Origin of the sequence: Zongyangia hominis (genome assembly GCF_014385095.1) — a bacterium.
In the GTDB taxonomy this organism is placed as follows: Bacteria; Bacillota; Clostridia; order Oscillospirales; family Ruminococcaceae; genus Zongyangia; species Zongyangia hominis.
The window spans coordinates 54,892-111,084 of sequence record NZ_JACRTC010000003.1 but is presented as its reverse complement, the minus strand read 5'-3'; the positions used below and the strand labels follow the sequence as shown (position 1 = coordinate 111,084).

57 protein-coding genes and 1 tRNA gene (2 of these 58 cut by a window edge) are annotated in these 56,193 nt (G+C 59.8%); 22 read left to right on the top strand and 36 right to left on the bottom strand.

Going from position 1 to position 56,193, the window contains the following annotated elements:
• Positions 1-119 carry the final stretch of a GNAT family N-acetyltransferase gene (locus H8709_RS05850; protein WP_262397438.1) on the top strand. The gene continues 403 nt to the left of window position 1, outside the view, so 119 of the gene's 522 nt are visible here — the last part of the coding sequence; its start codon lies beyond the left edge, outside the window; the stop codon is at positions 117-119.
• Between the two features lie 149 nt (positions 120-268).
• On the opposite strand, the gene H8709_RS05845 is transcribed toward H8709_RS05850, so the two are convergent.
• Positions 269-1,528, bottom strand: coding sequence for an MFS transporter (locus tag H8709_RS05845; RefSeq protein WP_262397437.1), 1,260 nt, complete (start codon positions 1,526-1,528; stop codon positions 269-271).
• A 202-nt stretch (positions 1,529-1,730) separates the two neighbouring features.
• Between H8709_RS05845 and H8709_RS05840 the strand changes: the two genes are divergently transcribed.
• The gene (locus H8709_RS05840) at positions 1,731-1,862 is read left to right on the top strand and encodes a hypothetical protein (protein WP_262397436.1); all 132 of its coding nucleotides are present in this window, start codon (positions 1,731-1,733) and stop codon (positions 1,860-1,862) included.
• Between the two features lie 221 nt (positions 1,863-2,083).
• Here the strand turns inward: H8709_RS05840 and H8709_RS05835 are convergent, their stop codons facing one another.
• Together H8709_RS05835 and H8709_RS05830 are read right to left on the bottom strand one after the other, a co-directional pair.
• Complete coding sequence (locus H8709_RS05835; protein WP_262397435.1) at positions 2,084-2,365, bottom strand: GIY-YIG nuclease family protein; 282 nt, start codon at positions 2,363-2,365, stop codon at positions 2,084-2,086.
• Entirely contained in the window at positions 2,352-3,134 is a 783-nt protein-coding gene (locus tag H8709_RS05830; RefSeq protein ID WP_262397434.1) for an SDR family oxidoreductase, read from the bottom strand. The genes H8709_RS05835 and H8709_RS05830 overlap by 14 nt, the downstream gene beginning before the upstream one ends.
• 352 nt (positions 3,135-3,486) lie before the next feature.
• Between H8709_RS05830 and H8709_RS05825 the strand changes: the two genes are divergently transcribed.
• On the top strand, positions 3,487-4,125 hold the full coding sequence (locus H8709_RS05825) for a GyrI-like domain-containing protein (RefSeq protein ID WP_262397433.1): 639 nt from the start codon (positions 3,487-3,489) through the stop codon (positions 4,123-4,125).
• 301 nt (positions 4,126-4,426) lie between these two features.
• Here H8709_RS05825 and H8709_RS05820 read toward each other — a convergent pair whose 3' ends face one another.
• Together H8709_RS05820 and H8709_RS05815 are read right to left on the bottom strand one after the other, a co-directional pair.
• The gene (locus H8709_RS05820) at positions 4,427-8,350 is read right to left on the bottom strand and encodes a GH32 C-terminal domain-containing protein (protein ID WP_262397432.1); all 3,924 of its coding nucleotides are present in this window, start codon (positions 8,348-8,350) and stop codon (positions 4,427-4,429) included.
• Between the two features lie 904 nt (positions 8,351-9,254).
• Positions 9,255-10,025: a MerR family transcriptional regulator gene (locus tag H8709_RS05815; RefSeq protein WP_262397431.1), complete on the bottom strand. Its 771-nt coding sequence runs from the start codon at positions 10,023-10,025 to the stop codon at positions 9,255-9,257.
• A gap of 138 nt (positions 10,026-10,163) precedes the next feature.
• Here H8709_RS05815 and H8709_RS05810 point away from each other — a divergent pair, with 138 nt between their 5' ends.
• From H8709_RS05810 to H8709_RS05795, 4 genes are all read left to right on the top strand, one after another.
• Positions 10,164-10,934 (top strand): phage Gp37/Gp68 family protein, encoded by a 771-nt coding sequence (locus tag H8709_RS05810; protein ID WP_262397430.1) that lies wholly within the window; start codon positions 10,164-10,166, stop codon positions 10,932-10,934.
• Positions 10,931-11,368, top strand: coding sequence for a flavodoxin domain-containing protein (locus H8709_RS05805; protein ID WP_262397429.1), 438 nt, complete (start codon positions 10,931-10,933; stop codon positions 11,366-11,368). Before H8709_RS05810 ends, H8709_RS05805 begins: the two co-directional genes overlap by 4 nt.
• 107 nt (positions 11,369-11,475) lie before the next feature.
• Positions 11,476-12,543 (top strand): tetratricopeptide repeat-containing glycosyltransferase family 2 protein, encoded by a 1,068-nt coding sequence (locus H8709_RS05800; protein WP_262397428.1) that lies wholly within the window; start codon positions 11,476-11,478, stop codon positions 12,541-12,543.
• Between the two features lie 86 nt (positions 12,544-12,629).
• Positions 12,630-13,571 (top strand): helix-turn-helix transcriptional regulator, encoded by a 942-nt coding sequence (locus H8709_RS05795; protein ID WP_262397427.1) that lies wholly within the window; start codon positions 12,630-12,632, stop codon positions 13,569-13,571.
• A gap of 250 nt (positions 13,572-13,821) precedes the next feature.
• Here the strand turns inward: H8709_RS05795 and H8709_RS05790 are convergent, their stop codons facing one another.
• The gene (locus H8709_RS05790) at positions 13,822-14,616 is read right to left on the bottom strand and encodes a ZIP family metal transporter (RefSeq protein ID WP_262397599.1); all 795 of its coding nucleotides are present in this window, start codon (positions 14,614-14,616) and stop codon (positions 13,822-13,824) included.
• A gap of 347 nt (positions 14,617-14,963) precedes the next feature.
• Between H8709_RS05790 and H8709_RS05785 the strand changes: the two genes are divergently transcribed.
• A complete protein-coding gene (locus H8709_RS05785) occupies positions 14,964-15,851 on the top strand; it encodes an SPL family radical SAM protein (RefSeq protein WP_262397426.1) in 888 nt (295 codons plus the stop codon).
• 486 nt (positions 15,852-16,337) lie between these two features.
• On the opposite strand, the gene H8709_RS05780 is transcribed toward H8709_RS05785, so the two are convergent.
• The 7 genes from H8709_RS05780 to H8709_RS05750 form a co-directional block, all read right to left on the bottom strand.
• Positions 16,338-16,724, bottom strand: a complete 387-nt coding sequence (locus H8709_RS05780; protein WP_262397425.1) for a NifB/NifX family molybdenum-iron cluster-binding protein — start codon at positions 16,722-16,724, stop codon at positions 16,338-16,340.
• The gene (locus H8709_RS05775; RefSeq protein ID WP_262397424.1) at positions 16,721-17,560 is read right to left on the bottom strand and encodes an Mrp/NBP35 family ATP-binding protein; all 840 of its coding nucleotides are present in this window, start codon (positions 17,558-17,560) and stop codon (positions 16,721-16,723) included. Before H8709_RS05775 ends, H8709_RS05780 begins: the two co-directional genes overlap by 4 nt.
• Positions 17,561-17,563: 3 nt before the next feature.
• The gene (locus tag H8709_RS05770) at positions 17,564-17,920 is read right to left on the bottom strand and encodes a DUF134 domain-containing protein (RefSeq protein WP_262397423.1); all 357 of its coding nucleotides are present in this window, start codon (positions 17,918-17,920) and stop codon (positions 17,564-17,566) included.
• 112 nt (positions 17,921-18,032) lie between these two features.
• Entirely contained in the window at positions 18,033-18,947 is a 915-nt protein-coding gene (locus tag H8709_RS05765; protein ID WP_262397422.1) for a 4Fe-4S binding protein, read from the bottom strand.
• A complete protein-coding gene (locus H8709_RS05760; protein ID WP_262397421.1) occupies positions 18,940-19,080 on the bottom strand; it encodes a CD1871A family CXXC motif-containing protein in 141 nt (46 codons plus the stop codon). The genes H8709_RS05765 and H8709_RS05760 overlap by 8 nt, the downstream gene beginning before the upstream one ends.
• 2 nt (positions 19,081-19,082) lie before the next feature.
• The gene (locus H8709_RS05755) at positions 19,083-19,700 is read right to left on the bottom strand and encodes a TlpA family protein disulfide reductase (RefSeq protein WP_262397420.1); all 618 of its coding nucleotides are present in this window, start codon (positions 19,698-19,700) and stop codon (positions 19,083-19,085) included.
• A 481-nt stretch (positions 19,701-20,181) separates the two neighbouring features.
• Entirely contained in the window at positions 20,182-20,544 is a 363-nt protein-coding gene (locus tag H8709_RS05750; RefSeq protein WP_262397419.1) for an MmcQ/YjbR family DNA-binding protein, read from the bottom strand.
• A 273-nt stretch (positions 20,545-20,817) separates the two neighbouring features.
• On the opposite strand from H8709_RS05750, the gene ppk1 reads away from it, so the two are divergent.
• Complete coding sequence (ppk1, locus tag H8709_RS05745; RefSeq protein ID WP_262397418.1) at positions 20,818-22,968, top strand: polyphosphate kinase 1; 2,151 nt, start codon at positions 20,818-20,820, stop codon at positions 22,966-22,968.
• A gap of 35 nt (positions 22,969-23,003) precedes the next feature.
• On the opposite strand, the gene H8709_RS05740 is transcribed toward ppk1, so the two are convergent.
• From H8709_RS05740 to H8709_RS05730, 3 genes are all read right to left on the bottom strand, one after another.
• A complete protein-coding gene (locus H8709_RS05740; protein WP_262397417.1) occupies positions 23,004-23,174 on the bottom strand; it encodes a hypothetical protein in 171 nt (56 codons plus the stop codon).
• A 301-nt stretch (positions 23,175-23,475) separates the two neighbouring features.
• Positions 23,476-23,844 (bottom strand): DUF1284 domain-containing protein, encoded by a 369-nt coding sequence (locus tag H8709_RS05735; protein WP_262397416.1) that lies wholly within the window; start codon positions 23,842-23,844, stop codon positions 23,476-23,478.
• Complete coding sequence (locus tag H8709_RS05730) at positions 23,838-24,368, bottom strand: biotin transporter BioY (protein WP_262397415.1); 531 nt, start codon at positions 24,366-24,368, stop codon at positions 23,838-23,840. Before H8709_RS05730 ends, H8709_RS05735 begins: the two co-directional genes overlap by 7 nt.
• Before the next feature lie 197 nt (positions 24,369-24,565).
• Between H8709_RS05730 and H8709_RS05725 the strand changes: the two genes are divergently transcribed.
• Complete coding sequence (locus H8709_RS05725; RefSeq protein WP_262397414.1) at positions 24,566-25,636, top strand: helix-turn-helix domain-containing protein; 1,071 nt, start codon at positions 24,566-24,568, stop codon at positions 25,634-25,636.
• A gap of 74 nt (positions 25,637-25,710) precedes the next feature.
• Here the strand turns inward: H8709_RS05725 and H8709_RS05720 are convergent, their stop codons facing one another.
• Complete coding sequence (locus H8709_RS05720) at positions 25,711-26,433, bottom strand: NAD-dependent protein deacylase (RefSeq protein WP_262397413.1); 723 nt, start codon at positions 26,431-26,433, stop codon at positions 25,711-25,713.
• Between the two features lie 137 nt (positions 26,434-26,570).
• On the opposite strand from H8709_RS05720, the gene H8709_RS05715 reads away from it, so the two are divergent.
• Positions 26,571-27,101: a DNA-deoxyinosine glycosylase gene (locus H8709_RS05715; RefSeq protein ID WP_262397412.1), complete on the top strand. Its 531-nt coding sequence runs from the start codon at positions 26,571-26,573 to the stop codon at positions 27,099-27,101.
• A gap of 161 nt (positions 27,102-27,262) precedes the next feature.
• Here H8709_RS05715 and H8709_RS05710 read toward each other — a convergent pair whose 3' ends face one another.
• From H8709_RS05710 to H8709_RS05695, 4 genes are read right to left on the bottom strand one after another with little or no spacing between them, the layout of a single operon-like run.
• Positions 27,263-27,733, bottom strand: a complete 471-nt coding sequence (locus H8709_RS05710) for a GNAT family N-acetyltransferase (RefSeq protein WP_262397411.1) — start codon at positions 27,731-27,733, stop codon at positions 27,263-27,265.
• Positions 27,734-27,755: 22 nt separating this feature from the next.
• Positions 27,756-28,004, bottom strand: coding sequence for a helix-hairpin-helix domain-containing protein (locus H8709_RS05705; RefSeq protein WP_262397410.1), 249 nt, complete (start codon positions 28,002-28,004; stop codon positions 27,756-27,758).
• 18 nt (positions 28,005-28,022) lie between these two features.
• Positions 28,023-28,733, bottom strand: coding sequence for a response regulator (locus tag H8709_RS05700; RefSeq protein WP_262397409.1), 711 nt, complete (start codon positions 28,731-28,733; stop codon positions 28,023-28,025).
• A complete protein-coding gene (locus H8709_RS05695) occupies positions 28,726-30,339 on the bottom strand; it encodes a DUF4118 domain-containing protein (protein ID WP_262397408.1) in 1,614 nt (537 codons plus the stop codon). The genes H8709_RS05700 and H8709_RS05695 overlap by 8 nt, the downstream gene beginning before the upstream one ends.
• A 407-nt stretch (positions 30,340-30,746) precedes the next feature.
• Here H8709_RS05695 and H8709_RS05690 point away from each other — a divergent pair, with 407 nt between their 5' ends.
• A complete protein-coding gene (locus H8709_RS05690) occupies positions 30,747-31,253 on the top strand; it encodes a GNAT family N-acetyltransferase (RefSeq protein WP_262397407.1) in 507 nt (168 codons plus the stop codon).
• Positions 31,254-31,499: 246 nt separating this feature from the next.
• Here the strand turns inward: H8709_RS05690 and H8709_RS05685 are convergent, their stop codons facing one another.
• The 4 genes from H8709_RS05685 to H8709_RS05670 are packed head-to-tail and all read right to left on the bottom strand — an operon-like array spanning position 31,500 to position 33,220.
• Entirely contained in the window at positions 31,500-31,853 is a 354-nt protein-coding gene (locus H8709_RS05685; RefSeq protein WP_262397406.1) for an arsenate reductase family protein, read from the bottom strand.
• Positions 31,854-31,877: 24 nt separating this feature from the next.
• Positions 31,878-32,378: a GNAT family N-acetyltransferase gene (locus H8709_RS05680; RefSeq protein ID WP_262397405.1), complete on the bottom strand. Its 501-nt coding sequence runs from the start codon at positions 32,376-32,378 to the stop codon at positions 31,878-31,880.
• Between the two features lie 22 nt (positions 32,379-32,400).
• A complete protein-coding gene (gene thpR, locus H8709_RS05675; protein ID WP_262397404.1) occupies positions 32,401-32,928 on the bottom strand; it encodes an RNA 2',3'-cyclic phosphodiesterase in 528 nt (175 codons plus the stop codon).
• Between the two features lie 10 nt (positions 32,929-32,938).
• On the bottom strand, positions 32,939-33,220 hold the full coding sequence (locus tag H8709_RS05670) for a DUF503 domain-containing protein (RefSeq protein WP_262397403.1): 282 nt from the start codon (positions 33,218-33,220) through the stop codon (positions 32,939-32,941).
• A 367-nt stretch (positions 33,221-33,587) separates the two neighbouring features.
• On the opposite strand from H8709_RS05670, the gene H8709_RS05665 reads away from it, so the two are divergent.
• Entirely contained in the window at positions 33,588-35,513 is a 1,926-nt protein-coding gene (locus H8709_RS05665) for an elongation factor G (protein ID WP_262397402.1), read from the top strand.
• Between the two features lie 34 nt (positions 35,514-35,547).
• Complete coding sequence (locus tag H8709_RS05660) at positions 35,548-36,096, top strand: DUF3795 domain-containing protein (protein ID WP_262397401.1); 549 nt, start codon at positions 35,548-35,550, stop codon at positions 36,094-36,096.
• A 255-nt stretch (positions 36,097-36,351) separates the two neighbouring features.
• Here H8709_RS05660 and H8709_RS05655 read toward each other — a convergent pair whose 3' ends face one another.
• The 10 genes from H8709_RS05655 to murD form a co-directional block, all read right to left on the bottom strand.
• Positions 36,352-37,224, bottom strand: a complete 873-nt coding sequence (locus tag H8709_RS05655; RefSeq protein ID WP_262397400.1) for a damage-control phosphatase ARMT1 family protein — start codon at positions 37,222-37,224, stop codon at positions 36,352-36,354.
• Between the two features lie 114 nt (positions 37,225-37,338).
• Positions 37,339-38,484: a toxic anion resistance protein gene (locus H8709_RS05650; RefSeq protein ID WP_262397399.1), complete on the bottom strand. Its 1,146-nt coding sequence runs from the start codon at positions 38,482-38,484 to the stop codon at positions 37,339-37,341.
• 66 nt (positions 38,485-38,550) lie between these two features.
• Positions 38,551-39,870 (bottom strand): 5-bromo-4-chloroindolyl phosphate hydrolysis family protein, encoded by a 1,320-nt coding sequence (locus H8709_RS05645; protein WP_262397398.1) that lies wholly within the window; start codon positions 39,868-39,870, stop codon positions 38,551-38,553.
• Between the two features lie 478 nt (positions 39,871-40,348).
• Entirely contained in the window at positions 40,349-41,533 is a 1,185-nt protein-coding gene (locus H8709_RS05640) for an iron-containing alcohol dehydrogenase (protein ID WP_262397397.1), read from the bottom strand.
• Between the two features lie 431 nt (positions 41,534-41,964).
• Positions 41,965-42,046: transfer RNA gene (locus H8709_RS05635), tRNA-Leu, on the bottom strand.
• 74 nt (positions 42,047-42,120) lie between these two features.
• Positions 42,121-43,392: a methionine gamma-lyase family protein gene (locus H8709_RS05630; protein WP_262397396.1), complete on the bottom strand. Its 1,272-nt coding sequence runs from the start codon at positions 43,390-43,392 to the stop codon at positions 42,121-42,123.
• The gene (locus H8709_RS05625) at positions 43,373-44,437 is read right to left on the bottom strand and encodes a GNAT family N-acetyltransferase (protein WP_262397395.1); all 1,065 of its coding nucleotides are present in this window, start codon (positions 44,435-44,437) and stop codon (positions 43,373-43,375) included. Before H8709_RS05625 ends, H8709_RS05630 begins: the two co-directional genes overlap by 20 nt.
• Entirely contained in the window at positions 44,437-45,474 is a 1,038-nt protein-coding gene (locus tag H8709_RS05620; RefSeq protein ID WP_262397394.1) for a M42 family metallopeptidase, read from the bottom strand. The genes H8709_RS05625 and H8709_RS05620 overlap by 1 nt, the downstream gene beginning before the upstream one ends.
• 1 nt (position 45,475) lies before the next feature.
• The gene (locus H8709_RS05615; RefSeq protein WP_262397393.1) at positions 45,476-46,519 is read right to left on the bottom strand and encodes a M42 family metallopeptidase; all 1,044 of its coding nucleotides are present in this window, start codon (positions 46,517-46,519) and stop codon (positions 45,476-45,478) included.
• 17 nt (positions 46,520-46,536) lie between these two features.
• The gene (murD, locus tag H8709_RS05610) at positions 46,537-47,925 is read right to left on the bottom strand and encodes a UDP-N-acetylmuramoyl-L-alanine--D-glutamate ligase (RefSeq protein ID WP_262397392.1); all 1,389 of its coding nucleotides are present in this window, start codon (positions 47,923-47,925) and stop codon (positions 46,537-46,539) included.
• 578 nt (positions 47,926-48,503) lie between these two features.
• Here murD and H8709_RS05605 point away from each other — a divergent pair.
• The 6 genes from H8709_RS05605 to H8709_RS05580 all read left to right on the top strand — a co-directional run bounded on the left by H8709_RS05605 (position 48,504) and on the right by H8709_RS05580 (position 53,366).
• Positions 48,504-49,784, top strand: a complete 1,281-nt coding sequence (locus tag H8709_RS05605; RefSeq protein WP_262397391.1) for a sensor histidine kinase — start codon at positions 48,504-48,506, stop codon at positions 49,782-49,784.
• A complete protein-coding gene (locus H8709_RS05600) occupies positions 49,781-50,548 on the top strand; it encodes a response regulator (protein WP_262397390.1) in 768 nt (255 codons plus the stop codon). Before H8709_RS05605 ends, H8709_RS05600 begins: the two co-directional genes overlap by 4 nt.
• A 163-nt stretch (positions 50,549-50,711) precedes the next feature.
• Positions 50,712-51,080, top strand: a complete 369-nt coding sequence (locus H8709_RS05595; RefSeq protein ID WP_262397389.1) for a hypothetical protein — start codon at positions 50,712-50,714, stop codon at positions 51,078-51,080.
• A 17-nt stretch (positions 51,081-51,097) separates the two neighbouring features.
• The gene (locus H8709_RS05590; RefSeq protein ID WP_262397388.1) at positions 51,098-52,123 is read left to right on the top strand and encodes a GGDEF domain-containing protein; all 1,026 of its coding nucleotides are present in this window, start codon (positions 51,098-51,100) and stop codon (positions 52,121-52,123) included.
• A gap of 48 nt (positions 52,124-52,171) precedes the next feature.
• The gene (locus tag H8709_RS05585) at positions 52,172-52,876 is read left to right on the top strand and encodes a polyphosphate polymerase domain-containing protein (RefSeq protein WP_262397387.1); all 705 of its coding nucleotides are present in this window, start codon (positions 52,172-52,174) and stop codon (positions 52,874-52,876) included.
• Positions 52,877-53,237: 361 nt separating this feature from the next.
• Positions 53,238-53,366, top strand: a complete 129-nt coding sequence (locus H8709_RS05580; protein ID WP_262397386.1) for an S-layer homology domain-containing protein — start codon at positions 53,238-53,240, stop codon at positions 53,364-53,366.
• Between the two features lie 204 nt (positions 53,367-53,570).
• On the opposite strand, the gene H8709_RS05575 is transcribed toward H8709_RS05580, so the two are convergent.
• Entirely contained in the window at positions 53,571-54,116 is a 546-nt protein-coding gene (locus H8709_RS05575; RefSeq protein WP_262397385.1) for a Chromate resistance protein ChrB, read from the bottom strand.
• Between the two features lie 203 nt (positions 54,117-54,319).
• Here H8709_RS05575 and asnA point away from each other — a divergent pair, with 203 nt between their 5' ends.
• A complete protein-coding gene (gene asnA / locus H8709_RS05570; RefSeq protein ID WP_316248747.1) occupies positions 54,320-55,333 on the top strand; it encodes an aspartate--ammonia ligase in 1,014 nt (337 codons plus the stop codon).
• Between the two features lie 168 nt (positions 55,334-55,501).
• Positions 55,502-56,193: the beginning of a glutamine synthetase III family protein gene (locus tag H8709_RS05565; RefSeq protein WP_262397384.1), read on the top strand. It continues 1,390 nt past the right edge of the window; only the first 692 of its 2,082 coding nucleotides appear in the window; its start codon is at positions 55,502-55,504; its stop codon lies off the right edge, out of view.

Sequence of the window (56,193 nt, the reverse complement as noted above, 5' to 3'; positions counted from 1 at the left end):
CGCTGGAAAAGGCGGGCTTTACCCTGGAGGGGGTTCTGCGCCAAAGCGTCTACAAGCGGGGCCGTCTCCTCGACTCCTGCATCTACTCCCTATTAAAAGAAGAAAGTCCCGTCGATTGACGGGACTTTTTTTCTTTCGTATTTGATTGCTAGCGCAGCCGCGCTTTACGCTCCATTCCTCATGCGGTATAATAGCCTGCGCCTCGCTTCGGCTTTTTTTGCTCCGCCATGACATTTCAGGCACAGCGCGAAAATAGCAAAAGCTACTTCTATTCCGCCGATTCCGGCATCTCTTTTTCCTCTGGGGCAGCGCTGGGCAGAGGCTCCCGGTCGTACTTGCGGGTAACCAGGTAGCAGATGACGCCGGTCAGGACGACGAAAGCGCCGCAAGCGCCGAACCAGGCGTCGATGCCCATGGCTTCCGCCGCGGGGCCCGCCAAGAACATGCCGATGGGGGTGGCCAGGCACATGGCGCTGGTGATGAGGGAAATGACCTTCCCCATCACTTCCGGCGCGATGGTTTCCTGGACATAGGCCATGTAGGGGATATTAAAGAGGGTGCCGCTCATACCCATGATGGCGGTGAGCACCACAAATCCCGCAAACCAGGTGGCGGGCAGCAGGCCGCTTAAAAACGAGGCGGCTCCCAACATTCCCAACGACAGTGAGATCATGAGGAAGCGGCGCTTCATGCCGCCAAAGACGCCCACTACCAGGGAGGCTAACAGCATGCCGCCGGCGAAGATAAACTCCACCAGGCTGGAATGCCAGGCTGTGCCGTGGAAGTGCTGGCTGACCATGAGCGGGTAAAGGGAGCCCATGGGCACATAGGCCAGGGTGGAGATGAGGACGGGGATGGTCACCGCCATCAGGGGGCGATTGGCCCGCAGCGCCCGGAAGCCCTGTTTCATGTCCCCCAGCACCTGGACCTTGCCCTCGGCCTTGGGCAGGCGGGGGAGACTAATAAAACAGAGGGTACCGACGGCCATGAGCGCGCCGATAACGTCCACCATCATGACGCCGGCGAGAGAAAAGACGCTCATCATGGCCGCGCCGATGACCGGGCCCGCCATCAGGCCGCCCGACTGGATGAACTGGCCCCAGCCGCCGGCCCGGGTCAGCTCCTCGGGGGGCACGATCATGGGGATGGCGGCCATCATGGCCGGGCCGTGGAAGACGCTGCCGATGGAACGCAGGAAGAGGATAAGAAAGACAAGCCATATGGGCGGCTCTAGAAAGAGGCAGACGGCCGCCAGCACGCCCGAACACAGGGCCACAAAGCTATCGGCGCCCATCATGATGGCCTTGCGGCTGAGTCGGTCCACCCAGACCCCGGCGAAGGGGCCCAGGAGGGCCTGGGGCAGAAACCCAGCCACGGCGGCAATGGAGAGCACGAGCGCTGAGTCGGTACGGATGGTCAGATACCAGATGATGGCGAACTGAGCGGCACTTGAGCCAATGATGGAGAAGGCCTGGCCGGTATAGATGGTAAAAAATACGCGTTTCCAATGTTCTTTGGTTACTTGCATCAAAGAGGATCCCTCCAATCTTGGGGTGTCGTAGATGTGTGTGAGTGTCAGTGTTACAACAAAGGCAGGGGGCTTTCCAAGGACTAGCCCCGGCGCCGGACGTGCGTCCCGCGTACCGGCATAGGAATACTGGATGCCTGCCGCTTCTATTCGGAAGCCGGCGGAAAAGACGCGTCGTCACGGCCGGGCGCTTTTCCCCTTGATGAAACGGCATGAGCCAAATTTAAAAAAGGCGCGGACAGTTTGTCCGCGCTTTTTTACAGATAGCAAAGAAGAAGAGACTTCACCGGCAGGGTATCCGGTAGAGCAGCCACATCTCTTATTCTTTTCCTAACGGCAGGCAAGCACAGCAAAACAAAGCCCCATACCAGGGCCCGGGCTATGAACCTTCGGAAAATTATAAGAACATATGGCGCATTCACTTCTCCCCTTTTCTCGTTGTTGTGCCAGTATACCGGATTCCACTCAGTTTGTCAACGAAATTTTTGAAAAGAATCTCGTTTTGATTGGACGGCACATTTTTCAAAAGGACGCGCGGCGCTATAATCCGTCATCTCAGAGCCCGCCGTCCTTCCCGCCCCGCGCGATGAGCGCTTCCTTCTCCGCCCGGGTCAGCCGCTTGATGGCGCACTCCCGCCGCAGCGCATCCCCCTTGGTGAGGTGCGTCTCCCAGTACATGAGCTCCACCGGACGGCGGCCCTTGGTATATTTGGCGCCCTTTCCGGCGTTGTGGGCCGCCAGACGGCTGTGGAGATCGTTGGTCCAGCCGGTGTACAGGGTGCCGTCGGCGCATCGGAGAATATATACCCCATTTTGTCCCGCCCTACTTTCCGCCATAGGACCACCCCTCGTCCCCGTCGTAGATCATCAGCCGGGTCATGCCCCCGTCCACTGTGACCGTCTCCCCGTCGATGAAGCTGTTTTCCTCGTCGCACAGAAAGAGGACCACCCGGGCGATGTCCATGGGCTCCCCCACCCGGCCCGCCGGGTGCTGGGAAGTGTCCGCCGGGGTGTAGGAGGGACGGTAGTCCGGATCGTGATAGGCCCCGGTATCAATCCAGCCGGGCGCCACGGCGTTGACACGCACCCTCCCCCGCAGGCTGGCGGCCATAGCGTGGGTCAGGGCGGAGATGCCCCCCTTGGCGGCCGAGTAGCTCTCGGTGTCCGACTGGGACATGACGGCCCGGCTGGAGGTGATGTTGCACACGGCGGCTTTCGGCCCAAAATAGGGCAGAAAGAGCCGGGTCAGGTAGTAGGGCGCGCTGACGCCCACCCGCAAAACGTAGGTAAAGTCGTCGTAGCCGCACCTGGACCCGAGCCCCTGGCGGGAGAGGCAGGCGTTATTGACTAAGACGTCCACCCGGCCCCATGTGGCGGCGACTGTCCGGGAGAACACCTCCAGCGCCTGGGGCTCGGCGACGTCGCCGCAGAAAAAGAGCCCCTCCGCCCCCATAGCCCGCATCTGCCGAAGGGTCTCCTCCCCCGCCGCGCGGTCCATGTCAACCAGCGCCACCTTCCCGCCCTGCCGGGCAAATTCCAGACAGAGACACCGTCCGATGCCCAGTCCTCCGCCGGTGACGACGCACACCTTGTCCTGATATTGCATAGAAAGCACTCCTTCCCGCAGGGCTTTTCCAGCGGCCCGCCCTATCCTCCCAGGGCGGACCGCTGGAAGCCTGCCTTCTAACGGCGAGGGGAACATTCCCTGTTCCCTCTGCGGCCTTTTTTCTATCATAGCACAATCGGGCGGCGGAATATAGTCCCCCGCCTCCGCCGCAAATAGGATGACGCGGCAAACAATTCCCTCTTCACGGGGGGAATTTTGCCGGCTCCCGATAAGCTGACACGCAGTTGTCAGTTTAAACGTGTATACTAGACTTGAGATCACAAGGAACAGCACCCCACAAGGCGTCGGACGGATGCATGTCCGGAACCCGAAACATCGGAAGGAGAAAACCATGGGAGAAAAAATCGACTACAAAAAGAGAGACAAGGAACTCTACCAGCCGCCCTGCCATCCGGTCCTCATCAACGTGCCCCCCATGAATTTCATCATGGTCGACGGCGAAGGAGCACCGGAGGGTGAAAACTACCAGCAGGCCATCCAGGCGCTCTATTCCCTGAGCTTTACCATCAAAATGAGCAAGCTGGGCAGCCGTCCGCCCGCCGGCTACTTTGACTATGCGGTGCCCCCGCTGGAAGGGCTTTGGTGCGGCGGCGAGAGCCATAACTTTTTAGCACTTCCCCGGGAGAAGTGGCGCTGGACCTCCCTCATCCGCCAGCCGGAATTCGTCACCCCCGAAATTTTTGAGGAGGCCGTGGCCTCCTGCCGCTCCAAAAAGCCGGGCATCCCGGTGGAACGGGCACGGTTTGCAACCTTCAACGAGGGGCTGTGCGTCCAGATGATGCATGTTGGCCCTTACAGCGAGGAGGAAGCCACCATCGAGCGCATCCACGCTTTCATTGCGAAGGAGGGACTCGTCGACATGACGGGCTCCGACCGCCGGCACCACGAAATCTATCTTTCCAACCCCGAGCGCAGCAGCCATCCGGAGCGCCTTAAAACCGTATTGCGCATCCCGGTGGCCAGGCCCTAGCGTATCCATTCCATTTCCTCCTCAGAGGGGCCGCCCACGGGCGGCCCCTCTGGCTCTTTCTACGCGATAAAAAGCTGACGTCGATGGCCGGGTGGCAGCCCACAGGGTCCGAAAACCCATTCATAACGAAAGCGAAACTATGCGCAAGTGCGCTTCGTGCTTTGGCCACGCCGCAACATAAACCCAATGCGCGGGGTTTCCGTCCCCCTGCGCTTAACCCCTGACGCACGAACAAACGGGAAGAGGGACCAGGCGGTGCTTCCGCCTGGTCCCTCCCCAATGAAGTTAGGAAATGAAGGAGTTACCTATGTTTTTTACGGGTGACTGCTACGGCCACAACCGTCGCTCCCGCTAGTAAGGCCAGGGCCGCAGGCAGGGCGCTATGGTCACCCGACTGCGGGTTCTGCTTGCCGCCGGTGGCGCTGCCGGAGCCTTCCGGCCACTTCCAATCGCTGCCCGAACCGCCGGGGGTGGTGGGTTTGCCGGGTTTATTGGGTTTGGTCGTCGGCTCGGTGCCGGCGCCCAGACGGGTGACGACGATGGTGTAAGTAACCTCTTCGCCGTTATTGGAAGTCAGTTGTACCAAGATGGTGTTGGCGCCCTCTTTGAGGGAAATTTCGTCGGAGGCCGCGCCGTTTGCCACTTCTTTACCGCCCACATAGACCTTTCCGTCCCCGGTGAAGGTGGGGGTGACGCGGATGGTATCGACGGCGTTTGCCACTTCGGCGGTGTAGTTTTTCTCATCTTTCGAGAAGGACGGCGTCAGGGTGCCCTCAGACAGGGAAATATCGGTCATGACCGCCGCGTCGGTGTGGTCGGGAACCTCGGGGATGCCCGGGCGCTCCATCTCTCTCCAGGTAGATTTCATGGAATAGATGTTCATGGAGTCGACGGTCACATTGCCGCCCACGGTAAAGAACTCCATACCCGCGTTTTCGGGATCCACATAATAGAAGCAGTTGGTGGAGGACTCCCCATCGTTGCCGAAAACGTCGATGATGGAGGTGTCCACCAGCACCCGCAGCTTGACCTTGCCATTGTCCATGGGTACGAGCGCCATGTCATAGATGCCGCTGGTGATGTCGGTACGGGCACAGTGGGTGCGGTCCACCGAGATGCGCTGGGTCTGGGTGTTGTAGGTGACGACGATCTTTTGATCGTCCTTGGTGCGCAGGTTAAATCCAAAGGAGGAGGCCCCCTCGGGAGTAAAGGTAGCTTCGATATCGCACAGGGAGGCGCTGACATCCTTTAAAATATTTTCCGTATCCGGGGTGACGGTGATATTTTCTTTGGAGTAAATGAGGTCCTTACGGACGGAGTCTACCTCCTCCACGGGATAGGAATTGAGGAGATACCGGCCGTTTTTGTACTTGAGGGTGGTTTCCAGAGGAAGGGACTGGGCGCCTTGCCAAACCTTGCCGTCCGCCGGGCTCTGGAAGCGGTCCACCATCCAGCTGACCAGGATGCGGCGGCCGCCCTTGGCGTCGTTAAAGTAGCTTTGGGTGGCGTACATGTCGCCGCCGGTATAAAGCGGCGCGATGTTGTCGGTTTCCGCCTTGAATTTGTAAAGGCCGTCCGCTCCTTTGACCAGATCACCAACCACATAGAAGGTGCCGCCGCCGGTGTAGACCCATTTGAGATTGCTCGGGTCACCGTTGACCGGGAGACAGAAGAAGTCGGGGCACTCGGAGTGGATTTCGCCGCCGCTGTGATAGACAAGCTCGTCGTTGAGGGTCCAGTCGATGAGGTTATCTGAGGTGAAGATTCTGCCTCGGCCGCCGGCCACGATCATGAGCCAGAAACCGCCGTTTTTGTGGGAAGCGTCTTCAATCCACTGGACCTTCGGGTCGCGGAAACCTTCGCCGTATTTGTTGCCCTCGTTTTTGATGACGGGGTTCCCGGAATATTTGATCCAGGTGGTACCGTAATCGGTGGAATAGGCTAGGGACTGCTTTTGATTGCCGTAGGTCTCGTCGCCGCCCTGGTTGGTGTAGATGGCGACCAGACGGGAGGCGGGCGGTGTGCTTTCATCAAAGAGCCCGCTGGTGTTCTTCTCATCAATAATCCCGCAGCCGGACCAGATGTTGCCCAGGCTGTCCACGGGAATGGCCACCGGCAGCTCGGTCCAAGCCACCAGGTCGGTGGAGATGGCGTGGCCCCAGGTGGTGCCCTCGCCGGCCGCGTACTGATAGTACATGTGATAGAGCCCGGTGGTGGCGTCGTACATGAGTCCGTTGGGGTCGTTCATCCAGTTGGCTTCCTCAGAGAAGTGGAACTGGTTGCGGTATTTTTCCCGGTAAGCAAGCTCGGGGTCCTGCTGCCGTTTGATCTTGAAATTGACAGAGGAAACAAAACCGCTCTGTTTGTCCTTGACTGAGATAGTGAAAGCGTTCTCTCCCACTTCCAGCGGCACCTCGCAGGGCTGTCCGTTTTGCGCCTTCAAGCCGGCGATGGTGATGTCGCCCTCCCCGGAGACCGTGGGGGTCAGGGTGATTTTATCGGTGGAGAAGGGGACCAAGCCCTTATAGCTGTATACGTCGGGGGAATAGGGAGGGGTGAAGGTCACGCCCTCGGCTTTGAGCCCGGTGAGCAGGGAGACGGAGGACGGGTCCTTCTCCTCATAGTAGACGTTTTGATAGGTGGCGATGCAGTTAAAGAGGTTGAGTCCAAACACGCCCTCCAGCAGCTCGTCGTCCGAGCCGGTGACCGCCAGGATGTCGTCCACATAGAGGTTCACCGAGGGGCCGTAGGTTTCCACCCGGATTTTGTAGGTCTCTTTGTTTTCCGGCAGGTTGTAGGTACCGCCGATTTGTCTTTCGCCGGTGACCTTGCCCGCTTTATCCTGGGTAAAGCGCAGGATCCGAGCGGTGCCGCCCCGGGAGAGGGTGGCGATATAGTAAGCGGTGCCGTCCGGCTTCGCCCGGAAGATGGGGCCGCCCGCGCCGCCGCCGGAGAAGGTCAGGTCCATGGAATAGCTAAAGTTTTTGGCGCTTGTGGTGGAAAAGGCCGCGAAATTGTTGGCGCCGGAGCCCTGGTAGCCTTCTTCCATCGCCTTCCACTCGCCGGTCTGACCGGCCCAGCCCTCGATGTTGGTCTTAAAATTGGGGACGATGGGCGGGGTGTTGTCGGTAAACTTGACGTTCTCAAATTTGGCGGAGGAGTTCCAGGTCATAAAGCCCACATAGCCGCCGGAGATGATTTTATTCTGGTAAGTCTTTTCAATGACCCGCTTTCCGTCCACATCCACCGTCATCACCCCTTCGGGAGTGACCTCCAGGCGCAGATGATAGGGCTGCGTCGCGTCTTCGGGCAGCGGGAGGAAGACGTCCAGACCGTTTTCCTTGTCCCCCCAGTTGCCCTCGCAGAACAGGCGGATTTCGGACCCGCCTCGGACACAGGAGCCGCACCAAGCGCCTCCCTGGCTGGTGGAGGTGGCGCAGTTAAAAACCAGGCCGCCGGTGCCGCCGTTTAAGAAGGTCATGTCCGCCTCATAGACAAAGGCCTTGGAGAAGGTCTCGGAGACGACAAAGTTATTCTTGTCTCCGACTTCCGCGGGGACTTCCTCGACCGTCACAGCCCCGGTATCGGGGTCCACGGAAAAATAGTTGCCGCTCAGTTTTCCCAATACCTCGGAAGGAGGGGTAGCGGTGTCGGTAAATTTGATGTTTTCAAACTTGATGGCGCTTCCATAGGACATAAAGCCTACATAGCCGCCGCTAAGGCCGGTATAATCCTTGTCGATGACAATGGTGCCATCCACCGAGACCTTGATGTTGGTCTTGCTCACTTCAAGTTTGAGCTGGTAGGGCGCTGCCGCGCCGGCGGGCAGGCCTCCGACCACTTCAAGGCCATTCACTGTATCCAGATGATTGCCCTCGCAGAAGAGCCGGGCGCTGCCGCTGCCGATATGCAGAGCGCACCAATCGGCGCCCGGGTCATTGGGGCCGGCCGTATTAAAGAGAAGGCCGCCGGTGCCGCCGCTGACAAAGCTCATATCGGCTTCAAAAATAAAGGTTTCGGCGTAGGTGTCGGAGATGACAAAGTTGTTGCCGGTAGCCGCATTGGCAATGACCGCGTCCCCTTCGACCTTGTAGTCGCCGGTTAAATTACCCAGAGAATTCCCCGCTGCGGAGGCCTGGAGCGGGACGAACATGGTCACCACCATGCTCAGCGCCAGGATAAGCGCGAAGAGACGGCTGCCTCTTCTTTTCCTCAGGTTTTGCATTTTACTTCACTCCTTCTTCTTCTAAAACATACAGGCACCCAAATGCAAAAGTCCGGGCGCGGGAAATGGTAAGAAAAGAAAACCATTCCACTCCCCAAAGTATTTGTACTTAATATCATAACACTTTCTTCATATACCCGCAATGAATAGAAAGTTGTTTAAAATTTTTGTAAAATACGCTGAAAGGCTCATGGTTTCTCTAGCAGAAGAGTAAAAAATTGGTACATAAAAAGAAGACATGGCCCCAACATGTCCGCATTTGGCCCGTACAGGTGGGAAAGGCGGGGCCTGCCCTGGGAACGCCATGGGCCTAGCCGCGCGCGGACAAAAGAAAAAGACTGGCCAAAATCATCTCGATTTCGTCCAGTCTTTTTGCGGTTGTAGGCCTTTGGATTTTCCGGTCTCCGGGTGACGGGGCTCAATTCCCCCCAGGTCTTCCTCCGGGCCTTGTGCCACTCGCGCTGTTCGCGCTTGCTGCGTTTTTCCATGGGTATAAACTTTTTCATGGGGTATCATCCTTCCTTTCCCCATGAGTATACCACACGCCGCTCCGTTTGTCATGCCCGCCTACCGCAGGGGGGTTGACGCGTACCCGGTTTTATCCAAACTACCGCCGCGTGGCTCGCGTTTGAGTTGCCAGCGCGGTACAGCGCGATATGGGTGCGGCAACTTGCCGCCGACGCGTCACACGCGTTTGGGTTGCCGTCGCGCTCAGTCGCGGCTTGCTCCACCGCAGGTGGTCCCTGCCGGGACGGGCCAGCTACCGCTGGGGGTTGACGCGTACCCGGTTTTATCCATACTACCGCCGCGTGGCTCGCGTTTAAGCTGCCGTCGCGGCACAGCGCGATATGGGAGCGGCAGCTTGCCGCCGCCGCGTCACACGCGTTTTAAGTTGCCGTCGCGCTCAGTCGCGGCTTCCCGTGTCGGAAACGTCGCCGCAGGCGGCATGGATGGCGGCGGAAATGGTGGCGGCGGTTCCCTCGCCGTAGCGGGTGTCCAGGTTCTTTAAAAAGCGCTGGTCTCCCACATACATCTCCCCGAGCCCCAGGAGTATCTCATCGGAGCAGTCGTAGAAATGCTCCGTCAGAAAGTCCTGCCAGCGGCGGACCAGCTTTTCCGCCTCCTCACAGCCCGGGTCCTGTCCCCGCAGCGCGGCGAAGGCGGAGAAAATCTCGTCCATGCCCGCCTGGATTTTATCCCAGTCGGCGGGGGTGTACCGGGCGGCGCGCTCCTCGCTCTGTTGATAGGCGTCGGTGCCGCCCCAGCGCTCCTTCGCTTCCTTTGCGTACTTTCGTTTGGCGGCCTCGATGCCGCTTTGATCAAATGCTTTCATATCGGTCATCTGTTCTCCTTTCAGCAGTCGTTCCACAAGGCCGATGATGCCATCAAGCCGCTGCCGCTTGAGCAGCAGCAAATCCCGCTGGTTTTCTAAAGCCCCGCGTTCGTCAAAGGAGGGGCTGTCCAAAAACTCGCCGATCTCTTTGAGGGGGAAACCAAGCTCCCGGAAAAAGAGAATCTGCCGCAGGCGTAGGAGGGCCGCGTCGTCATACAGCCGGTAGCCCGCTTCGGTCAGTTCGCTGGGGCAAAGCAGGCCGATTTCATCATAATAATGCAGTGTGCGCACACTGATGCCCGAGAGCTCTGCCAATTGTCGGACGGTTTTTTTCATGTCCATCACCCTTCCTTTGTCCTTAGGATAACCTATGACGTAGCGTGAGAGTCAAGGGGTTTTGTAAATTTTTTTGTCTCACTGACTTTGAGGCTGCGAAGGAAGCCCTTTGATGGTATAATAGCAGAAAAAGGAGGGGAGCGCATGGCCCAATGGAATCCGTGGCACGGCTGCCACAAACTCAGCCCCGGATGCCGGCACTGCTATGTCTACCGCATGGACGCCCACTACAACCGGGACAGCTCGGTGGTGACCCAGACCTCCTCCTCCCGCCTCCCGATCCAGCGAAAGAAAAACGGGGAATATAAAATCCCGCCGGGCGAGATGGTGTACACCTGCTTTTCCTCCGACTTCTTTGTGGAGGACGCCGACGAGTGGCGCGCAGAGGCCTGGCGGATGATGCGGGAGCGGGAAGACCTCCACTTTCTCATGATTACCAAGCGCATCGATCGCCTGGCGGACTGTATTCCGGAGGACTGGGGGGACGGGTACCCCAATGTCACCATCTGCTGTACGGTGGAGAACCAGGACCGGGCCGATTATCGCCTGCCCCTCTACCGGGCCGCCCCCATCCGCCACAAGATCATCGTCTGCGAGCCCCTCCTCGAGCGGGTGAACCTGCGCCCCTATCTGGGGGACTGGGTGGAAGAGCTGGTGGCGGGCGGGGAATCGGGCAGCGACGCCAGGCCCTGCGACTTCGACTGGATTCTGGATTTGCGGGGACAGTGCATCCAGCACGAAATCCCCTTCCATTTTAAGCAGACCGGCGCCAGGCTCATCAAGGACGGACGGCTCTACCGCATCCGCCGTGAGTACCAGCACAGCCAGGCCAAAAAGGCCGGTATCGACTACCCCTATCCGATGAGCACCAAGGCCATCGGGGACAAAGACCGAAAAAGAAGAGGAGACACATGATGAATACAGCCGTCATTTACGCATCCATGACCGGAAAAACCAAGAAGGTGGCAAACGCCATGGCCGAGGCCCTGGGGACCCGGGCCCTCCCCGCCAAGGAGGCGGGCCAAGTGGAGGCCGACCTGCTCCTTTTGGGCAGCGGCGTCTACGGCGGGAACCTCTCCCCCGACATCGAGGCCTTTGCCAGAAGTCTCGACCCCGGGCGCTGTAAGAAAGCCGCGCTCTTTACCACCAGCGTCACCGGCGCTGCGGCCAGCGGTCCCCTGCGACAGATTCTGGAGGAGAAGGGCATCCCGGTGCTGGAAGAGGAATTTTCCTGCTTGGGCCGCTTTTTGCTGGTGTGCCGGATGGGACACCCCAACAGCGAGGAGCTTTCCGCCGCCGCGGCCTTTGCCAAAGCGTGCGCCGCTTCCCTGTCGGACGGGGAAGCATAGAATACGGCAAAACGGGGGGAACCTTGACGGTTCCCCCCGTTTTTGTGGAGCCCGTAAGATCCCGCGCATAGGATGGTGGAAAAGCGATAGAACGGGAGAGACGCCATTTGATCAGCATCAGTGTGTGTATGATTGTCAAAAACGAGGAGGACGTTTTGGGACGGTGTTTGGAAAGCGTGCGGGACATCGCCGACGAAATTGTGGTGGTGGACACCGGCAGCACCGACAAAACCCGCCAGATCGCCGCCGCCTTTACTTCCAAGGTCTACGATTTTCCCTGGACCGACGACTTTGCGTCGGCGCGGAACTTTTCCTTTTCCAAGGCCACCCGGGACTACTGCCTGTGGCTGGACGCCGACGACGTCCTGCTGCCCGAGGACCGGGAGAAGCTCATCGCCCTCAAGGAAACCTTGGACCCGGAAGTCGACATGGTCATGATGAAATATAACACCGCCTTCGACGAGGGAGGCCATCCCACCTTTTCCTACTACCGGGAACGGCTCATCCGCCGGGACCGGGCGTTCCCCTGGGTGGGGGAAATCCACGAGGTGATCGTCCCGGCGGGGAAGGTGCTCCACTGTGACATCGCGGTGACCCACCGCAAGGAGGGCCCCGGCGACCCCGACCGGAACCTGCGCATCTTTGAGGGGATGCTCAGGCGCGGTAAGGTATTGGAGCCCCGGCAGCAGTTTTATTACGCCAGGGAGCTTTATTACCACGCCCGGTATCCCGAGGCCATCGCGGTCTTCACCGCTTTCCTGGACGGCGGTAAGGGTTGGGTGGAAAACAACATCGACGCCTGCCGCCATCTGGCACTTTGCTATGACGCCGTGGGCGACGAAAGAAACTCCCTGCGCGCCCTCTGGCGCAGTCTGGAATACGACAGCCCCCGGGCGGAAATCTGCTGTGACATCGGGGCGCATCTGATGGGGCGGGCCCAATATGGAGCGGCCGTCTTCTGGTATGAGCTGGCCGCCACCCGCACCCGGGACGACGCCAGCGGGGCCTTTGTCCTCCCCGACTGCTATGATTTTATCCCCTACCTCCAACTGTGCGTCTGCCACGACCGGCTGGGCCACCGGCAGAAAGCGGAGGCCTACAACGAATTAGCCGCCGCCATCCACCCCGACGCCCCGGCGGTGCTCCACAATCGCGCCTATTTTGCGGGAAAATAAGGAGAGAAAAGCTGACAGGTATTTGTCAGCTTTTTATGGTATGATATAGGAACAAGCAGAAAATCCACGCCGAAGGAGGAACCCCCATGCAGATTCATCGCCTCTTCGAGATGGTCTATCTCCTCTTGGGACGCCGCCGGATGACGGCCCGGGAGCTGGCTGAGCGCTTCGAGGTGTCCGAGCGGACCATCTACCGGGATGTCGACGCCCTTTCGGCGGCGGGGATCCCCATCTACACCGTCAAGGGAAAGGGCGGCGGCATCGCCCTCCTCGACGACTTCGTCCTCAACAAATCCCTCCTCTCCCCCGAGGAGCAAACGGAGATCCTCTCCGCCCTCGAAGGCCTGCACGCCGTCAGCGGTCAGGAAGGGGAACGGCTTTTGGGGCGGCTGAGCGCCCTGTTTCAGCGGGAAGAAAGCGGATGGCTAGATTTGGATTTCTCCCATTGGGGCAGCTCCCCGGAAGAAAAGGAGCGCTTCGGACAGCTCAAAGCCGCTATTTTGCAGCACCGGCGCATCCTCTTCGACTACGACAGCGCCGTGGGGGAGCGAACAAGGCGGGAAGCCGAACCGGTCCAGCTGTGCCTCAAAAGCCGGGTGTGGTATCTGAAAGCTTACTGTCTCAAGCGGGAAAGCTACCGGCTCTTCCGGGTCAGCCGCCTGCACCATCTGACGGTGACAGACACCCTCTTCTCCCCCCGTCCTCAGCCTCCGCCGCCCCTGGAAGCCCCCTATGACGGGAAGAATCCCCCGCCCACCGTCCGGCTGAAGGTCTGGGTCGCACCCCACTTTGCCTACCGGGTGCTGGACGACTTCTCCCCCGAGATGGTCAAGCGGCGGGAGGACGGCTCCCTCCTCATCACCGCTTGTTTTCCCATGGACAACTGGGTGACCGGATACTTCCTCTCCTACGGCGACGGGGCCCTGGTCCTGGAACCGGACTGGCTGCGCCGGGAACTGGCGGCGCTCCTCCACCGGACGCTGGCCCTCTACGAGGAGGCCCCCGGCGGCGACCCGGCGGCGGAGTGACCGCATCCCCCCGTGAGCGCTATGGCAGCCGGGAGACGCGAGGGACGCTCAAGACCGGAGCCGCCAGCCCCGCGCGCCGGTCAAAGCTTGTGCCGCCAGCGGCCAGCCGGGGCGAAGTCTGCGGCAGGTCCGCACCCGCCCGTCAGCATCGGCGGAGCGGCCCAACGCTCCCACGCGGACTGGACCTGTCAGCTTTCATCCAAAAGCAAAAAACCGCCCCTCCGGTCGGAGGGGCGGTTTGTCTTTTCTTTTAACCCAGCGCCACGTCGAGGATCATCATGACGAGGAAGCCCACCATGACGCCCATGGTGCCCGTGTGGGAGTGATCCCCCAGATGGGCTTCGGGGATCAGCTCTTCTACCACCACATAGATCATGGCGCCGGCGGCAAAGGCCAAAAGCCAAGGCATGAGCCCCGTCACCGTGCCCGCCACAAAGACGGTGAGTACCCCGAAGATGGGCTCCACGATACCGGAAAGGCTGCCGCAGATAAAGGCCTTCCAGGCGGGCATTCCCTCCTGGCGCAGGGGCAGGGAGATGGCCGCGCCCTCGGGGAAGTTCTGGATACCGATGCCGATGGCAAGGGCCAGGGCAGAAGTCAAAAGCGCGCCGCTGTTCTCGGTCTGCTGGGCCGATAGCGCAAAGGCGAGGCCCACCGCCATGCCCTCGGGGATGTTGTGGAGGGTGACGGCGAAGACCAGCATGGTGGTGCGGCGCAGGGAGGAGGGCATCCCCTCCGGGTCCTTGCTGCCCGGGTGAAGGTGGGGCAGCAGATGGTCTAAGAGATAGAGAAACAGCCCGCCTAAAACAAAGCCGCCCGCCGCCGGAATCCAACCGATCTGCCCCAGCTCCTCGGCCTGCTCGATGGCCGGGATGAGCAGCGACCAGACCGACGCGGCGATCATCACGCCCGCCGCGAACCCGAGAAAAATCCGCTGGATATTCGTTCCAATGTCCTTGCGGAAAAAGAACACCAGGGCCGCGCCCAGGGTGGTCATCAAAAAGGTAAAGCCTGTGCCCGCCAGCGCGGACAATACGGTCTGCATCTGCATATTTGCCGCCTCCTCCATCTCTGCCGGAAATACCGGCATTCTGTCAGCCGTAAGTTGACTTATTAAGTATATTATGCGTCTTTCCCCCGCCCCTGTCAAGCGGACGCCGCTCTTCTTTCTTATCTTTGCCCCATCTTTTTCTTTCTAGCCGCGTTTGCATCTCTTTTTCTCCTCATCAGGCCGTTTTTCTCAGACACAGCGGGGCGGGGACGCAGAAATATGACATACTCCTGTCAGGGAAACTGTGCTATACTGATAAAAACACCGGCCCGGAAGCCTAGCATCCCGCGTCTTTCGGGGCGTCGGGGAGCCGCGCACAAAAAGCAGAGGAGGGGTACGGTTTGGACACAATTCCGGCCAAGACCATCGTCACCCGGACCAAATCCAGCAGTTGGTTTGGCACCGAATACAATATGAATATCTACAAGGGATGCTGCCACGGGTGCATCTACTGCGACAGCCGCAGCGCCTGCTACGGCGTGGAGGACTTCGACCGGGTGCGGGTGAAGGAAAACGCCTTGGAAATCATCGCCCGGGATCTCCGGCGGAAGGTCAAACCCGGCGTGGTGGGGACCGGGTCCATGAGCGACCCCTACAACCCCTTTGAAAAGGAGCTGGAACTGACCCGCCACGCCTTGGAGCTGTTGGACGCCTACGGCTTCGGCGTTGCCATCGCCACCAAAAGCGACCTCATCACCCGGGACATCGACATCCTCTCCCAGATCAGGGAGCACTCCCCGGCCCTGGCTAAAATCACGGTGACCACCGCCGACGACGGCCTTTGCGCCAGGATCGAGCCCCACGCGCCGCCCTCCTCCCGCCGGTTTGCCGCCATCGCGGCCCTCTCGGACGCGGGCATCTACACCGGCGTCCTGCTCATGCCGGTCCTCCCTTTTTTGGAGGACAGCGAGGAGAATATCGGCAAAATTCTGCGCCTCTCCAAGGAGAGCGGCGCGCGCTTTGTCTACCCGGGTCTGGGGGTGACGCTGCGCTACAACCAGCGGGAATGGTACTACCAAAAGCTGGACGAGCTCTTTCCCGGTCAGGGCCTGCGGGAAGCCTACGAAAAGCGCTATGGGGAAAACTACCGCTGCGCCGTACCCCGGGTGAAGACGCTCTGGGCCTATTTCCGCCGGGAGTGCGAGCGGCTGGGGCTGCTCTATGAGATGACCGACATCATCCGTTCCTACCGCCTGGGGTATGAGGGAAACCAGCTCCGCTTTTTCTAGGATGCACTACGGGAGCCCGCGCCTTCCGGGCCGATTCTGGCAGGCGGCGAGCCTCTTTCCGCCCGCCGATCTCCTGGGGGCGGCGGGCGGTCTTTCGGCGCCCGTAGAGCGAAAAGCCCTCAAGGCCTCGCGCGGCTTGGGACGAAGCCTCCAAAGCCGGGGCGGCGGGCGGCCATCGGCGCTATTGAGCCCAGGCGGACCCGCCCGAAATCGCAAGGTTTAGATGAAAGCGGCCCCCGGAGGAAACAGAAAAAGGTTGGCTTCCACCCAGCCGCCGCTCTTGTGGCGCATGCTACGGCAGCCGCCGAAGCCGGGATAACGGTTTAGGCCCCACCATGGGGGCGAGCACTTTGCGCTCAGGGAAGCGTTCTCCGGGGTCTTTTCTGCGGCGTGGCACACAGACAAAAGGACAAGGGCGGGAGCCGATGGCTCCCGCCCTTATCCTTTTGTGGTATCTTTCGCCTGAAAGAGGCGCTTTTGCTTCTCTTAGTGGCAGCCGTGAGAACCGCAGGTGTGGCCCTCTTCATGGCCGTGACCGTGATGATGGTTGCACTGGGCAGTGGGGTCGTCGTGGAGTTCCCCGGCCAGGTAGGCGCGCACCACCGCGTCCACATCCCCGGCGGCGCCGGAAATAAAGGAAAGGCCCGCCGCAGTCAGGGCGTCCTTGGCTCCCTGGCCGATGCCGCCGCAGATGAGCAGCTCCACACCGGCGCCCCGGAGCACATCCACCAGCGCGCTGTGGCCGGCGTCCCCGGCGCTGAGCAGCCCTTTTCCCTTGATTTCGCCGTCCTCCACCGTGTAGACGGTGAAGGTCTTGGTCTTGCCGAAATGCTGAAAGACCTGATTGTTTTCCGTGGTTATCGCCAGTTTCACTCTGCATCCTCCTCGATCTTTTCAATGACATCGGCGGCATGTTCCATCCAGTCGCCTTCAAACAGCTCGATGACCCCCTGGTCGCAGACCCGGCTCAGGTCCGGCGTCATGGGGATGCGGCCGAGAATCTGCAAATCGTATTTGGCCGCGGCCTCCTCCAGGTGGCTTTCGCCGAAAACCTGGATCTTCTTGCCGCAGTCGGGGCACTGTACATAACTCATGTTCTCTACCACGCCCAAAATGGGGATGTTCATCATCTTGGCCATGTTGACCGCTTTGGCCACGATCATGCTCACCAGCTCCTGGGGAGAGGTGACGATGATGATGCCGTCCAGCGGCAGGGACTGGAAAACGGTCAGCGGCACGTCGCCGGTGCCCGGAGGCATGTCCACAAACATATAGTCCACGTCGGTCCAGATGACGTCGGTCCAAAACTGTTTGACCGTGCCCGCGATGATGGGGCCCCGCCACACCACCGGGTCGTCGTCGTTTTCTAAGAGCATGTTGATGCTCATGATGTCGATGCCGCTCTTGGTCCGGGCGGGCAGGAGGCCGAATTCATTGGCCTGGGCCCGCTCCTTGACCCCGAACACCTTGGGGATGGAGGGCCCGGTGACATCCGCGTCCAGGACGGCGGTGTTGTAGCCCCGGCGGTTGAGGGTGACGGCCATCATGGCGGTGACCAGGCTCTTGCCCACGCCGCCCTTGCCGCTGACCACGCCGATAACCTTCTTGACGCTGCTCATCTCATTGAGACTCTCTTTGAAATCCGCGGGATTCTGCCGCTCGGCACAGTTTTCCGAGCAGCTGCCGCAATCGTGATTACATTCACTCATGAATTATTCCAACTCCTTTGGTTTTTCATCGCTTAAAAATCTGCACCGGGCGCACACGCCGGGACACTGGCATTCGGTCTGTGCCACCTGATAATTGCCCCCGCCGATGCGGATGGACTTGCCGTGGCACAGCGCGTCGGCCACCTGTTTGCGCGCCGCGTACAGGATGCGCTGAAAGGTTCCCCGGGACACTCCCATCCTTTGGGCGGCCGTGTCCTGGTCCATCCCCTCCAGATCGCACAGGCGTAAGGACTCCAGTTCGTCCACGCTCAACCGGTTTTCCTCCCCCGTCCCGTTTTCTGGGACAAAGCAGAATTTTTCCGGCTCGGCGCAGACCCGCCTGCATTTACTCTTTGGCATGGGAAGCCTCCCTTCCGCCGACGCTTCCCAGTGTCTTCCACCAGGGTGCCGCGCCGTCAAAATATGGGCATATGCACGCTAAAACATAGTATAACGTGCATATGCCCATATGTCAAGATGATTGTTCTTCCTTTTTGTCGATGGTCAGCTCCACGCCTACAAGCCGCTTGCTGTCCACCCCCACCCGGAAGCCGGTGGAGATGGCGCCGGTGGGACACGCGTCCCGGCAAATGTCGCAGCGGATGCATTCCAAGGCGTTGGGAGTCCGCACCGGGTCCACCTGCATGGGGCACACCCGGGCGCATTTGCCGCAGCGGATGCATTTTTCCTCATCCACCCGCAGGCGGTAGAAGGAAATGGGATTCATCACCCCGTAGATGGCGCCTAAGGGGCACAGGTATTTGCAGAAGGGGCGGTAGAGGAGGATGGAGAGGAAGACCACCGCCGCCAGAATGGCCACTTTCCAGGCGTAGAGCCAGCCGATGGCGCTTCGCAGCCCCTCGTTGAGGGCCACCATGGGGATCCCGCCCTCCAAGGTGCCGGCCGGACAGATCAGTTTGCAGAAATAGGGCTTGCCCTGGCCGAGAAAGTCCACCACAAAGAGGGGGAGCAGGATGACGAAGACGGCCAAAATTACATATTTGAGCCATCGAAGGGCCCGGTCCCCCCGGAAGGAGCGGATCTTTTTCGGGAACGGGATTTTGTGGAGCAGCTCCTGGATCCAGCCGAAGGGGCACAGCCATCCGCAGACAAACCGTCCGCAGACGGCGCCCACCGCCATGAGAAAACCCACCACGTAAAAGGCGAACTTGTAGTTGCGGCTGCCGATGACCGCCTGGAGGGCGCCGATGGGGCAGGCGCCCAGCGCGCCGGGGCAGGAGTAGCAGTTGAGCCCCGGCACGCATAGGTTTTTGATCGGGCCTTTGTAGATCTTCCCCTTCATAAACCCGATGAGATAGCTGTTGGACGCCAGCGCCCACAGGGTCTGGACGCCCAGGCGCTTGTGCTGCCGCTTGATTTTAGCCAATGCCGATACACTCCAGACACAGGTTGACGGCCTTTTGGAAGACCACGGCCATCTCCCCTCGATAGATTCCCAGCGCGATCATGAGGACGCCCAGGGTGAGGACGATGCCGGGGAGGATGAAACGTCGCTTCACGCTTATCCCTCCCCCACCTGTTTGAGGGCTTTGTCGATGGTCTTGAGCCACCCCTCCTTGTCCTGATAACCCATCTTAAACACGGTGAGGATCTTGCCGTTTTCGTCGACAAAGAAGGTCTCGGGGAGTCCGGTGACGGTGCTCAGACGCCCGTTTAAAAGGACCGCATCGGGGATGAGGATGGGATAAGTGACGCCGGTCTGGTCGAGTACCTCTTTGACCACCGGCAGCTGCTCCTCGCTTACCTCCTCCGCGGTGCCAGCGTCGGCGGCGATGCCCACGATCTGTACGCCTTTTTCCTTGAGTTCCTCACTGAGCTCCTGGAGCTCGGGCATCTCCTTGAGGCACCAGCCGCACCAAGTAGCCCAGACGTTGACCAGCGTCACCTTGTGGCCGGAGAAGATGTCCCGGGTCACGGTGTTGCCTTCCAAATCCACGGCGGAAAAGTCGCCGATGTCCTCCCCGGAGGTGGACTGGGACGCGCTGGAAGCGCCGCTTTCGCCGCTCTGGCTCGTCTGGGGTACGGAGGATGAGGAGCTCTCCTCCTTTTTTGCGCACCCGGCGAACAGGGTGAGCAAAAAGGAGAGGCAAAGCACTCCGATCAGCAGTTTTGTTTTCATGGGGTAACTCCTTTCCTAACAGGGGTTTCATTTCGGAATTGGGGATATTATACTATTATTGTAGGGCTTCCGGCAATCCCTTTATGTGACCTTGTCACAGTGAGCCCGTACGGTTTGAGGACAGACGCCCGGCCCCACGCCGGTTTGCGCCAGACGGACGGTTTTCTCTGTGGCCCCGCCCGGCCCGAGCGCAGGCTCTCAGCGCAGCGCAGTTTACAAGCCAAGGAGCGGTTTCCACCGTTGGGCCCGATTGGGCGGGGGGCCTGCTCCCGGCGTGGTGCGATCCGCAGACGCGGCGGACCATTTCGGCCACACGGCTTGTCCGGTCCGAAGGCCGGCTTTCCCGCAGCACAGTTCCCAGACGCGACGGACCACATGGCTTGGTCGGCCCGAGCGCGGCCCTTCGCAGTTCACGGTTTGGACCGGCGGCGCCAGCCCCAGCCCATCACCAGCGGCGCAACTGGGCCGCCTCCCGGGCCCGTCACCTGGTGGCCTTTTGGCGGGGGGCCGGGCGCCGGGGGGAAGTGAGCTCGTAGCTGTGGGTGATCATGCTTTCGATCTCCTCCTCCGGCACGGAGCCGTCTAGGATGACGGAGTTCCAATGCACCTTATTCATATGATAAGCCGGAATCACCGCAAGATACGCCCGGCGGAGAAAATCAGCCCGCATGGGTTCGCACTTGAGGTTGAGCCAAATGCGCCCCTCCCGCTCGAAGATCAGGCAGAAGGACTTTTTGTTGGACTTGTGGCGCATCACCGTCCATTCCCCGCCCTCAAACGGATAGTCCTCGTAGGCGTCCGGATAGGTCAGACAGAACCCGACGGCCTCCTCTTTGGTTTTCATGACATGCATTCCCCTTTCCCTCGTCCAGTATACGGAAAAATGGAGGCCGTGGCAAGACAAGCCTCCAGCAGTATTTACAGAATAAAATCAATCTTCCCTTCTATTTTTGTGTGATTTCACAGATTCCAATGAAAAATTCGCGTAAATTTTACAATGGTTCGATTGCAAAACATATGGTACAATAGGTAATATATAGGAAATTGTCCCTTGGCGACCTGCCCAAGGCGCGAGTTTCCGCCGGGGCATCCCCGCAGTACAAAGGAGTGGATCACAGTGGCCAAATTGCACGAGGACTTCAGTTATACCCAGGACCGGGAGCTATCCTGGTTGCGGTTCAACGAAAGGGTTCTGGAGGAATCCCGGGACCCGGAGGTGCCGCTGTATGAGCGGCTCAAATTCGTCTCCATCTTTACGAGCAACCTGGATGAATTTTTCATGATCCGGGTGGGGAGCCTATTCGATATGGCGCTGCTCAAGGAGGAGCACATCGACAACAAGACGGGGCTCACCCCCAAGGAGCAGCTTTCCAACATCTTTAAGGCGGTACCGGCCCTGTGCAAGCAAAAGGACAAATCCTTTGCCGAGATCGAGGAGCGGCTGCGCCAGCACGACATCTCCAACCTCTCCATCAAAGAGCTGGAAAGCTCGGAGAAAAAATACATCGAGAAATATTGGAAGACTTATATTCTCCCCATTCTCTCCCCCCAGGTGGTGGACAGCCATCATCCCTTCCCCCATCTGGAAAATAAGGCGCTCTATATCGCCGTTATGCTCAAAGACAAGGGAGGGGAGACCTACGGCATCATCCCGGTGCCCACCTCCCTGCCCAAGGTGATCTTCCTGCCCGGGTCCAGCGTGCGCTACGTCCTGACCGAGCAGGTGGTTCTCGAGTATGCCGCCCAGGTGTTCGACATGTACGACCTGACCAATAAAACGATCATCTCCATCACCCGCAACGCCGACATCAGCCCCGAGGACGACAGCTTCGAGGTGGACGACGACTTCCGCCTGCGCATGCGCAAGGTGCTCAAGAAGCGGGCCCGTCTGGCCCCGGTGCGCATGGAAATCCAGGGGGAGGCGGACCAAAAGCTCATCGACTACTTCTGCGAGCGGCTGGGCCTGCGCAAGGAGCAGGTCTTCCTTTCCAAATCGCCGCTGGGCATGGGATACATCTTTGCCTTGCAGGACAAATTCCCCCAGACCACCCTCAGCCGCATCACCTATCCGCCCTTTGAGCCCCAGCCCTCCCGCTCCCTCAACCGGGAGGAGAGCGTCACCTCCCAGGTGCTGCGCCATGACATCCTGCTGTTTTACCCCTATGAGCAGATGGACCCGTTCTTGCAGCTGATCCGAGAATCGGCCAGCGACCCGAACGTCCTCTCCATCAAAATCACCATCTACCGCCTGGCAAGCCAGGCCAAGCTCATCGAATATCTGGCCCAGGCCGCGGAAAACAACAAGGACGTCACCGTCCTCATGGAGCTGCGGGCCCGGTTTGACGAGGAGAACAACATCAACTGGTCCGAGCGGCTGGAGGAGGCAGGATGCCAGGTCATCTACGGCTTTGAGGGCTTTAAGGTCCACTCTAAAATCTGCCTGATCACACGGCGGGACAAGGGGGACATTCAGTACATCACCCAGGTGGGTACGGGCAACTACAACGAAAAGACCGCCAAACTCTACACCGACCTCTCGCTCATGACCGCCAACCAGGAAATTGGCAACGACGCCGCCATCTTCTTTAAGAATATGGCCATCGCCAACCTGGAGGGCAGCTATCGCCAGCTGCTGGTGGCCCCCCACGCCATGAAGAACGTGCTCCTCGACTGCATCGACGAGGAGATCGTCAAGGCAAAAGCAGGGCAACCGGCGAAAATCGTCCTCAAGATGAACTCCATTACCGAGCGCCTGCTCATCGACAAGCTGGCCGAAGCCTCTCAGGCGGGGGTGGAAATCCACATGATCGTCCGGGGCATCTGCTGCATCGTACCCCATGTGCCGGAGAAAACCGACAACATCGACATCACCAGCATTGTGGGCCGGTTCTTGGAGCATCCCCGCATCTACATCTTCGGCGCGGGGGACGATCCGAAAATCTACATCGGTTCCGCCGACATGATGACCCGCAACACCGACCGCCGGGTGGAGATCGCCTGTCCGGTATTAAGCCCCCAGGTCAAGCAGCGGATCTTCCACATCCTGGACGTCATGCTTCGTGACAACGTCAAGGCCCGGGTCCTCCAAAGCGACGGCCGCTATCTGAAAAAGCAGGTGGCGCCTGGGGAGGCGCTCATCAACTCCCAGGAATACTTCATCGCCGTGGCCAAAGAGATGGCCGCCAAACAGCCCGCCCCGGTACCGGTCAAGAAAAAGAAACGGGTGCTGGGCCGGTTCTTCCGGATGCTGGCTGAAAAGTTTGAATAGAAAAAAGCGGAAACCAAGTGGTTTCCGCTTTTTTGTTATTCATTCTCTTCTAAGCAATGCTCAATCATACTTACAACAACATTGTTAAAACTAGTGTTATTTTCTTTCGCAATGGCAGTTATCTGTTCAATCAATTTGTCTGATATATAAAGTGTCTTATAACTTGATTTTTCTTTATTCTTTGTCTTCTTAGGAATAAATGGCATGACTAGCCCTCCCTGTGTTTGTCTTATTGTAAAACAAACCAGAAAAATAAAATACAACAGAAATTTCTGTTGTATTTTTACCAGTGTTTTGTTACAATAGTGAAAAACCACGCCCCATTGCGACAATATTTTTTGTATCTATTGGAATGAGGGTGTCTGCCGCTTATCCTCCCTCCATATCTTCGGCTGCTGCAACGAATGTATTTACATCGATTTGGAGGAAGATATATTACGGGAGAAACGGCTAAAACAGCTCGTCTACAAAGATTAAAAAGAGGGAAGCTATCTAGCTTTCCTCTTTTTATCTGCACAGCGCTATCCACTGGCATCCCTTGCATACTTCCTCCAGCCGTCCCGGCGCGATGACCGCTTCCTCCACCCGCTTGGCGTAGGCTTCCCAGGAGAGGACCGCGCCCTCTTTTAACCCGCACAGCTTGAGACAGGTAGCGTCGTAGTCCACCGGCTTTTGGCCCGACGCGCAGCCCTCTTCCCGCCGGTGGGGGCACGCCGCGCACAGCACGTCCGCCCCGCTGCGCAAAAAAATGGGCTGTCCCGGGTTCCGGCGAAGCTCCTCGATCACTTCGGCCATCCGTTTGACAAAGGCGGGGCTGTATCCCTTCCCTGCAAAATGGCGGATGCAAAGGCCGTGATGAGGCCTCAGCGTCACCATGCCAGCTGCTTTTTGAGCACCCGCACCACTAAAGTGGCCGCGGCGATCTTGATCGCGTCCCCGGGGAGGAAGGGCGCCACGCAGGCCAGCAGGGCGGCGGCCAACGGGGTGCCGGTGGACACCATGAACCAGGCCGTTCCCAGCAGGTAGCACAGCGCGAGGCCCGCTACCATGGCGGCCGCCGACTGCCAGGCCTTTCCGCTGCCTTTGGAGATCAGGAGGCCCGTCAGCCATGCCGCGGCGATATAGCCCGCGATATAGCCGCCGGTGGGGCCCACCAGGATGGCGACGCCGCCGGTAAACATGGCGAAAACCGGCACGCCCACCGCCCCCAGGGCCACATAAACCACCATGCTGATGGTCCCATAGACGGGTCCCAGCACGCCGCCGGCGATAAAGACCGCCAGCATGGCCAGATTGATGGGAACCGTTCCGATGGGAATGGCAAGCTGGGACAGGATGGCCGTCAGGGCCGCGAAGAGGGCGCAAAAGGTGATCTTTTGGGTACGTGATTTTGTCGTCATATCCTTTTCTCCTATTGTAAACTTTTTTATTATTTTAGTTTACAATTAGAATACGACATCTTCCGTCATTTGTCAAGAAAAAAACAAACCAAACACAACCGCTGGTTAAGAAAATCGGAGCTTTACTTAAATTGGCCTCCATTGCGCGTTGGGGCCGCTCCTGGTATGATAAGGACAAAGAAAAGGAGGAGGACATCATGATTCTTGCCATCGGTTCCACCATTGCCCGGCTCAGGAAGGAGCGGGGACTCACCCAGGAGCAGCTGGCCTCGGCCGTGGGGGTTTCCGCCGCCGCGGTGTCCAAATGGGAGTCGGCGGGGGCCTACCCCGACATCACGCTCATTTCCCCCATCGCCCGCTTTCTGGGGACCACCGCCGACGCGCTGCTGGGCTTTGTGCCGGATTTGACGGCGGAAGAGGTCATGGAAAGGAGCCGCCGGTGCGCCCAGGTCTTTGAGGAGGAATCCGCCGAGGCGGGGCTCGCGCTATGCCGGAGCTATCTCCGGGAATATCCCAACAGCCACTTTCTCAAATTCCGGCTGGCGGGGCTGCTGCCCGTCTATCTGCCCCAGTGCAAGGAGGAAGCGCAGCGGCAGGAGATGTTTGCCCTTGCAAAGGAGCTCTTGTCGGATGCCAGAGAGAGCGACGACGCCAAGGTGAGCCAATCGGCGACGCTGCTTTTAGCAAGCCTTCTCACCGCCGAGGAGCCGGAGCGGGCGGAAGCGCTCCTCGGCGAGCTTCCCCGGCAGGAGGCAAATCCCGACATGATGCTCATCGGTATCTATCTGAGCAAAGGGGATCTGACCGCCGCTAAGAAGGCCTGCGGGCAGCTTCTCTACGCAAGGCTCAGCGACGCGAACCTCTGCCTGATGAGTCTCTACACCATCGCCAAACGGGAAGAGGACTGGGACCGGGCGCTCGTCCTTCTCCAAAAGCAGCGGGAGCTTCTCACCTGTGTGGGACTCACGGAGACCTCCCTCCCCAACCATCTGCTGACTCTGGCCGAATGTCACGCCCTGCGCGGGGAGGAGGAGAAATCCTTGGCCGCTCTGGAAGAGCTGGCGGCCTTCCTGCCCCAGTGGGGGGACCTGCTCGCCGCCCTCGAGGAGAATCCCCTCTTCGACGGCTGTGAATTTACAAGCGCCGTCTTTTCCCCCGACTATGTGAAGAAAAACTTGGCTTCGGTCCTCCGCCTAAACCCCGCCTTTTCCACTCTCTCCCATCATCCCCGTTTTTTAGCGGTGCAGCAGGCACTGGACGCGTTGTAAACTCAATGGCGGGAAACGCGGACCCAACTGTAAAGCCCCGGCGCTCCTCCTCGGAAGCGCCGGGGCTTTTGCTGTCAGCGGCAGGAAACGGCGCCCAGCACCTCCCCGATCTTGCCGGAAATGAGCAGGTCGGCACTCTGGTCCATGGGGGTGGGAGACTTGTTGATGACCACCAACTTCCCGCCCCGGTAGTACCGCAGCAGTCCCGCCGCCGGGTAGACCGCCAGGGAGGTGCCGCCGACGATGAGCATATCCGCGCCCGCGATAAGCTCCACCGACTGCTGGAGGGTGTCGCTGTCCAGGCTCTCCTCATAGAGGACCACGTCGGGCTTGACCATCCCGCCGCAGGAGCACCGGGGAATGCCGGCGGCGTCCCGGACATAGGCGGCGTCATAGAATTTGCCGCACCGCATACAGAAGTTGCGGTGGATACTGCCGTGGAGTTCCAACACCCGCTTGCTCCCCGCCGCCTGGTGGAACCCGTCGATGTTCTGGGTGATGACGGCGCTGAGCTTCCCGCACGCCTCCAGCTCAGAAAGCTTCCGGTGGGCCGCGTTGGGGCTTGCGTCCAGACAGAGCATCTTTTCCTTGTAGAACTTGTAAAAGGCCTCCGGGTTCTCCACAAAAAAGCTGTGGCTGATGATGGTCTCAGGGGGGTAGTCGTACTTTTGGTGGTAGAGCCCGTCCACGCTGCGAAAGTCCGGGATGCCGCTTTCGGTGGAGACCCCCGCCCCGCCAAAGAATACAATGCGCCCGCTCTCGTCGATCATTTGTTGCAATGCGCTTTGTTTGTCCATGCTTGACACCTCCATCCGCCGGTATTTCCCGGCGCTGTTTACCGGGGAGTTCCTCCCGGCTATATGTTCCTGATATTCCCCCATTTTCCTCTAGCAAACGCACCGGCGTGTGGTACAATGGGGCTGAGGTGATCTTTATGAATCTTCCCCTGTCCCGGGTGGAGCACACCCTTCCGCCCGTATATGACGCCCATTCCCGGGTGCTCATTCTGGGCACCATGCCCTCCCCCAAGTCCCGGGAGGCCGGATTTTACTATTCCCATCCCCAAAACCGGTTCTGGAAGGTGATGGCGCGGCTCTTAAACGCCCCGCTGCCCCAGACAAATGAAGAAAAGAGAGCCCTCCTGCTCTCTTCCCATATTGCTTTGTGGGACGTGCTGTCCTCCTGCCTCATCGCGGGGGCGGACGACGGCTCCATCCGGGAGCCTCGGCCCAACGACATCGCCGGGCTCTTAACGCGCGCGCCCATCGCCGCCGTCTATACCACCGGCGCCAAGGCCGCCGCCCTCTACCGGCGGCTCATTCTACCCCAGACAGGCGTGGAGGCCGCCACCCTACCCTCCACTAGTCCCGCCAACTGCCGCTATCACAACCTGGACACCCTCACCGAAGCCTACCGCGTCATCCTTCCCCACCTGCACCTACCGGTGCGGGAAGACGCGCTCTGAGTTTTGTTCGAGGCTTCGGTGCGAGGCACACGCTTATGGTGCAACGAGCCTCGGCGCGGCATGTCTGCGGCAACTCGCCGTACCGCTGGAAGACGGCCCTGAGTTTTGTAAGGGCCACTGCCGAAGATCGCATTTATGATTTCAATTACGTCCCAGCGCGGCTAACCCCAGCGGAAGCTGGTCTTTTTCAGGTAGTACATGTCCACGCACTGCTCCCCCTCGTCGATGATGGGTTCGGGGTAGTTATCCACAAAGAAGTTTTCCAACACATGGTCAAACTGAAAGCCGCACTCTTCATAGAAAAGGAAGGGGCCGGAATCAAAGCCGCCGGTCCCCACCCAGAGGGTGTCCGCTTCTTTCGGCAGGCGGCGCTCCACCTCCTCGATGAGGAGGGTGCCGATCCCTCTGCGCCAAAATCTTGGGGCCACCGCCACGTTCTTAATTTCCCACTCCCGGCCGCCTTCCAGCGGTACGGCGATGATGACACCGGCGGGCTCCCCGTCGCCGTACACCGCCACCATGATACCTTGATGGAGATATTTTTCCACCATCGTTTCCTCCGGATCGGCCAGCAGAAGAAGCGGCATCCACTCCTCCCGGTTTTCCTTGACTTCTTCTACGCTCAGCTGCATATCTGCTCCTTTCCAGAGGACCCTAGTCCTTCCAGTTCCACCACTTGAGTTTTTCGGGATCGGGGTGCTCGGTCTCGGCAAAGTAGACCGCGCACCGGTAGACGTAGAGTACGCACCGGTCCACCTGACACCCCTCGATGAGGCACCACCGGTCATAGAGCTCCTGGGGATCCTGGCCCCGCAGCTCCTCCACCGAATGAAACCCCATGATCTTAAAGCTCTCCGCTATCTTCTTTCCCACGCCGGGGATCTTTTGCAGATCTGTCGCCATGATTTGCTCCTTTCGGTTTTACGACTCGTCCCCCTGCCTGCGAATCATCCGGTATCCCACGCCGATGTGGGTCTGGATGTACCGGGGATTTGACGGGTCCTTTTCTATTTTCTTGCGCAGGGTGGCCATAAACACACGCAGGGAGGGGACATCGCTTTCTAGCACATTGACCCAGATGGATTTGAGAATGTAATTGTGGGTGAGCACTTTGCCCAAGTTTTTAGCAAGCAAACACAACAGCTTATATTCGATGGGGGTCAAGTGGACTTCCCTGTCCTCCACATAGACACAGCCGGCGCTGTAATCAATTTTGAGCCCGCCGTTTTGAAAGACCGCGTCCTCCCCCGCCCCGGAATTGTCGTAGCTCATCTTGCGGATGGCCACCCGGATGCGGGCGAGCAGTTCGTCGACAGAGAAGGGCTTGGTGAGATAGTCGTCGGCTCCCGCGTCCAGCGCCTCGATCTTGTCCCGGTCCTCGCTCCTGGCGCTGACCACGATGATGGGGCACCGGCTCCAGCCCCGGACCTTTTCGATGATCTCCACCCCGTCCATGTCGGGCAGGCCCAGATCGAGAATGATGATGTCGGGACGCCCCGACACCGCCTCCAATATGGCCGCCTCCCCGGTCCCTGCCGCCCGGTAGAGATAGCCGTGGGCCTCTAAGGTCGTGGTGATGAGATTTCGCACCGCCTTGTCGTCCTCCACCACTAAAATTGATATTTTATGCATTCGAAAACGCCTCCTCCGCTTGCAGGGTAAAGCCGATGACGGTCCCATGGGGCAGGTTGTCCTTTACATAGATCTCCCCGCCGTGGGCTTCCACAATAGATTTGCACAGGGAGAGCCCCAGGCCAAGGCCCCGGCGGCTGTCCCCCCGGTTATTGTCGATGGTAAAAAACATGTCGAAGAGCCGGGCCTTGTCCCGATCCGAGATGCCTCCGCCGGTGTCCGCCACCTCAAACACCGCCTTTTCCCCCTCCCGTCGCGCCGATACCGTGATGGCGGAACCAGCGGGAGTATATTTGATGGCGTTATTGACGATATTGATGATCACCTGGACCATAAGTCCCGCGTCGGCCGGCACCATGAGCAAGGAATCGGGGATGTCCACGGCGATATGGTGTTCCCCCGCCTGGCGGCTGAGATGGCGCAGTGCCTCGGCGACGATCTCCTCGCACAGCTCGGGCTGGCGGCGGATTTCCATGGTGCCGTTGTCGATATGGGTCACTGACAGTAGATTTTCCACTAGGCTGATGAGCCACATGGCGTCGTCGTAGATGTCCCCATAGATTTTGTGCCGGGCCCCTTCCTCGAAGCGCGCCCCGTCGGAAAGCAGGATGGACGCGTTACCCGAAATGCTGGTCAGCGGCGTGCGCAGGTCATGGGAAATGGCCCGCAAGAGGTTAGAGCGCAGCCGCTCCCGCTCGGCCTGCATGGAAATTTCCTTTTGGATTTCCCCGAGCCGGTACTTTTCCAGCGCAAAGCCGATCTCGCTTTGCAGGCCTTGGAGCAAGGAGAGGTCCATGGGGTCCACCTGCTCCCCCTCTCCCAGGACCACCCCCACCACGGCCAGCACCTGGTCGCCGCTGCAAACGGGGAAGTAATAGGCCATGGCGCCGGGGCATACCTCGGTGGTGCGCCCCGCCGGCTCTTGGGAGCCCAGCACCCGCGCGGCCGTCTTCTCCTCCTCCGCGGACAAAAGGCCGCCGGGGGCTTCCTCCACTCCCGCGGGGGAAAGCAGCACCGGCCGCGCGAGGGCGGCGTCGGACACTGGATAAAAGACGATGGTCCGGTCGAGCAGGCGGCAGAGCTGGGCGGAGGAGACCTCCACAATGTCGTCGAGGCTCGCCGCCCGCTGGAGCTTCTGGCTGGTATCGAGGAGCACCGCCATGCGGTGGGCGCTGCGGGCCTGGGCTCTCGCCTGCCGCCGCACCCTCAGGGTCAGGGTGCTGGTGATCAGGGAAATGATAAACATGATGATAAAGGTCACCGGATATTCGGCGCCCTGGGCAACAAAGGTGAAACGGGGGACGGTAAAAAAGAAGTTGAAAGCCAATACCGCTATAAGGGAGGAGGCAGCCCCGTAGCCCCGGCCGCTGCACTGGGTGGAAATGAGCAGCACACCCAGGATATACAGGGCCATGATGATGGCCTTGCTAAAGCCCAGGTGCTCAAACCCCAAGCCCAATAGGGTGGCCAAAGCCATGATGAAAAGCAGTTTACCGGTATCCTCCAAATTGATCCCCGGCAGATAGTCTTTCTCCACTGGACCCCCGGAAAAGGGGAGGGTCTCACGGCGCCCAAACCCTCTGCCCTTGCCTTGTCTCTCCCCCAAAGGCCTGTCTTTTTTCCCGGCCCGGGCGGCCCTTTCTCCGAGGCGCTTACCCCTTTCTGCCGATGGGTTGGACCCGTGGGGGAGGGGGCTCTTTTGTCCTTCGCGGGGCCCGGCTTCGTTTGGAGACGGGACATCCCTCCCTGCGGCCAGGGCGGCCCCTTCTCCGAGGCGCTTGCCCTCCCTTTGTGACGGGGCCGCGGCTTCCTTCGCTCTAGCGGCCGATGCGCATTTTTTCATCCTATTCCCCCCCTTTTTGCCCATGCCGGATTCTTTGTCATTATTATCCCACAAAAGGCCCGGTGATGCAATTGTCAAAGCGGCCCCGGCCATCCTTTTCCCCCGAAGCCCCTTGCCCTTTTCCTCCCGGCGCATTACAATGGGGCTTAAGAGAAAAGGAGGTCACGACCATGCCCTGTCCGTCCCAGAAGCTCCACGAGGAATCCCCCCTCTCCATCGTCCCCTACGAGGACCGGTATGCCGACGCCCTTTCTTCCCTCATCCGCCGCAATTTCCGACAGGTCAACAGCCGCGACTATCCCTGTGAGGAGATCGAGCGGCTCTGCGCCCGCCACACCCCCGAGGATGTCCGCATCCTGATGGGGGAGGGGAGCAGCCTGGTGGCGCTGCGGGACACTGTTCCAGTGGGCTGCGCCCGTCTCCTCCCCGACCGGGAGGATGCGGGAACTTACGGGCTGTACACCGTCTTTGTGGACCCGGATTTCCATGGCAAGGGGGTGGGGCGGCTCCTCCTCCAAAGGCTGGAGGAAAAAGCCCGGGCCCTGGGCGGCAAAAAGGTGGTGCTCGCGTCCTCTCTCACCGCCCGCGGCTTTTATGAGCGGCTGGGCTACCGGGCGGTTCACCCCGGGGAAGGCCCGGACTCTTCCGGGCTCATTCCCATGGAAAAGGTCCTCTAAAAGGGCCCCGACTTTCCGGCATCGAAAAAGCGGGGCCTCGAAAAAAAACGCCTGTCCACAGCGGACAGGCGTTTTCTACTGGATCATTGGTAGAGACGGGGGCTTCGCGCGGAAACGCGCTGTGCCCCGCATGTGCACAGAAACAGCGGTAGGCTTGGAAACCGGGTGTGCTGCATCCCCTGCCGCGGGAAGTACCCGCACATCCGCCCTTCCGCTGCAAGGCCCAATCATCTTCGGCGATATAGGTTACAGCTTCGCTTCCCACTCGGCCGGGCGAAAGCCCACCAGCACGAAGTCCTCCCCGATAACGAGGGGGCGCTTGACGAGCATCCCGTCGGTGCCGAGCAGCGCCAACTGCTCCTCCTCACTGAGGGTGGGGAGCTTGTCCTTGAGCCCCAGGGCCTTGTATTTGAGCCCGCTGGTATTAAAAAAGCGCCGCAGCGGCAGGCCGCTTTTCTTCCACCAATCCCGCAGTTCCTCCGGGGCCGGGTTTTCCTCCACAATGTGCCGGCTAGTAAAGTCCACACCCCGCTCCTCCAGCCAGCGCCTGGCCTTCTGGCAGGTGGAGCACTTGGGATATTCCACAAATAAAACGCTCATATTTATCCTTCCTCCCCGCAAAGATTATTCCGCCAGCGAGCGCAGGGCGTCGCCGGTGAGCCGGTGGACGGTCCACTCGCTCATGGGCACGGCGCCCATGGCCTTATAAAAGCGGATGGAGGGGATGTTCCAGTCCAAGCACGCCCATTCCATCCTCCCGCAGTCCCGCTCCACCGCCAGCCGGGCCAGCGCCGTGAAGAGGGCCCGTCCAAAGCCCTTGCCCCGGACTTCCGGGCGCAAATACAAATCCTCCAGATACAGCCCCGCCTTCCCCAAGAAGGTGGAGAAATTGTGGAAAAACAAAGCGAACCCCACCGGTTCCCCCCGGTATTCGGCGATGAGCACCTCCGCGTGGTGTCCCACAAACAGGGAGTCACGGAGGGTTTCCTCGGTGGCCACCACCTGGTCCTCCATCTTCTCATAGGCGGCCAGCTCGGTGATGAGCCGCAAAATGAGGCCCACGTCCTCCTCCCCGGCAAACCGGATGGAAAAATCCTGCAAATTCGTCCGCAAAGGGTCTTTCATCCTCCTCGCTCCTTCCCGTTTCTTACAAATTCTTGGCGTAAATTTCCGTATATACAAGCCTGCCGCCCGCAAATTCCGACTTCATGAGACTGATTTTCCGCACCGGCATCTCCATGACCGGAATGCTGGCGGTGAAGGCCGCCCGGTCGAAATCGGGGCGCAGATGGATGCGCCGCCCCAAGGTCAGGTGGGGGGTAAACTCCTTGTCCTCCACCCCAAAGCCCCGCTCCCGCAGGGCGGCAGTCAGCTGACGCTGGATATCCACAAGGGTCGGGTCCAGCCGGGCCCCCGCCCACCAGATGTCTCCGTCGTTGCGGCGGAACCGTCCCGCCCCGCCGATCATCAGCGAGAAGGGCTGTGCTTTTATGCTGTCCAGCGCCGCCTTGACCGCCGAGAGACGGGAGGTCTCTCCGATAAACGAAAGGGTCAGATGCATGTTTTCCCGCCGGGTGAAGCTGCCGGTCAGGGAGCTTTCCGCCAGGGATTTGGCCATGGCGCACAGCTTGTCCTTGATCTCCCTTTCCAGGGTCACCGCAATAAACAGACGCATAGCCGTCCTCCTATCTGAGCTCTCGCTCCGCGCGGATGATCTGGGCCTGGGTATTTGTCTCAATGAGATCAACCAGGGCTTCCCAGATGCTGTCGTTTTGCCCGGCGTCCGCGGCAATCCAGGCAAAACCCAATTCCATGAGCTGGTGCTTGTCCTGGCTCCCCGTCTCCGCCGCCGAGACGCCCAAGCGCTGTCTCGCCTTGGCGAGGAGGCTTTTTACCTCCCGCCGCTTTTCCTTGAGGGAGTGGACCCACGGCGCGTGCAGGGTGATAACTGCTGATGAAACGACCATCGGTTTTTCCTCCCTTCGATCTTTGTTTCTATTATAGTCCAATCCCGTGAAAACCGCAAATCTTCGTCTTGCGCCCCCTGGAAAGATCGGGTACAATAGGGCTACGACCATGCCGCGGCGTCAGATCCCGGCTTTGGGCCCGGACGCGGGGAGAGAAGCTCCGCCAGGCCGACCTCGGTTTTCGGGGGTGTCGGGATGCGGGACCCGCCTCTCTCGAGGACGGACACCGGCTCTGCGGGGCCGCTCTTTTGCTCGGCGCTATAGCGTGCCGGGCAAAATCATATAAGACGCCATGCATTTTCTCCGGACGGGCGGCTCAAAAGCCCAGCGCCGGACAGGCAAACATCAAAGAAAGGAGGCGGGGCGCATGAACAAGGTCATCGGCATCTTGGCCCATGTGGACGCGGGAAAGACCACCTTTTCCGAACAGCTCCTCTACCACACCCACGCCATCCGCGCCCTGGGCCGGGTGGACCGGGGGGACGCCCATCTGGACACCCACCCACTGGAACGGGAACGGGGCATCACCATCTTTTCCGGCGTGGCCTCCTTCTCCTACGAGGGGGACACCTACACGTTGGTGGACACCCCCGGACACGCCGACTTTTCCGCCGAGATGGAGCGCGCCCTCTCTGTGATGGACGGGGCCATCCTCCTCATCAGCTGCGCCGAGGGCGTGGACGCTCACACCGAAGCCATCTGGCGGCTCCTGCGGCGGCGGAAAATTCCCACCTTTCTCTTTCTCAACAAAACCGACCGGGTGGGGGCCGACCCCGCCCGCACCCTCGAGGAGCTGCGGGCCCGGTTTTCCCCCGCGGTTTTCTCCCTGGACGGCGCCTTTGACGGGGAACGGCTATCCGGCGCGCCCTTAGAAGAGGTTATCAGCCAGGACGACGATCTCCTGGCCCGGTATTTCAGCGGGGAGGACGTGGGAAGGGAGGCGGTGACGCTCACCCGGCGGCTAGTAAAGGAATGCCGCTTCTTCCCCTGCCTTTCCGGTAGCGCCCTGCAGGACGAGGGAATCGACGCCTTTCTCCGAGCCCTGCACGCCCTCACCGAGACGTCCTATCAGGAAGAGGGGCCGCCCGCCGGGCGGATCTATCAAATCCGCCACGACGCCAAGGGAAACCGCCTGTGCTTTGTAAAGCTCACCGGCGGCGTCCTGCGGGTCCGGGACGAGATCGGCGGGGAGAAGATCACCGCCATTCGCCGCTATGCCGGGGACCGGTTCGAGGCGGCGGACACCGCCCGGGCCGGGGAGCTTGTCGCCGTCACCGGCCTCTCCCTCCCGGCAGGCCGGGGCTTTGGCGGGGAACCGGACGCCATGCCTCCCAACGTGACCCCCATGCTCAGCGCCCAGGTCCTCTTTGACCCGGCCCTCCCCGCGCCCGAGGTGGTGCGGTGTTTTAGGGAGCTCGCAGACGAGGACCCGGCACTGGCTGTGCGGTGGGACGCCCGGCTGAGGGAACTGAGCGTGCAGATCATGGGCGTGGTGCAATTGGAGGTCTTGGAGGCCCTCTGCCGGGAGCGGTTCGGTCTCTCCGTTTCCTTCGGCCCCAGCCGGGTCCTTTACAAGGAGACGGTGGACGCGCCGGCGACGGGCTACGGCCATTTTGAGCCGCTGCGCCACTACGCCGAGGTGCATCTGCGCCTCACCCCCGGCGCGCCGGGAAGCGGTATTGTCTTTGAAAGCCTGTGCTCCACCGACGTCCTGGACCTCAACTGGCAGCGTCTCATCGGCACCCATGTGCTGGAAAAGGAGCACCGTGGCGTCCTCACCGGCGCGCCGCTGACCGACGTGAAGATTTCCCTCCTCACAGGCCGCGCCCATCTCAAGCACACCGAGGGCGGCGACTTTAGAGAGGCCACCTACCGGGCCATCCGCCAGGGGCTCATGGGGGCAAAAAGCGTCCTACTCGAGCCCATCACCGCCTTTGTCATCGAGGTATCTCCCCAGGACGTGGGTAGGGTCCTCTTTGACATACAGCGGATGTCCGGCGAGACCGAACCTCCCCTCCCCGACGGCGGCAGAACGATCATCCGGGGCCGGGCGCCCGCCGCCTGTCTCATGGACTACCCCCGGGAGCTCATTTCCTTCACGAAGGGCGCGGGGCGCATCAGTATGCGCTTTGACGGTTACGCCCCCTGCCACAACGCCGAAGAGGTCATCGCCCAGGCGGGCTACGACCCCGAGCGGGACTTGGAAAACACCCCCGATTCAGTCTTTTGTTCCCACGGGGCGGGGTATCCGGTCAAATGGAACGAGGTGGAAAACCACATCCACTGCAAATAAAAGGGCTTACAGACCCGCGAAAGGGGAACTACCGATGAAAGACTACCGGCGCTCCTACCCGCTCTTTTCCCTGTGCGGGCTAAATTGTGGGCTGTGTCCCATGCGCCTTGGCGGCTACTGCCCCGGCTGCGGCGGCGGGGAGGGGCACCAGCCCTGCGCCGTCATCCGGTGTGGCAGGGATCACGGCAATCCGGCGTACTGCTATGAGTGCGCCGCCTTCCCCTGCCCCCGCTTGGAGGAGCTCTCGGCTTACGATTCCTTCCTCACCCACCGCCGCATGATTGCCGACCTGCAAAGGGCCAAGGAAATCGGCATCGATGCCTACCAGTTGGAACTCGCTGAGAAAATCCGCATCCTGGACAGGCTGCTGGCCCGGTATAACGATGGGCGTAAGAAGACCCTCTTCTGCCTCGCCGTCACCCTCTTTGACCTCAAAACCCTGGAAAAAGTGATGGCAAAGCTCGAAAAGGAAGCCGGGGAGGACATGTCTCTTAAAGAGCGGGGCGCTCTGGCGGCGCGTTACTTCCAGGACGCGGCCAAAGAGAGGGGCATTGAACTCAAGCTCCACAAAAAGAAAAAATAGGCTGTGAAGAAATCAAGAACCCCGGGAGAAAGCTTTCGCTTTCTCCCGGGGTTTGCCGCGTGATATGGATGAAACGGCCCGATTGCCGTGCCGCCTCGGTACATTAGGCCGGGACAACGGCCGGGGCCGTTTCAATGCGCTAAGAGCCCGCGCGAATGGATAGGGGCCCTCCGGGCAGGCGGACGGAAAAAACGAGGCGCGCTGTCAGCAGGAGGGCAGTCCCACCCGCCGCCCCGTGGGCAGTCCCCGGACCTCTTACAGCAGGATGCGGCGCTCGTTTGCAAAGATGCCCGCATACTGCTTCATGCCGAAGCGGCGGGTGAAGAGCTCGCACTTGCACAAAAAGAGGTAGTAAATATTGAGCCCGCACTCGTGGAGGGTCTCGAAGTTGCCCTGTCCCTTGGCGATGATCACATCGGCCCCGGTGAGGGCGTCCCTTGCCTCCCCCGAGAGGAAGGGCAGATAGGTGCCCGGCAGGGCGACGCCGCTGCCCATGACCGGCACCACGTCCGTGAGCCCCACCTCTTCGGCGTCGATGAGGGTGGCGTCGTTGATGGTCTCCGCCCCCCGGACGACGGCGGTGATGGAAAGGCCGGGATAGCGGCGCTTTAGCTCCTCGATGAGGAGCTTGTCGGCCACGATCTCCCCGCAGTTATCCGTCAAGTAGACAAGCCTCTCGGCTTTCTCCAAGTCCGCGAGAAAGGCCGCGTAGGTGCCGGGGTCCAGTTCCTCCTCCAGCGCCCGGTCGAGGAGCCCCTCCAGCACCTCCTTGTCCACGTTTTCCATCGCGCCAAAGTCGATGTAGTTGCCCACCCGGGCGTAGCGCATGGCGGCGGACAGCGGATCCTTCGCGGCGGCGATCTTCTCCCGCAAATCCGGCTCGGTTAAAAGCATCAGGCGGTTATAGCCTTTGTTAATCTCCCGGAAGCTGGGCGTCGCCCCCAGCATCTCCTCCCCGAGCTCCTTGAGGTAGACCGACGCCACGGGCGCGGGCTCCCCGCTGTGCTCGGAAAGCAGCCCCAGCACGCGGACCATATATTCTTTTTTGAGCGTCTCGTCGGAGAGCGGGCGGATTTTTTCCTCCTCCCGCCGGACGATGCAGCTAATACAGGATGCGTTGAGATTCATGGATGTCCCTCCCCTTTTCTTGTCCTTCTATGATACCCGTTCTCCCCCTTTTTTGCAAGGGTGGGACGACTGCGCGTCAAAAGGCCCCCGGAACATTCCAGGGGCCTTTTCGTTTTATTTGCGGATGTCCAGGAGCTTCTGTTTGAGCTCGCCTTCCAGCCGTCCCAGTTCCAGTTCGGCGGCCCGGCGCTTCTCCCGGCCCTCGTCCTGGATGCGGATGACCTCGTCCAGGGTGGTGATCAGGTTCTCGTTGGTGTGCTTGAGGGTCTCGATGTCCACGATGCCCCGCTCGGACTCCTTGGCCGTCTCGATGGTGGCCATCTTGAGGGTCTCGGCGTTTTTGCGCAGCAGCTCGTTGGTCATGTTGGTGACCTCCCGCTGGGCTTCCGCCGCCTGCTGGGAGTGGGCGACTCCCAGCGCCAGCACCATCTGGCTCTTCCACAAAGGGATGGTGTTGACCAGGGTGGACTGGATTTTGTCCGACATCAGGGTGTCGTTGCTCTGCACCAGGCGAATCTGGGGAGCCATCTGGATGGAGATCATCCGGGTCAGCTCCAGATCGTGGATTTTCTTTTCAAAGCGGTTGCACAGGGCGGACAGGTCGTTGGCCGCCTGGGCGTCCTCGGGCAGCCCCGTCTGATGGGCCCGCTCGGTGAGGGCGGGCAGGTCCTTCTCCCGCACTTCGTTGAGTTTTTTCTTGCCCGCCAGGATGTACATGGAAAGCTCTTTAAAATAGACCTTGTTGAGCTCGTACATCTTGTCGAGCATGGCCACGTCTTTGAGCAGCTGGACCTGGTGGTTTTCCAGCACCGTGCAGATCTTGTCCACGTTGGCTTCCGCCTTGTCGTACTTAGCCTTCATGGCGGTGATTTTATTGGAGGAGCGCTTAAAGAAGCCGAAGAAGCCCTTCTCGTTTTCCTCCACGTCAAAGCTCTTGAGCTCGGTGACCACACCGGAAATCAGCGTTCCAATTTCGCCCAAATCCTTGGTGCGGACGTTGCCCAGCGCCGTCTCGGAAAAATCGGCGATCTTCTTTTGGGCTCCGGCGCCGTATTGCAGCACCATATTGGAGTTGGAAAGCTCGATTTTTTCGGCAAAATCGGCCACCATTTTGCGCTCCTCCTCGGTGAGGGCGCTTTCATCGAGCACCGCCGTCTCGGGCGATGCGGCGGGCGTAATCTCCACGGCGGCGGCAGGGGCGGGGGCCTCCTCGCCGAAGGGGTCCAGGGTCAGGCTGGGGATGTTGTTCTCTTCGCTCACTTACAGTTCCTCCTTTGGGCGTTGCCCTTGTGTTCCGCCCCTGATGGGCGAAAGGCTTTCTCTTTTCTATCGGCCGTCGGCGGAATGGGAGCCGAACTTCTGTCCGGTCAGTCCCTCCTGGGCCAGCATGGTCTCCAATGCGGAAATATCGGTGGAAATATCCAGCGCGTCGTCTTCAAACAGGCCGTCGAGCAGGTTCTCGAAGGCGAGATTGATGGTGTCCAAGGTCTCCTCGATCTCCTTTTTGGCCGAGAGGATATTCTCCCCCTGGACCGGCTGGCCGTCAAAGTCACGGTAAGCCCCCACCAGCTTGAGGGTGATGGGCAGATAATAGCTCATAAATTTGCGGATATCGGGGAGCTTTTTGGGGTGGCCCTCCACATATTCAAAGATCTTGGCGGTCACTTCTTCCAGCCTGTCCAGCTTTTGGGAGATGATCTCCCCGGGAATGGCGTCGTTGGCCCGGCGGATTTCCTCCCGGTAACGGGCGCCCTCGGCCAGCATTTCCTGTAAAGCGGCGGCCTCGGGGTCCTTCTCCCGCAGCTCTCTGGCCCGGCGCTCCTCCTCTTCAATCTCCTTGAGATGGCGTTGGGTCTCCAGATACTGGGCGTAGGTGGCCTCGTCGGTCATCAGACAGGTCTTCTGCTCGTCCAAATGCCCCTGGGGGAACAGGCGGTCCTTTATCATCTTTTCCAGGTCCTTGACAACAAATTCCACCCGCTCGCCCACGCTGTCGGCCAGCTCCTTGATCGAGCAGTAGGTGCGCCCGTTCAACACCTTCTGGTACTGCCGGTACCGTTTAAACCGGCCCCGCAGATGGTTCCCCCTTCCCATCAGCACCAACCCTATGGCAAAGGCGGGGCCCAGTATGACGAGGGGAGACAGGCTGACCATGGTGCCGATGAGGAAATTATAGACGCTCCAGCAGATCAAAAACCCGAAAACACAGGTAAGAATCATACCGAAGGCCAAGAAAAACGCGCCCAAATCGGTGCTGGATTTTCCCTGGGCGTAGGGCGCCACCTGCCGGTTCATCACCGGCGGGCGGTAGGGGGGCTGGTAATTTTTCGCCTGCTGTCTGGGAGGCCGGGGCCTCGACCAACGCTGGTAGGACTGCTGGTAGCTTTGCTTCCACTGCCATGGCTCCCGGGGTGGCTGCTGACCGCCCGGAGCGCCCGGACCCGGACCTCCTTGCTGGAAATTGCCCGGCCCAAAGGGGTCATAGCGCGGATCGGGTGGAGGCGGGGGCGTATAAGGCGGTCGGCTGATATTCTGCACCGCCGAATGGATGGAATCCTTTAAGTCTTCAAAGTCACTGGAGTTGAGCACATTGCGCACGGCTCTGCCGATATCACGGCCTAAATTGGATAAATTGTCTTCTCTCATGCTTTCCCTCCATTGCCGGCAGCAAGGGCCGGATAATCACATTCATTATAGCCTATTGGAAGAAAAATAACAATAAAAAGGTGGCCCGTCAAAAAAAGATAACAATTCGTCCAAATTTTCCCCCGCTGCTTTCGCTCCGCCGCCTAGCCCAGCCGACGGCAATGGTTGGCGAAACGCCATCACTGCGCCTTCAGCCCGCTGCCTTGGGGCGCAAAGGGCTCGTGAACCTTGAGCGAAATAAGGCGGCCCCACCGCATGGGAAGGAGACCCTGAAAGCGGGGGCCGGCCATCTCGGGTAAGGCCTGGCCCTGGGGGAGTTCGGCGTTTTTCCACAACCGCGCACGCCAAAGTTCATCCATGGACGGAAACTTAGGGGGCGGCCCGGCCCGGGGGGAGGCGCGGCCTACGTTTTCGTCCCGAGGCACGGACGCAAAAAGCCGGAGGCTCTTTCGCCTCCGGCTTTTCCTCTTTGGATTCGTTATCTGCAAGCCAGATGATAGATGGCCGCACAGGACTCTTTGGTCATGGGCAGGAAGTGGCCGATACTCCGCTGTCCGATACGCATATTCTCCACCATGGCGGGGATGTCCTCCTCCTTGGCGCCCAGCTCCGCGAAGCTCGTGGGCATGCCGATGGAGTGCCAGAACCGGCGCAGGGCGGCGATACCCGCTTTGACGGTGTTCTCGGGATGGGCAAAGTCCATCTGACAGCCCAAAACCCGGACGGCCAATTGCGCGAAGCGGCTCAGGTCGTGGTGTTGGGAGACATACTCCATCCACGCCGGGAAGATGACCGCCAGCCCCGCGCCGTGGGCGCAGTCATACAGGGCGGAGAGCTCATGCTCGATTTCGTGGCTGGCCCAGTCCTGCTCCCGGCCCACGCCGCAGATGTTATTGTGGGCCACGGTGCCCGCCCACATGATGTTGGCCCGGGCCTCGTAGTCGCCCGGATTTTCCATGACTTTGGGCACTTCGTTTAACATGGTCAGCAGGATGCCCTCGCACATCCGGTCGGTGATCTCCACGTCGGGGGTATTGGTAAAGTAACGCTCCAGCACATGCACCATGATGTCCACCGCACCGCTGGCGGTCTGGTAGGGGGGCAGGGTCATGGTCAGTTCCGGGTTCATGATGGAGAATTTGGGGCGCAGGACGTCGCTGCCGGTGCCGCGCTTAAACATGCCCTTTTCCTGGGTGATGACGGTGTCGCCGGAGGCTTCGCTGCCCGCGGCCGCGATGGTCAGGACGGTTGCCACCGGCAACGCCTTTTCCACCACGGGCCGGTTGGGATTGTCGTCGTAGAAGTCCCAAAAGTCGCCGTCGTAGGGCACGCCCGCGGCGATGGCCTTGGCCGAGTCGATGGCGCTGCCGCCGCCTACGGCCAGGATAAAGTCCACGCCCTCCTTGCGGCACAGTTCGATGCCCTCATAGACAAGGCCGCTGCGGGGGTTGGGCTGGACGCCGGACAAGGTGACATAGGTGATGCCCTCCTTGTCGAGTGATGCTTTGACCCGGTCGATGAGGCCGCTTCTCACAGCGCTGCCGCCGCCAAAGTGGAGCAGCACCCGGGTGCCGCCGAATTTTTTGACGTATGCGCCGGTGTTATTTTCTTCTCCCTTGCCAAAGACAAACATGGTGGGACTGTAAAAATTAAAGTTTTCCATCTACTTCTTCCTTTCTTCCGTCCTGATTCAAATCGAATACCGCCCATTGCGGTATATCCTTCCTCATTATATTGCAAAACCTTCCATTGGACAAGAGCGCCACAGGAAAAAGGCCCGCCTTTTATCCCCTGAACCCAAGGGCACGGTGCCTGCGGACGGTCTAGGTGCATTTTTCTCCCCTTCTTCCGCCGGGAAGGACGTCTTTCATTTTCTCGCAGGGGATGGCAGAAAGTTGGTATCGCCGAAAGTTGAGCGTCCAGAGGGGATCCCGCAATAAAAAGATGAGACGCAAAAGCGGTGGATTACCAACCGCTTTTGCGTCTCATTGGTTTGGAAAGCGCTGATCAAAAAGATACCCAGCTTTCAGCTTGTGCATAAAAAAATGCACCCCACAAAGTGAGGTGCGCGTCTTGAGAGCGGCAGTTTGCCGCTGGTGCGGGCGGTGGGACTTGAACCCACACACCGAAGTACTGGCTCCTAAGACCAGCGCGTCTGCCATTCCGCCACGCCCGCAGAAGGCTTCCTCACGGAAGAGGAAGCGCCAGTTATCACTACATTCATTATTTTATCATACAAAAAAGGGGGTGTCAACGAAGCTCCAAAAGGCCCTTGTCCAGCATGGACTGGGCCGCCAAAAGGATGCCCATCTTGGCGGCGGAATAGATGAGCCCCCCCTGGAGCCACGCCGCATAGGGCTCCCGGAGGGGAGCGTCGGCGGAAAGCTCGATGGAAGCGCCCATGGTAAAGGCGCCCGCCGCCATGATGACCTGGCTGTCGTAGCCGGGCATATCCCAGGGCTCGGGCGCCACATAGGCGTCCACCGCCGCGCCCTTTTGCACCCCCTGGCAGAAGGCGATGAGCCGCTCCGGGTCCCCCAGCCGCACCGCCTGGATAATATCCGCCCGCTCTTCGTCGTACCGGGGCGTCACCCCAAAGCCCAGCAGTTCAAAGAGGGCGGAGGCAAAGACCGCCGTCTTGAGGGCGTTAGCCGTGGTGGTGGGCGCGAAAAAGAGGCCCATATAGAGCTCACGATTCTGCTCGAGGCTGCACCCCACCTCCTTGCCCATGCCGGGCGCCGTCAGACGGTAGGCGCACTGCTCCACCCATTTCGCTTTTCCCGCGATGTAGCCGCCGGTGCGTGCAAGGCCGCCGCCCGGGTTTTTGATGAGGGACCCGATGATGAGGTCCGCTCCCACCTGGGTGGGCTCCATTTTCTCCACAAATTCGCCGTAGCAGTTGTCCACCATGACCACGATATCGGGGTTCTTCTGCCGGGCGAGCTTCGCCATCCTGCCCACGGCCTCCACCGAGAGGGAGGGGCGCAGGGAATAGCCCCGGGAACGCTGGATATAGGCCACCTTGGCGCCCACACAGGCGTCGGGGATGGCGTCATAGTCGGGTGCCTCCCCGGCCATGGCCACCTCCTGGTAATGGATGCCGTACTCCTTCAGGGAGCCGCAGGGGCCCTCCCCCCGGATGCCGATGGCCTCCTCCAGGGTGTCGTAGGGCTTGCCGGTCAGGGAAACCATAGTGTCCCCGGTGCGCAGTACGCCAAAGAGCGCCGTTACCAGCGCGTGAGTCCCCGAGACAAAGGTGTGGCGCACCAGGGCGTCCTCACACCCCATGGCCTGGGCAAAGACGGCGTCCAGGGTATCCCGGCCCCGGTCGTCATAGCCGTAGCCGGTGGTGCCGTGCAGATGATACTCGGATACATGATTTTCGGTAAAGGCGGAAAGGACTTTGAGCTGATTGTATTCGGATATCTCATCAATCCGTCCAAAGGCTTCCCCGCACATCTTTTCCGCTTCCTCCCCTATTCTTTGAAGGGCGGGCGCAATTTTAAAAAATTCCTGCTGCATCGGTGTTCTCCTTATGTATTCTAATAATCCCATCGTTTTCTATCTCAAAGCCCGCCTTTTCATAGACCCGGCGGGCCGTTTCGCTTTCTGTCAGCAAATGAAAGGTGCGCCCCGGAAATTTGGCAAACAGGTGCCATAAAATCCGGGTGCAAAATCCTCTGCCCCGCATGTCCGGGCGGGTGGCAATGTCCCGAAGCAGGATGTGGTCTTCCAGCACATCCGCCGTGGCCGTGCTCACAAGCTCCCTCTCTGCCCGGATGCCCCAAAGGCTGCGCTGGCCCCGGCGCGCCCGGTGGCTCAAGTCGCAGTACCAGCCGTCGAAGGGGGTCCGCGCCGCCAAAGCGTCGCACATCCCCAACAGGCGGTATACTTCCTCCGGTCGGGGAGCGAGAACCTCGGCATCCAACTTTCCCGCGATGTCCCGGGCGGTCAATGAAACCGCCCGTGCTTTCCATGCCGCGCCCAAATGCGCGGCGACGGCCTGATCGCACCAGAGGGTTTCCCAGCGCCCGTCCGCTTGCAGGAGCGCCGCCACTTCCTCCGCGGCGGCGGAAGAAAGGGCCCATGCCGCCCCCTGGCCATAAAAGCACCCGGCTCCGCCGGTGGTTACCGGATATGTCTCATCCAAGGCGCTGTTTCCAGTCACCCGCGGGGTCCCATTCTCCGATGCGGCACCGTCCACTCTCCCGGCTCCGCCGGTGGCTGCCGGGTTGGTCTTGCCCAAGGCGCTGTTTCCCATTACGCGCAGGGGACCGTTCTCCGATGCGGCCTCTTCCAATCTTCCAGCTCCGCCGGCGGCTGCCGGGTTGGCCTTGTCTAGATCGCCGTTTCCCATCACGCGCGGGGGGCCGTACACCAAACCGGCCTCTTCTGCCCTTCCGGCTCCTGGATGCAGCCCTTCCCCGTCCTCTGGTGCGGGATAAACCCCGTAGACTTGGGAAAAGGGGTAGCGGTTTTCATAGGCGGCGAGGTCCAGCGCGCAGAGGAGGGGAAGGGTGCCCATCCGAGCGAGAGGCCCCGCCGCCTCCGGGCGCATGAGCTTCATCACAGCGCGGGCGCGGGGCCTTCCATCCCCAGCAGGGCGGCGGTCAGGTCCCGGGTGGCGGCAATGTCCTCGACCTTGAGGACACAGGAGGGGGAATGAAGATACCGGCAGGGCAGGCTGACCGCCAGCGTCCGCACCCCGGACCGGGAGACGTGGACCGCGTGGGCGTCGTTGCCGCCGTAGACCCCTTCCTTGATCTGGACCGGGATGTCCCGGCGCTTTGCCGTATCCATGGCAAAGCGGACAAGCCCCTTGTCATAGATGGTGCCCTTGTCCATCACCGAGAGGACCGGGCCCTTCCCCAAACGGCAGACCTGGTTTGCCGGCGCAACCCCTGCGATGTCGGCGGCGGTGGTGGTTTCCAGCACGATGGCCACGTCGGGGGCCACTTCGTACGCCGCGGCCTGGGCTCCTCTCGTCCCCACCTCCTCCTGGGTGGTGAAGACAAAGGTGGTGTCAAAGGGGATGTCCCCCTGGATGAGATCGATCATGATGGCGCAGCCCGCCCGGTCGTCCAAAGCGCGGCCTTTGACAAAGCCGTCGCCAAAGGAGACAAAGGCGCTGTCCCACACCCCGCTGTCCCCGAGGCGCACCAGCGACTCCGCCTCCTCTTTGGAGGAAGCGCCGATGTCGATGGAAAGAGTCTCCACCTGCGGCATCTCGTCCCGCTCCGCGGCCGACTGTAAATGCATGGCCTTGGTGCCGATGACGCCCCGCACAGCCTGGGGACCCACGAGAACCGGCTTGCCGATGATGACCCGGGCGTCGATGCCGCCCACCGTATCAAAGCGGAGCATGCCGCTTTCGGTGATGCCGGTGACGATAAAGCCGACTTCATCCATATGTGCCTCCACCATGAGCCGGTGGGCGGGGGCCTTGGCTCCCTTCTTTTTACAGATCAAATTGCCCAGGGCATCGGTGCGCATGTCACAGTGGCCCTCCAACTGTCCCCGGATATAGGCCCGCACCGCCCCTTCGTCGCCGCTGACGCCGCCGATTTGGGAGAGGTCTTTGATGAGCCGCATGAGTTTTTCCATCTCAGTCCGCCTCCCTTTCCGTCCCGCCGAAGCGGTCGATGATATACTCCGCCATGAGTGCCGCGCACGACTCGATGTCCCGGACGTCGACGAGCTCCGCCGGGGTGTGCATATACCGAAGCGGAATGGAGAGAAGCCCGCACCGCACGCCCGAGCCGGTCAGGGTGATGACGTCGGCGTCGGTGGAGGTAGGCCCCGCCATGACTTCCAGCTGATAGGGAAGGCCGCGATCCTTGGCGCATCGGATGAGTCCGTCGCTCATTTCACGGGAGAGGACGGGGGAAACGCCAATCATGGGGCCTTTGCCCAGCTCCCCGCATTTTTCTTTGGGCGCGTCGTCAGTGAGGGCGAAGCTGACGTCCACCGCAATGGCATGGGTGGGGCAAAGGCCGAACGCCCCCGTCTTGGCCCCGTTGCACGCGAGTTCCTCCCGGGTGCTGAGGACCACGCTCAGCCCGCAGGTGAGCTCCTCGTCTTTCAGAAGTTCCGCCGCCCGGATGACGGCCGCGCAGCCCGCCCGGTTGTCCAGCGCCTTGGAGCTGATGCAGTGTTCCCCCATGGCCGCGCCGCTGTGGCAAACTACCACCCGGTCGCCTAAGGAGATTTTCTCCTTGGCCTGCTCAAAGGAAAGCCCCACGTCCACGGCAATTTCCTCCATGGGAGGAATCTTTTTGGCATCGTCCCCCCGCTGCAAATGGGGTGGGATCGAGCAGACGACGCCGTCGAGCTTCTCCCTTCCCAGCACCTTGACCGGAGAGGCGAGGAGGGTCCGGCGGTCGACGCCGCCCACCGCCGCCACCCGCAGGAACCCGTCGGGCAGGATGTGGGTGACGATCATGCCGATTTCGTCCATATGGGCGCAGAGCATCATATGGGGCCCCCCGTCTTTCGGCGCGCGGAGGGTGCAGATGAGGTTGCCCAGGGCGTCGGAGCGCACCTCTCCCCATCCCTTGAGATAGCTTGCGGCCACATGGGCCGCGCTTTGTTCATCGCCGCTGACGCCATAGCATTGGGCCAGGGTCAGGGCCAATTTCTTTCCATCCAATATACATTCCTCCCGCTTTAAAGCGCGCGGACCAGGGACTTAAAGTGTTCGCCCCTCGTCTCGAAATTCTGATAGAGGTCAAAGCTGGCGCAAGCCGGGGACAGGGTGACGATGTCGCCATCCACCGCCAGCTCCGCCGCCTTTTGCACCGCTTCCTCCATGGAGCCCACCCGATAGATGGGGAGCTTTTCCCCGTCAAAACCGGAGAAGCCCCGCACCGTGTCCTCGATCTTATCGGCGGTGGCGCCCATGAGGATGAGCGCTTTTACCTTCTCGATGATCTTGGGCGCCAGAGGGAGGAAGGGGATCTTTTTATCGTAGCCGCCGGCGATGAGAATCACCTTCTGTTTAAAGGCGTTGAGTCCCGCGATGGTTCTCGTGGGGCTGGTGGCGATGGAGTCGTTATACCAGCGCACCCCGTCCCGGATGCGGACGAGCTCGATGCGGTGCTCCACCCCGCCGAAGTTTTCGGCGATCTTGACGATGTTTTCCAAGGAAACAAGGCCCCAGGTGGCCGAGATGGCCGCCAGGAAGTTGAGCACGTTGTGGTCGCCGGGAATTTTGATGGCGTCCCGGTTCATGATTTTGAGGACATTGCCGCTGTCGGCATAGAAAATGTCCCCCGCTTCGTCCATATAAGCGCCCCGTTCCACCGGGCCCTGCATGGAGAAGGTGACGAGTTTTCCCCGCACGTCGGGTGCCAGGGAGGCGGCCAGCTCGTTATCCACCCCCAGCACCGTGGTGGAGAAGGCGTTTTGATGCAACAGGATGTTTTTCTTCGCCGCGATATATTCTTCCATGGTGCCGTGGACGTCCAGGTGGTTGGGGGCGATGTTGGTCACCACGGCGATATCCGGGCTCTGGCGCATGGAGAGCAGCTGGAAGCTGGAAAGCTCCACCACCGCATAATCTTCGGGCCCCATTTCCTCAATGTGGGAGAGCAGGGGTTTTCCGATGTTGCCGCCCAGATGCACCCGCTTTCCCTGAGCCTTGAGCAGCTCGCTGATGAGGGTGGTGGTGGTGGTCTTTCCGTCCGAGCCGGTGACCGCGATGAGCTTAGCGGGACACAGATCAAAGAAGACTTCCATCTCGCTGGTGACCACTTTGCCCTCTTCCCGCGCCTTTTTTAGCGCCTCGTGGTGGAAATACATGCCCGGGGTGCGGAAAATCATATCTCCATCCAGTTTATCCAGGTAGTGCTCCCCCAAGATAAAGTCGATGCCCTGGGCCTTGAGCTTTTCATATTCCTCCCCCATCTGTTCGGGGGTTCTCCGGTCCCGGATGGTCACATGGGCCCCCTTCTTCGCAAAGAGGGAGATGAGCTCCCGGTGACTGACGCCCAGGCCGATAAAGGTGACGTCTCTGCCCTTCATTTGATCGAAAAACTGCGCGACTGTGCTGTCCATAGATTTCCTCCAGAATTCCGGCGCGGTCTCCGCCCGGATTTTTGTCAATCGCAAAGCCGCATGGGACCTTTCCCCCCGCGGCAGCGTCTAAACTACATATTCTATTATTATACGTGGATGAACTAAAAATATCAATCCAGCCACATCGGAGACCGAAAAAGGAGGCAAGGATGTGACGGGGAACTTCGCCGCACAATGCGGCGAAGTTCCTAATTTGACCGGCTCGGAAAAGGCAGCGGACTTGTCCGCTGGAAACGATGCGAAGCGGCTAAGTTATGACAGCGGTTTTATTGGCCTGACCGGAGGGAAAGCGCAGAGGCGTCTATCTATGCGATCAAGCGACCCGCAGGGACGCGCAGCCGCAGGATGAAATCATGCGTTTTCAGGGGATTGGATATGCGCCCCAACAAGCAGTTTTGCCGCAAAAACCCTCCGGGGCTTTGGTGGCAAAAACGCAAAGTGTGTACCACTTTGCATTGCTTGCGTTTTTTGTTTCACATTCACGCGCAGTATCGTCCCCGTTTCCTTTTTTTATTTTTGTATGTTATACTGTTTTCAGGAAAAGAGGTGGGGCCGGAGTGGACAACTTGACGATCGCCAACATCGCGCTTGATATTTTCTGCTTGGTCCTCTGCCTGATCCCAATTGTCTATCTGGTGAATGACCGCCGTTATCAGCTCAAATTGAATCGGTTTTTTATGGGGATCAGCATTTCCAACGCATTTATGATCATCGGAGATTTGGCGGATTGGTGTATTAAGGACGTTTCAGAGCCAACAATGGCGCTGGCACTCTCCCTGCTTTCCCTGCTGTTTTACATCAGCTCCGCCTTTGTACTATATTTCTTTGCCCGGTACATGGACGAATATTTGAAGCTGTCCGGCCGGGTCAGAACGATTTTCCTGGCCGTCATCACGGCCCTGTGCGCGGTACATATATTCTTCGCCGCCATCAGCCCATTCACAGGCGCGATCTACTATGTATCGGCCAGCGGATATCAGCGCGGCCCCCTATTTATGATCTCGCAGATGGTCCCGCTGCTGTGCTATCTCTCGTTCACGTTCCTGGTCATTTGGTGCCGGAAGAAGCTGACCCGGCGCGAAGTGATCTTCTTCCTGCTGTATATCTTCATCCCGCTGGGCGGTGGGGCGGCGCAAATGTTCTGCCGTGGGATCGCCGTCGTAAACGTGGGCGTGACACTGGCCCTGCTGTTCATCTTTGTCAACATCCAGTCCGAGCGCGACCTGCTGGTAAAACAGCAGGAAAAGGAACTGGCGGAGAGCCGCATCGACATCATGCTCTCCCAAATTCAGCCCCATTTTCTCTACAACGCCCTTACCACGATTCGTCAGCTCTGTGACGTGGACCCTAAGCAGGCGAAAGAGGCCGTCCGGGACTTTTCCCTATTCCTGCGGGGCAACATGGATTCTCTCAAGAGTAAAGCGCCCATTCCTTTTGAACAAGAGCTTTCCCATGTAGAAAACTACCTTTCTTTGGAACGCCAGCGGTTCCAGGGTCGACTTCAAATCGTCTATGACATCACCGCGCGGGACTTCTCCCTCCCGCCGCTGACATTGCAGCCCATTGTGGAAAACGCCGTGCGCCACGGTGCGCTTTCCCGGGAGGAGGGCGGCACGGTGACAGTGCATACCGGGGAGACGGACACAGCCTACGTCATCACCGTGCAGGACGACGGGCTGGGTATCCGGGCAACGCTGGAGGATGGCCGGTCCCACGTCGGCATTGAGAACGTCCGGGGGCGGCTGTCCGCCCTATGCGGTGGGACGCTCACCCTGGACAGCGTGGCGGGCGTGGGGACCACCGCCGTCATTACCATCCCCAAGGAGGAAATGCCATGAATTACATCGCCGTGGACGATGAACCGTTTGCCCTGAAAGACCTGGAAGAAGCGTTACACGAGGCCGTGCCGGATGCGGTGCTGCACAGCTTCAACACCCCCAGCAAGGCGCTGGACTATGCCGGGAGTACCCTGGTGAATGTGGCGTTTCTGGATATTGAATTGGGCAGCGTCAGCGGCCTTGTACTTGCCAAAAAGCTGAAAGACCTCCGCCCGGAGGTTCATATCATTTTTGTCACCAGCCACGAGCAATACGCAGTGAAAGCCTTTGAACTTCATGCCACCGGCTACCTGATGAAGCCCGCCACAGCGGAGGACATCCGCCGGGAGCTGACCTTTCTCTACGGCGAGACCTCCCAGAAAAAGCGGGTGCGGGTGCAGACCTTCGGCGGCTTCGACGTATTCGTGGACGGGGTCCCGCTGGAGTTCAAACGGGCCAAGTCCAAGGAGCTGCTGGCCTACCTGATCGACCGGCGGGGAGTCAGTGCCACCGCCGCCGCTGCTTGCGCGGCTCTGTGGGGCGATGCGTCCATTGAGGCCGGCAAAAAGAACTATTTCCGTACTATCGTCAAAGGCTTGCGGGAAGCGCTGAAGGAAGCAGGCATCGAACATATCCTGCTTCGCTCCTGGAACAGCCTCGCCATTATCCCGGAGCAGTTGGACTGCGACAGCTACCACTTCCTGGACGGCGACCCCCAGGCGGTGAACAGTTACCGGCACGACTATCTGACCGACTACGAGTGGGCAGAATTTAGAATGGATTGATTTCCGCAGAAAAGGGCGGCCTCCGTATGGAGGCCGCCCTTTTCTGCGCCCCTTGGCAAAAAATATTTTCATTCATCTGTTAAAAAAATCGGAAAAACGGCCCGGATTTGCAACGGGTTTGCAACGGGTTGTATGTTAACATGATGGCAAGGAGGTGAGGGATGTGCGAATTTTGGTCGTCGGCAGGCGCAGGAAGGACCTGGAACAGCGAACCGCTTGTTTGCGGCAGCTCTACCCCGACGCGGAACTGGTGGCGGAATACGACGCCATGTCCGCCGTAAAATATGCGTTCAATCACGATGTGGACGCGGTGTATACGGAAGTGCAGACCAAGCCCATCGGCGGCTTCGATGTGGTGCGTCTGGTGCGCAAGGTTTGCCCCGACGTTCTAACCTATTTGATCGCGGAAACCGACGCCTACCTCAACCGGGCAGCGGAGGCGCATGTGGACGGTTACTACCTGATGCCCACCAGCGCAGAGACTTTGCGCAGCGGGAACATCCTACACTGGGAGGCAGCTGCGCCATGTTAGGAGAGTGCGAATGAATCATGGAAACAGATCAACAGAATACAAGTCAAGCCAAAAAGTCACTGGAGCAACTCCAGCAGGAAAATAGCGCGCTGCAGTATGATGCCGAGCATGACTGGCTGACGGGCCTCTATAATCACGGCGCAATGAAGCGGTTGGCGGACGAGTGGTTGCTCGCTCGACAGACAGGGGCCCTGATCGCCATGGACTTGGATTATTTCAAGCAGGTGAATGATCGCTACGGACATATTACCGGAGATCTGATTTTACAGAAGGTAGCCTTTATATTAACCAGGTTATTTCCAAACGGCAGCCTAATCGGGCGCATTGGCGGAGACGAGTTCGTGGTTCTGCTTCAGGCTCCCACAGAGGAAAAGGAGATTGACCTGCTCTGCAACCAGCTACGGAGGCGTATGCAGGAGCCCCATCTCAACAAAGGCCTCAAAATCCATTTAGACGTGACGGCAGCCGGTACCCTATATCGCCAGGGCGACTGTTACCGCAGCATGTTTGACCGGGCGGATCAAAAGATCATACAGGGAAAGCGACTGCGGAAGCTTGGGAAAAAGCGTATGGGGCCAATCAAGGACCTTATAAGCGGGATCACTACGGACATGGAGATCATTGCCTCCGAAATTCGGGAGCGTCCCGCCCCACCGGGCTGTTACTGCCAAGATTATGAGACATTTAAGGCGATCTACCGCTACGCTGAACGCAAAATGCGCCGCTCCAAGGATAAGGCGTTCCTTCTTCTGTTTACCTTAACAGACAGCAAGGGAGACTTTCCTGCGTTGGAGAGCCGGGATGCACAGATGGCCGTCCTGGGTGCGGTGATCCATGACGGGCTGCGTATGGGCGATGTGTTTACCCAGTACAGCAGCTGCCAGTACCTGGTCATGGTGTCTGACTTGACCTTAGAAAACGCCGACATGCTTGCCAAACGCATTTGCCAGACCTATCAGCAAGAGCAGGGAGAGACATCGTTTCATACGGTCGTATATTACAGCTATCCCTTACAGCCCACCCGGGTGATGGAAGGCACATAGATCAAATCACCGCGGAGGAAGCAGTCGGCCGAATGGAAGGAGGAAATAATGGGACAGTTGCTGGAAGTGCAGCGCACGGAGCAGAAATATCGGATGGACGTTGCCGAGGCCGAGCGGCTGGGCGCGGTACTGGGGCAGGTGCTGCACCCGGACGAACACAACGGGCCGTATGGCTATCCAGTGCGCTCGCTGTATTTTGATACGCTGGATGACACTGATTATTACAACAAGCTGGTCGGACATGAGATACAGCGCCAGCTGCGGCTGCGGATATACGGCCCGGATGCGGCTACCGCGAAGCTGGAGCTGAAGGAGGAACAGGACGCCTTACAGCGAAAACGATCGCTGATCCTGTCGCGTGCGGCGGCGCAACGCCTGTGTGCCGGTGACCTTTTCCCGCTGCTGGAAGAGGGTTCCTCCTTCGCGCTGGAGCTGTACAGCAGGATGCAACGGTATGTGTACCGCCCCAAGTGTGTAGTGGAATACGATAGAAAAGCATTTTTTGTGGCGGAGTACAACACCCGTATTACATTGGACAGCGGCCTGCGGGCCAGTGAATGTAATCTGAACCTGTTCTCGCCCAGGCTTTTGCTGTACCCCGTGGGGAAGATCAGGACCGTGACCATGGAAGTCAAATTCGACCGCTTTTTACCCAGCCATGTGAAGGTCGCGGTATCCTTGCGGGAGCGCGTGCAGACCTCCGTTACCAAATACTGCACCGCGCGCAGTGTGACGCTGCGCAAGCAGTTTTAGGAAAAAATATGGGATGCGGGTCTGAACCACGAAAAAACGATGAGAAAAACGGCGGCTGTCCGGCCTGTTGGTATTCGCCATGCCGGTGCTGTTCCTGTCCGGGTGCCGGATACAGCAGACGCCGGACAAGCGCTGCCCCGCCGGAGGAGATGGAGGCACCGGAACCCCTGTACATCACCCTGGGCGGCGGAGAATACACCGACTATCCCTAGAGGGAGAGCAGACCCCCGAGGGGCTGCTGGACGGTATCGAGGCGCTGACCGGCTGAGACCTGGCCCGAGCCGACGAGATCACCGACGGCAAGGTAAGCGTTGATGTGACCTTCGTACCGGAAAGCGAGTGGACAAACCCGTTCCATGATGTGCCAGATCATGTCTGGTACTACGACGCGGTGGAGCAGGGCATCATCACCGGCAAGGGCAACGGCATCCTGGACCCCAAGGGTCAGGCCACCCCTGCCCAGGTCGCTGCAATGCTATGCGGTTTTTGAGTAATAGCACGGCTGGATAAGGAGACGTATGGACTACAGGTTTCGCGGCGTGGGGTATTGCTTCAACAAGGAGAAAAAAGAATAAGAGATAGGGCTGTGTGCTGTTTGCATACAGCCCTATCTCTTTCAGAACCCTCTTTTGGCAGTTACCCATTTCTCGTTTATTCTTACTGTTATATGGAGTACCGCCGGAAGGCGGGCTTTTTAATGAATCCAGGCGTCGAGCATCCGGCGCAACTGAGCGGAAAACCCATCCATGGAGGAGCGCAATAGCTCCGCGATCTGCCGGATATCCCCTTCCAGCACGCCGCCGGTGCCCAGCCCGAAGAAGTCCCGGGCGCGGACCCGCTCATAGCGCTTGATGAGCTTTTTGAGCTCATCCCCGGTCTCCGGCGCCATCTTGGTGCGGCCGTTTTGCTGCAAAGTCCCCAGCAACCGGTGGGTTTCGGTGATGATGTCGTCGTATTCCTTGCGCCGCGCCTCTTTGAACCGGGCGATCATCCGCATTTCGTCCCGCTCGTCCACAAACTGCATCTCGATGAGGGTGGCCTCCCCGCCCAGGTCCCGGATTTTATCCTGGAGCCGGACCATGGCGCGGACATTCACCGGATTTTTCGGCAGAATCGCCATGCTTTGCTTGAAGTAGTCCGCGCCCATCTCCTTGAGCTTGCGCCAAACATACACCCGGTTCTTGGAGGGGTTGACCGGGAGGTTATAACCCAGTCCAATCCATTTGACCCGTTCCGGCAAAGGCTCCGCCCCCTTTCTCTGATCTGCTCTATGCTTTTATTCTATTGTAATAGATGTTACTATTTTTCGCAACAGGGAATTTGGAGAAGACGTAGATTCTCTTGTATTTTTGACCAAAAAATGCTATGATAAATTGATATATTGCTTCCCCCGGGATCACAAACCAGCGGGGTGGCAAGGCTAGTTGCATAGGGGGAACGTCCATGTCCGTAAAAAAACTGATTTTACCCGAAATTTATCTCAACAAGCTGGATATATTGGAGACGGAAGTGGCCATCAAGCTCATCAAAGACACCTTTGAACGGGAGCTTGCCAAGGCGCTGCATCTCACCCGCGTATCCGCGCCCCTCTTTGTGCGGCCGGAAAGCGGTCTCAACGACGATCTCAACGGCGTGGAGCGGCCGGTGCAGTTCGACATTCTAGACCTTGGCGCCGACGTCCAGATCGTCCACTCCCTGGCCAAGTGGAAGCGTCTGGCCCTGCGGCGCTACGGCTTCGGACCGGGTACGGGACTTTACACCGACATGAACGCGGTGCGTCGGGACGAAGATCTCGATAATCTTCATTCGGTGTATGTGGATCAGTGGGACTGGGAAAAGGTCATTGACCGAGACCACCGGACCTTCGATTATGTAAAAGAAACGGTGCTCGATATCGTGGGCGCGCTGCGCAAGACCCAAAGCGTGCTGTCCAGGGCCTACCCGGCGCTGGACCACCTGATTGAGGGGGACGTTTTCTTCATCACCTCCCAGGAGCTGGCGGATTTATATCCTCAGCTCACCCCCCACGAGCGGGAAGACCGGATTGCCAAAGAAAAGGGCATCGTCTTCATTTCCCAGATCGGCGGCAAGCTGCGGGACGGCAAACCCCACGACGGCCGGGCCCCCGATTACGACGATTGGCAGCTCAACGGGGATATTCTCGTCTGGTATCCGGTCCTCGACCGGGCGGTGGAAATTTCCTCCATGGGCATCCGGGTGGACCCCCAAAGCCTGGCCGCCCAGCTGAAAGCCGCTGACTGCGAGGAACGCAGCCAGCTCGACTTTCACAAGCGTCTGCTCGCCGGGGAACTGCCGCTGACCATGGGCGGCGGCATCGGACAGTCCCGCATCTGCATGCTGCTGCTGCAAAAGGCACACATCGGCGAAGTGCAGGCCTCCATCTGGCCGGAAGATATGATCGACGAATGCGAGGCCAACGGCATCCATTTGTTATAAACGCCACCTGCGGCGGGCGGACAGTGTCCGCTCCCACATCGCGCCGTGACGCAAGCGAGACGAAAACGCGGGGGACGCGACAGGGTTACATAGGGAACCCAAATCGCGTCATCCTCCAGCGGTAGCTGGTCGCACCGGTAGACGCTAATTTTGGGAGGAATTACTCGGATGAACATCACAAAAATATTCGGTTCCAAGGTCTTTGACGACGCGGTCATGCGCGCGCGTCTGCCCAAGAGCGTGTATGAAAGCCTCAAGCGCACCCGCAAAGAGGGGACGCCGCTGGACGAAAACGTGGCCCATGTGGTGGCGGGCGCCATGAAGGACTGGGCGGTGGAGATGGGCGCTACCCATTACACCCACTGGTTCCAGCCCATGACCAATATCACGGCGGGCAAACACGACGCCTTTTTGACCCCCACCGACGACGGCAAGGTGATTTTGGAGTTTTCCGGAAAGAGCTTGGTCAAAGGGGAGCCCGACGCCTCCTCCTTCCCCTCCGGCGGCCTGCGGGCCACCTTTGAGGCCCGGGGCTACACCGCGTGGGACCCCACCTCACCGGCCTTTGTCAAGGACGGCACCCTGTATATCCCCACCGCCTTTTGCTCTTATACCGGCGAGGCGTTGGACACCAAGACCCCGCTCCTCCACTCCATGGACGTCATCAGTGACAAGGCAATCGAAGTGCTGCGGCTCTTGGGGGTAAACGACGTCAAACGGGTCATCGCCACGGTGGGCGCGGAACAGGAATACTTTCTCATCGACCGGAGCCTCTACGAAAAACGGTTGGATTTAAAGCTCTGCGGCCGGACCCTGTTCGGCGCCCGTCCCCCCAAGGGGCAGGAGCTGGACGACCACTA

What these genes read in the sequence shown, in the direction of transcription:
- H8709_RS05830 (WP_262397434.1), bottom strand. Translation starts at nt 3,134, where the DNA reads ATGCAATATCAGGACAAGGTGTGCGTCGTCACCGGCGGAGGACTGGGC.
- H8709_RS05710 (WP_262397411.1), bottom strand. Translation starts at nt 27,733, where the DNA reads ATGCAGCTGAGCGTAGAAGAAGTCAAGGAAAACCGGGAGGAGTGGATG.
- H8709_RS05795 (WP_262397427.1), top strand. Translation starts at nt 12,630, where the DNA reads ATGCAGATTCATCGCCTCTTCGAGATGGTCTATCTCCTCTTGGGACGC.
- H8709_RS05815 (WP_262397431.1), bottom strand. Translation starts at nt 10,025, where the DNA reads ATGGACATGAAAAAAACCGTCCGACAATTGGCAGAGCTCTCGGGCATC.
- H8709_RS05835 (WP_262397435.1), bottom strand. Translation starts at nt 2,365, where the DNA reads ATGGCGGAAAGTAGGGCGGGACAAAATGGGGTATATATTCTCCGATGC.
- H8709_RS05630 (WP_262397396.1), bottom strand. Translation starts at nt 43,392, where the DNA reads ATGCAGCAGGAATTTTTTAAAATTGCGCCCGCCCTTCAAAGAATAGGG.
- H8709_RS05670 (WP_262397403.1), bottom strand. Translation starts at nt 33,220, where the DNA reads ATGGTCGTTTCATCAGCAGTTATCACCCTGCACGCGCCGTGGGTCCAC.
- H8709_RS05750 (WP_262397419.1), bottom strand. Translation starts at nt 20,544, where the DNA reads ATGAAAACCAAAGAGGAGGCCGTCGGGTTCTGTCTGACCTATCCGGAC.
- H8709_RS05705 (WP_262397410.1), bottom strand. Translation starts at nt 28,004, where the DNA reads ATGGCGACAGATCTGCAAAAGATCCCCGGCGTGGGAAAGAAGATAGCG.
- H8709_RS05810 (WP_262397430.1), top strand. Translation starts at nt 10,164, where the DNA reads ATGGCCCAATGGAATCCGTGGCACGGCTGCCACAAACTCAGCCCCGGA.
- H8709_RS05820 (WP_262397432.1), bottom strand. Translation starts at nt 8,350, where the DNA reads ATGCAAAACCTGAGGAAAAGAAGAGGCAGCCGTCTCTTCGCGCTTATC.
- H8709_RS05730 (WP_262397415.1), bottom strand. Translation starts at nt 24,368, where the DNA reads ATGACGACAAAATCACGTACCCAAAAGATCACCTTTTGCGCCCTCTTC.
- H8709_RS05645 (WP_262397398.1), bottom strand. Translation starts at nt 39,870, where the DNA reads ATGAGAGAAGACAATTTATCCAATTTAGGCCGTGATATCGGCAGAGCC.
- H8709_RS05735 (WP_262397416.1), bottom strand. Translation starts at nt 23,844, where the DNA reads ATGGTGACGCTGAGGCCTCATCACGGCCTTTGCATCCGCCATTTTGCA.
- H8709_RS05680 (WP_262397405.1), bottom strand. Translation starts at nt 32,378, where the DNA reads ATGAAAGACCCTTTGCGGACGAATTTGCAGGATTTTTCCATCCGGTTT.
- H8709_RS05585 (WP_262397387.1), top strand. Translation starts at nt 52,172, where the DNA reads ATGGGACAGTTGCTGGAAGTGCAGCGCACGGAGCAGAAATATCGGATG.
- H8709_RS05790 (WP_262397599.1), bottom strand. Translation starts at nt 14,616, where the DNA reads ATGCAGACCGTATTGTCCGCGCTGGCGGGCACAGGCTTTACCTTTTTG.
- H8709_RS05725 (WP_262397414.1), top strand. Translation starts at nt 24,566, where the DNA reads ATGATTCTTGCCATCGGTTCCACCATTGCCCGGCTCAGGAAGGAGCGG.
- H8709_RS05720 (WP_262397413.1), bottom strand. Translation starts at nt 26,433, where the DNA reads ATGGACAAACAAAGCGCATTGCAACAAATGATCGACGAGAGCGGGCGC.
- H8709_RS05825 (WP_262397433.1), top strand. Translation starts at nt 3,487, where the DNA reads ATGGGAGAAAAAATCGACTACAAAAAGAGAGACAAGGAACTCTACCAG.
- H8709_RS05660 (WP_262397401.1), top strand. Translation starts at nt 35,548, where the DNA reads ATGAAAGACTACCGGCGCTCCTACCCGCTCTTTTCCCTGTGCGGGCTA.
- H8709_RS05655 (WP_262397400.1), bottom strand. Translation starts at nt 37,224, where the DNA reads ATGAATCTCAACGCATCCTGTATTAGCTGCATCGTCCGGCGGGAGGAG.
- H8709_RS05755 (WP_262397420.1), bottom strand. Translation starts at nt 19,700, where the DNA reads ATGAAAACAAAACTGCTGATCGGAGTGCTTTGCCTCTCCTTTTTGCTC.
- asnA (WP_316248747.1), top strand. Translation starts at nt 54,320, where the DNA reads ATGTCCGTAAAAAAACTGATTTTACCCGAAATTTATCTCAACAAGCTG.
- murD (WP_262397392.1), bottom strand. Translation starts at nt 47,925, where the DNA reads ATGGACAGCACAGTCGCGCAGTTTTTCGATCAAATGAAGGGCAGAGAC.
- thpR (WP_262397404.1), bottom strand. Translation starts at nt 32,928, where the DNA reads ATGCGTCTGTTTATTGCGGTGACCCTGGAAAGGGAGATCAAGGACAAG.
- H8709_RS05640 (WP_262397397.1), bottom strand. Translation starts at nt 41,533, where the DNA reads ATGGAAAACTTTAATTTTTACAGTCCCACCATGTTTGTCTTTGGCAAG.
- H8709_RS05775 (WP_262397424.1), bottom strand. Translation starts at nt 17,560, where the DNA reads ATGAGTGAATGTAATCACGATTGCGGCAGCTGCTCGGAAAACTGTGCC.
- H8709_RS05740 (WP_262397417.1), bottom strand. Translation starts at nt 23,174, where the DNA reads ATGCCATTTATTCCTAAGAAGACAAAGAATAAAGAAAAATCAAGTTAT.
- H8709_RS05625 (WP_262397395.1), bottom strand. Translation starts at nt 44,437, where the DNA reads ATGAAGCTCATGCGCCCGGAGGCGGCGGGGCCTCTCGCTCGGATGGGC.
- H8709_RS05805 (WP_262397429.1), top strand. Translation starts at nt 10,931, where the DNA reads ATGATGAATACAGCCGTCATTTACGCATCCATGACCGGAAAAACCAAG.
- H8709_RS05840 (WP_262397436.1), top strand. Translation starts at nt 1,731, where the DNA reads ATGAAACGGCATGAGCCAAATTTAAAAAAGGCGCGGACAGTTTGTCCG.
- H8709_RS05620 (WP_262397394.1), bottom strand. Translation starts at nt 45,474, where the DNA reads ATGGAAAAACTCATGCGGCTCATCAAAGACCTCTCCCAAATCGGCGGC.
- H8709_RS05665 (WP_262397402.1), top strand. Translation starts at nt 33,588, where the DNA reads ATGAACAAGGTCATCGGCATCTTGGCCCATGTGGACGCGGGAAAGACC.
- H8709_RS05845 (WP_262397437.1), bottom strand. Translation starts at nt 1,528, where the DNA reads ATGCAAGTAACCAAAGAACATTGGAAACGCGTATTTTTTACCATCTAT.
- H8709_RS05600 (WP_262397390.1), top strand. Translation starts at nt 49,781, where the DNA reads ATGAATTACATCGCCGTGGACGATGAACCGTTTGCCCTGAAAGACCTG.
- H8709_RS05685 (WP_262397406.1), bottom strand. Translation starts at nt 31,853, where the DNA reads ATGAGCGTTTTATTTGTGGAATATCCCAAGTGCTCCACCTGCCAGAAG.
- H8709_RS05690 (WP_262397407.1), top strand. Translation starts at nt 30,747, where the DNA reads ATGCCCTGTCCGTCCCAGAAGCTCCACGAGGAATCCCCCCTCTCCATC.
- H8709_RS05770 (WP_262397423.1), bottom strand. Translation starts at nt 17,920, where the DNA reads ATGCCAAAGAGTAAATGCAGGCGGGTCTGCGCCGAGCCGGAAAAATTC.
- H8709_RS05715 (WP_262397412.1), top strand. Translation starts at nt 26,571, where the DNA reads ATGAATCTTCCCCTGTCCCGGGTGGAGCACACCCTTCCGCCCGTATAT.
- H8709_RS05590 (WP_262397388.1), top strand. Translation starts at nt 51,098, where the DNA reads ATGGAAACAGATCAACAGAATACAAGTCAAGCCAAAAAGTCACTGGAG.
- H8709_RS05700 (WP_262397409.1), bottom strand. Translation starts at nt 28,733, where the DNA reads ATGCATAAAATATCAATTTTAGTGGTGGAGGACGACAAGGCGGTGCGA.